Origin of the sequence: Arthrobacter globiformis NBRC 12137, from assembly GCF_000238915.1 — a bacterium.
Taxonomy (GTDB): domain Bacteria; phylum Actinomycetota; class Actinomycetes; order Actinomycetales; family Micrococcaceae; genus Arthrobacter; species Arthrobacter globiformis.
Genome location: NZ_BAEG01000092.1, coordinates 1 through 57040 on the forward strand (window position 1 = coordinate 1; position 57040 = coordinate 57040).

The 57040-nt window shown below is 68.0% G+C and carries 50 protein-coding genes and 1 riboswitch (1 of these 51 cut by a window edge); of the genes, 26 read left to right on the forward strand and 24 right to left on the reverse strand.

All coding sequences use genetic code 11. The features are described from left to right. Nucleotides 1-403: 403 nt before the first annotated feature. The 6 genes from ARGLB_RS18870 (at nt 404) to ARGLB_RS18895 (ending at nt 6914) form a co-directional block, all read left to right on the forward strand. Complete coding sequence (locus ARGLB_RS18870) at nt 404-1702, forward strand: Re/Si-specific NAD(P)(+) transhydrogenase subunit alpha (RefSeq protein WP_003805593.1); 1299 nt, start codon at nt 404-406, stop codon at nt 1700-1702. Continuing rightward, the gene (locus ARGLB_RS18875; RefSeq protein ID WP_003805595.1) at nt 1702-2064 is read left to right on the forward strand and encodes an NAD(P) transhydrogenase subunit alpha part 2; all 363 of its coding nucleotides are present in this window, start codon (nt 1702-1704) and stop codon (nt 2062-2064) included. Before ARGLB_RS18870 ends, ARGLB_RS18875 begins: the two co-directional genes overlap by 1 nt. Then, a complete protein-coding gene (locus ARGLB_RS18880) occupies nt 2061-3434 on the forward strand; it encodes an NAD(P)(+) transhydrogenase (Re/Si-specific) subunit beta (RefSeq protein ID WP_003805596.1) in 1374 nt (457 codons plus the stop codon). The genes ARGLB_RS18875 and ARGLB_RS18880 overlap by 4 nt, the downstream gene beginning before the upstream one ends. A gap of 163 nt (nt 3435-3597) precedes the next feature. Beyond that, a riboswitch (cyclic di-AMP (ydaO/yuaA leader) is annotated at nt 3598-3768 on the forward strand. 3 nt (nt 3769-3771) lie between these two features. After that, nucleotides 3772-4689: a C40 family peptidase gene (locus tag ARGLB_RS18885; protein ID WP_003805598.1), complete on the forward strand. Its 918-nt coding sequence runs from the start codon at nt 3772-3774 to the stop codon at nt 4687-4689. Between the two features lie 267 nt (nt 4690-4956). Further along, nucleotides 4957-5370: a YybH family protein gene (locus ARGLB_RS18890; protein ID WP_003805599.1), complete on the forward strand. Its 414-nt coding sequence runs from the start codon at nt 4957-4959 to the stop codon at nt 5368-5370. Beyond that, on the forward strand, nt 5367-6914 hold the full coding sequence (locus ARGLB_RS18895; protein ID WP_003805601.1) for a purine-cytosine permease family protein: 1548 nt from the start codon (nt 5367-5369) through the stop codon (nt 6912-6914). The genes ARGLB_RS18890 and ARGLB_RS18895 overlap by 4 nt, the downstream gene beginning before the upstream one ends. Before the next feature lie 37 nt (nt 6915-6951). Here the strand turns inward: ARGLB_RS18895 and ARGLB_RS18900 are convergent, their stop codons facing one another. After that, nucleotides 6952-7863: an ArgP/LysG family DNA-binding transcriptional regulator gene (locus ARGLB_RS18900; protein ID WP_003805602.1), complete on the reverse strand. Its 912-nt coding sequence runs from the start codon at nt 7861-7863 to the stop codon at nt 6952-6954. A 69-nt stretch (nt 7864-7932) separates the two neighbouring features. On the opposite strand from ARGLB_RS18900, the gene ARGLB_RS18905 reads away from it, so the two are divergent. Beyond that, nucleotides 7933-8538: a LysE/ArgO family amino acid transporter gene (locus ARGLB_RS18905; RefSeq protein WP_003805603.1), complete on the forward strand. Its 606-nt coding sequence runs from the start codon at nt 7933-7935 to the stop codon at nt 8536-8538. Between the two features lie 44 nt (nt 8539-8582). On the opposite strand, the gene pdxR is transcribed toward ARGLB_RS18905, so the two are convergent. Then, nucleotides 8583-9971, reverse strand: coding sequence for a MocR-like pyridoxine biosynthesis transcription factor PdxR (gene pdxR / locus ARGLB_RS18910; protein ID WP_003805604.1), 1389 nt, complete (start codon nt 9969-9971; stop codon nt 8583-8585). A gap of 124 nt (nt 9972-10095) precedes the next feature. Between pdxR and ARGLB_RS18915 the strand changes: the two genes are divergently transcribed. From ARGLB_RS18915 to ARGLB_RS18925, 3 genes are all read left to right on the forward strand, one after another. Continuing rightward, nucleotides 10096-11001, forward strand: coding sequence for a dihydrodipicolinate synthase family protein (locus ARGLB_RS18915; protein ID WP_003805605.1), 906 nt, complete (start codon nt 10096-10098; stop codon nt 10999-11001). A gap of 89 nt (nt 11002-11090) precedes the next feature. Continuing rightward, nucleotides 11091-12329: an MFS transporter gene (locus tag ARGLB_RS24195; protein ID WP_175305029.1), complete on the forward strand. Its 1239-nt coding sequence runs from the start codon at nt 11091-11093 to the stop codon at nt 12327-12329. A 159-nt stretch (nt 12330-12488) separates the two neighbouring features. Then, nucleotides 12489-13406, forward strand: coding sequence for a diacylglycerol/lipid kinase family protein (locus ARGLB_RS18925; RefSeq protein WP_003805607.1), 918 nt, complete (start codon nt 12489-12491; stop codon nt 13404-13406). An 84-nt stretch (nt 13407-13490) separates the two neighbouring features. On the opposite strand, the gene ARGLB_RS18930 is transcribed toward ARGLB_RS18925, so the two are convergent. From ARGLB_RS18930 to ARGLB_RS18960, 7 genes are all read right to left on the reverse strand, one after another. After that, a complete protein-coding gene (locus ARGLB_RS18930; RefSeq protein ID WP_043419843.1) occupies nt 13491-14186 on the reverse strand; it encodes a maleate cis-trans isomerase family protein in 696 nt (231 codons plus the stop codon). Between the two features lie 60 nt (nt 14187-14246). Next, nucleotides 14247-15668: an amidohydrolase family protein gene (locus ARGLB_RS18935; RefSeq protein ID WP_003805609.1), complete on the reverse strand. Its 1422-nt coding sequence runs from the start codon at nt 15666-15668 to the stop codon at nt 14247-14249. Nucleotides 15669-15715: 47 nt separating this feature from the next. After that, the gene (locus tag ARGLB_RS18940) at nt 15716-16522 is read right to left on the reverse strand and encodes an aspartate/glutamate racemase family protein (protein ID WP_003805610.1); all 807 of its coding nucleotides are present in this window, start codon (nt 16520-16522) and stop codon (nt 15716-15718) included. Continuing rightward, on the reverse strand, nt 16519-17202 hold the full coding sequence (locus ARGLB_RS18945; protein WP_043419846.1) for a GntR family transcriptional regulator: 684 nt from the start codon (nt 17200-17202) through the stop codon (nt 16519-16521). The genes ARGLB_RS18940 and ARGLB_RS18945 overlap by 4 nt, the downstream gene beginning before the upstream one ends. 57 nt (nt 17203-17259) lie before the next feature. After that, nucleotides 17260-18807: an amidase gene (locus tag ARGLB_RS18950; RefSeq protein ID WP_003805614.1), complete on the reverse strand. Its 1548-nt coding sequence runs from the start codon at nt 18805-18807 to the stop codon at nt 17260-17262. A gap of 11 nt (nt 18808-18818) precedes the next feature. Continuing rightward, nucleotides 18819-20186, reverse strand: coding sequence for an MFS transporter (locus tag ARGLB_RS18955; protein WP_003805615.1), 1368 nt, complete (start codon nt 20184-20186; stop codon nt 18819-18821). Between the two features lie 172 nt (nt 20187-20358). Then, the gene (locus tag ARGLB_RS18960; protein WP_003805617.1) at nt 20359-21717 is read right to left on the reverse strand and encodes an MFS transporter; all 1359 of its coding nucleotides are present in this window, start codon (nt 21715-21717) and stop codon (nt 20359-20361) included. Between the two features lie 273 nt (nt 21718-21990). Between ARGLB_RS18960 and ARGLB_RS18965 the strand changes: the two genes are divergently transcribed. Then, entirely contained in the window at nt 21991-22974 is a 984-nt protein-coding gene (locus tag ARGLB_RS18965; RefSeq protein WP_003805618.1) for an aldo/keto reductase, read from the forward strand. On the opposite strand, the gene ARGLB_RS18970 is transcribed toward ARGLB_RS18965, so the two are convergent. Continuing rightward, the gene (locus ARGLB_RS18970) at nt 22956-23834 is read right to left on the reverse strand and encodes an ACT domain-containing protein (protein ID WP_003805619.1); all 879 of its coding nucleotides are present in this window, start codon (nt 23832-23834) and stop codon (nt 22956-22958) included. The genes ARGLB_RS18965 and ARGLB_RS18970 overlap by 19 nt on opposite strands. A 246-nt stretch (nt 23835-24080) precedes the next feature. Here ARGLB_RS18970 and ARGLB_RS18975 point away from each other — a divergent pair, with 246 nt between their 5' ends. Next, nucleotides 24081-25058 carry an NHL repeat-containing protein gene (locus ARGLB_RS18975; protein WP_003805620.1) on the forward strand — a complete coding sequence of 326 codons (978 nt, stop codon included), beginning with the start codon at nt 24081-24083 and terminating at the stop codon, nt 25056-25058. 141 nt (nt 25059-25199) lie between these two features. Further along, nucleotides 25200-26276 carry an FUSC family protein gene (locus ARGLB_RS18980; RefSeq protein ID WP_003805621.1) on the forward strand — a complete coding sequence of 359 codons (1077 nt, stop codon included), beginning with the start codon at nt 25200-25202 and terminating at the stop codon, nt 26274-26276. Between the two features lie 16 nt (nt 26277-26292). Here the strand turns inward: ARGLB_RS18980 and ARGLB_RS18985 are convergent, their stop codons facing one another. The 3 genes from ARGLB_RS18985 to ARGLB_RS18995 all read right to left on the reverse strand — a co-directional run bounded on the left by ARGLB_RS18985 (nt 26293) and on the right by ARGLB_RS18995 (nt 30666). Further along, nucleotides 26293-26754, reverse strand: a complete 462-nt coding sequence (locus ARGLB_RS18985; RefSeq protein WP_003805622.1) for a hypothetical protein — start codon at nt 26752-26754, stop codon at nt 26293-26295. Then, the gene (locus tag ARGLB_RS18990) at nt 26751-29132 is read right to left on the reverse strand and encodes a molybdopterin oxidoreductase family protein (protein WP_003805623.1); all 2382 of its coding nucleotides are present in this window, start codon (nt 29130-29132) and stop codon (nt 26751-26753) included. The genes ARGLB_RS18985 and ARGLB_RS18990 overlap by 4 nt, the downstream gene beginning before the upstream one ends. Before the next feature lie 163 nt (nt 29133-29295). Continuing rightward, the gene (locus tag ARGLB_RS18995) at nt 29296-30666 is read right to left on the reverse strand and encodes an MFS transporter (protein WP_003805624.1); all 1371 of its coding nucleotides are present in this window, start codon (nt 30664-30666) and stop codon (nt 29296-29298) included. Between the two features lie 106 nt (nt 30667-30772). Between ARGLB_RS18995 and ARGLB_RS19000 the strand changes: the two genes are divergently transcribed. From ARGLB_RS19000 to ARGLB_RS19010, 3 genes are all read left to right on the forward strand, one after another. Next, entirely contained in the window at nt 30773-31522 is a 750-nt protein-coding gene (locus tag ARGLB_RS19000) for an IclR family transcriptional regulator (RefSeq protein WP_003805625.1), read from the forward strand. A gap of 130 nt (nt 31523-31652) precedes the next feature. Beyond that, complete coding sequence (locus ARGLB_RS19005) at nt 31653-32897, forward strand: 4-hydroxybenzoate 3-monooxygenase (RefSeq protein ID WP_003805626.1); 1245 nt, start codon at nt 31653-31655, stop codon at nt 32895-32897. A 10-nt stretch (nt 32898-32907) separates the two neighbouring features. Beyond that, the gene (locus tag ARGLB_RS19010) at nt 32908-33939 is read left to right on the forward strand and encodes an FAD-dependent monooxygenase (RefSeq protein ID WP_003805627.1); all 1032 of its coding nucleotides are present in this window, start codon (nt 32908-32910) and stop codon (nt 33937-33939) included. Between the two features lie 21 nt (nt 33940-33960). On the opposite strand, the gene ARGLB_RS19015 is transcribed toward ARGLB_RS19010, so the two are convergent. From ARGLB_RS19015 to purB, 5 genes are all read right to left on the reverse strand, one after another. Beyond that, the gene (locus tag ARGLB_RS19015) at nt 33961-34395 is read right to left on the reverse strand and encodes an acyl-CoA thioesterase (RefSeq protein WP_003805629.1); all 435 of its coding nucleotides are present in this window, start codon (nt 34393-34395) and stop codon (nt 33961-33963) included. Between the two features lie 76 nt (nt 34396-34471). Beyond that, nucleotides 34472-34975 carry a GNAT family N-acetyltransferase gene (locus ARGLB_RS19020; RefSeq protein ID WP_003805631.1) on the reverse strand — a complete coding sequence of 168 codons (504 nt, stop codon included), beginning with the start codon at nt 34973-34975 and terminating at the stop codon, nt 34472-34474. A gap of 136 nt (nt 34976-35111) precedes the next feature. After that, the gene (locus ARGLB_RS19025) at nt 35112-40145 is read right to left on the reverse strand and encodes an NAD-glutamate dehydrogenase (RefSeq protein WP_003805633.1); all 5034 of its coding nucleotides are present in this window, start codon (nt 40143-40145) and stop codon (nt 35112-35114) included. Between the two features lie 183 nt (nt 40146-40328). Further along, complete coding sequence (locus ARGLB_RS19030; protein ID WP_043419833.1) at nt 40329-40994, reverse strand: histidine phosphatase family protein; 666 nt, start codon at nt 40992-40994, stop codon at nt 40329-40331. Nucleotides 40995-41126: 132 nt separating this feature from the next. Continuing rightward, a complete protein-coding gene (purB, locus tag ARGLB_RS19035) occupies nt 41127-42569 on the reverse strand; it encodes an adenylosuccinate lyase (protein ID WP_003805638.1) in 1443 nt (480 codons plus the stop codon). A gap of 206 nt (nt 42570-42775) precedes the next feature. Here purB and ARGLB_RS19040 point away from each other — a divergent pair, with 206 nt between their 5' ends. Together ARGLB_RS19040 and ARGLB_RS19045 are read left to right on the forward strand one after the other, a co-directional pair. Then, entirely contained in the window at nt 42776-43120 is a 345-nt protein-coding gene (locus tag ARGLB_RS19040; RefSeq protein ID WP_003805640.1) for a hypothetical protein, read from the forward strand. Beyond that, nucleotides 43120-44646, forward strand: a complete 1527-nt coding sequence (locus tag ARGLB_RS19045) for an alpha/beta hydrolase family protein (protein WP_003805642.1) — start codon at nt 43120-43122, stop codon at nt 44644-44646. Before ARGLB_RS19040 ends, ARGLB_RS19045 begins: the two co-directional genes overlap by 1 nt. Here ARGLB_RS19045 and ARGLB_RS19050 read toward each other — a convergent pair. Next, nucleotides 44600-45028, reverse strand: coding sequence for a phage holin family protein (locus ARGLB_RS19050; protein WP_003805644.1), 429 nt, complete (start codon nt 45026-45028; stop codon nt 44600-44602). The genes ARGLB_RS19045 and ARGLB_RS19050 overlap by 47 nt on opposite strands. Nucleotides 45029-45087: 59 nt before the next feature. Here ARGLB_RS19050 and ARGLB_RS19055 point away from each other — a divergent pair, with 59 nt between their 5' ends. From ARGLB_RS19055 to ARGLB_RS19075, 5 genes are all read left to right on the forward strand, one after another. Then, entirely contained in the window at nt 45088-46206 is a 1119-nt protein-coding gene (locus ARGLB_RS19055) for a histidinol-phosphate transaminase (protein WP_043419835.1), read from the forward strand. A 148-nt stretch (nt 46207-46354) separates the two neighbouring features. Next, nucleotides 46355-47581, forward strand: a complete 1227-nt coding sequence (gene pdhA / locus ARGLB_RS19060) for a pyruvate dehydrogenase (acetyl-transferring) E1 component subunit alpha (RefSeq protein ID WP_003805651.1) — start codon at nt 46355-46357, stop codon at nt 47579-47581. Then, nucleotides 47581-48561 (forward strand): alpha-ketoacid dehydrogenase subunit beta, encoded by a 981-nt coding sequence (locus tag ARGLB_RS19065; protein ID WP_003805652.1) that lies wholly within the window; start codon nt 47581-47583, stop codon nt 48559-48561. The genes pdhA and ARGLB_RS19065 overlap by 1 nt, the downstream gene beginning before the upstream one ends. A gap of 85 nt (nt 48562-48646) precedes the next feature. Next, complete coding sequence (locus tag ARGLB_RS19070; protein ID WP_003805655.1) at nt 48647-50167, forward strand: dihydrolipoamide acetyltransferase family protein; 1521 nt, start codon at nt 48647-48649, stop codon at nt 50165-50167. Between the two features lie 91 nt (nt 50168-50258). After that, on the forward strand, nt 50259-50888 hold the full coding sequence (locus ARGLB_RS19075) for a phosphatase PAP2 family protein (RefSeq protein WP_003805657.1): 630 nt from the start codon (nt 50259-50261) through the stop codon (nt 50886-50888). 53 nt (nt 50889-50941) lie between these two features. Here the strand turns inward: ARGLB_RS19075 and ARGLB_RS19080 are convergent, their stop codons facing one another. The 3 genes from ARGLB_RS19080 to ARGLB_RS19090 form a co-directional block, all read right to left on the reverse strand. Further along, the gene (locus tag ARGLB_RS19080) at nt 50942-51283 is read right to left on the reverse strand and encodes a hypothetical protein (protein WP_003805658.1); all 342 of its coding nucleotides are present in this window, start codon (nt 51281-51283) and stop codon (nt 50942-50944) included. 149 nt (nt 51284-51432) lie between these two features. Continuing rightward, a complete protein-coding gene (locus ARGLB_RS19085) occupies nt 51433-51864 on the reverse strand; it encodes a universal stress protein (protein WP_003805661.1) in 432 nt (143 codons plus the stop codon). Between the two features lie 57 nt (nt 51865-51921). Beyond that, nucleotides 51922-53217 (reverse strand): aminotransferase-like domain-containing protein, encoded by a 1296-nt coding sequence (locus ARGLB_RS19090; RefSeq protein WP_003805663.1) that lies wholly within the window; start codon nt 53215-53217, stop codon nt 51922-51924. A gap of 124 nt (nt 53218-53341) precedes the next feature. Between ARGLB_RS19090 and ARGLB_RS19095 the strand changes: the two genes are divergently transcribed. Then, a complete protein-coding gene (locus ARGLB_RS19095) occupies nt 53342-54232 on the forward strand; it encodes an isocitrate lyase/PEP mutase family protein (RefSeq protein ID WP_003805665.1) in 891 nt (296 codons plus the stop codon). A 21-nt stretch (nt 54233-54253) separates the two neighbouring features. Here the strand turns inward: ARGLB_RS19095 and ARGLB_RS24200 are convergent, their stop codons facing one another. Both ARGLB_RS24200 and ARGLB_RS19105 read right to left on the reverse strand, forming a co-directional pair. After that, nucleotides 54254-55198, reverse strand: a complete 945-nt coding sequence (locus ARGLB_RS24200; RefSeq protein WP_245531572.1) for a GerMN domain-containing protein — start codon at nt 55196-55198, stop codon at nt 54254-54256. Nucleotides 55199-55412: 214 nt separating this feature from the next. Further along, nucleotides 55413-55979, reverse strand: a complete 567-nt coding sequence (locus ARGLB_RS19105; RefSeq protein ID WP_003805670.1) for an NAD(P)H-dependent oxidoreductase — start codon at nt 55977-55979, stop codon at nt 55413-55415. Between the two features lie 124 nt (nt 55980-56103). On the opposite strand from ARGLB_RS19105, the gene ARGLB_RS19110 reads away from it, so the two are divergent. Both ARGLB_RS19110 and ARGLB_RS19115 read left to right on the forward strand, forming a co-directional pair. Beyond that, nucleotides 56104-56721: a TetR/AcrR family transcriptional regulator gene (locus tag ARGLB_RS19110; protein ID WP_003805672.1), complete on the forward strand. Its 618-nt coding sequence runs from the start codon at nt 56104-56106 to the stop codon at nt 56719-56721. Continuing rightward, nucleotides 56718-57040 carry the start of a Gfo/Idh/MocA family protein gene (locus tag ARGLB_RS19115; protein ID WP_003805674.1) on the forward strand. It continues 745 nt past the right edge of the window, so the window shows 323 of its 1068 coding nt (coding positions 1-323); it begins with the start codon at nt 56718-56720; the stop codon falls past the right edge of the window. The genes ARGLB_RS19110 and ARGLB_RS19115 overlap by 4 nt, the downstream gene beginning before the upstream one ends.

A 57040-nucleotide genomic window follows, 5' to 3' on the forward strand; every position in this document is an offset into this window, starting at 1 on the left:
TTCGGCGGTGATCGCGTTCGAGGCCAGATCAGCAAGGCTCCGGTCCACCACGTCCGCCTCGGAAGAAACGACCTGCAGGGCGTTGGCACCGGCAGAAGCCAACCCACCGGCACCGGGCCCTAAGGCCCGGTCCGCGGCGAATCCCCCCATGGCTTCCATGGAACAAGTCTGGTCCGGGGGTCTGACATTAATAGCCCGTCGCCGAGGGCCCAAAAAGTTTTTCGCGGACGACCCGAAGCGGCAGTCCAAAGCTTAAGCGGCCCGTCACCCTCCCGCCGCGCGTCCTGGGGCCATAGACTCTAGCCAACTACGTGTAGCAGCGCCGCTCCGTCCATCCGGCCACTAAGGTTCGGAAACTCCAGGGGAGCAGAGCGCCGCTGCACCCGTTGGAAGGAAGTGGCGGGTGAAGCTGGGCATAGCGCGGGAGCGCCGGGAAGGCGAGCGGCGGGTCGCTGCGACGCCGGAAACCGTCAAGCAGCTGGCCGGACTGGGCCTGGAAGTGCTGGTTGAATCCCGGGCCGGCATCTCGGCCGGGCATGCCGACGATGAATACCGCCAGGCAGGCGCCCACATCGTTGACGACCTCGATCCCGCCCTGCTGGATATCCTCGCCCATGTCCGCCCGCTGGAACTCCCGACGGCGACAGCCCTGAAACGCGGCGCCGTCACCGTGGGTTTGGCCTCGCCGTCGTCCGAACTCGCCACCGTCAGGGTGCTCGCCGAAGGTGGGGTCACGTCCTTCGCGCTGGAATTGGTGCCGCGCATCTCCCGTGCCCAGTCCATGGACGCTCTCTCCTCGCAGGCCCTCGTGGCCGGCTACCGCTGCGTCCTCGAAGCTGCCATCCGCCTGCCGCGCTTCTTCCCGCTCTACATGACAGCGGCCGGAACCGTGCCGCCCGCGAGGGTCCTGGTGCTCGGCGTCGGCGTGGCGGGGCTGCAGGCGATCGGAACGGCTAAACGGCTGGGCGCCCGCGTGTCCGCCAACGACATCCGGCCGTCCTCCGCGGAAGAGGTCACGTCCATGGGCGGCACCTTCATCAAACTGGACCTGGAGACGGCGGAGGCGGCCGGCGGATACGCCCGCGAGCTCACTGCCGACCGCGGCGCCCTGCAGCGGCAGTTGCTGGCGCCGCACGTCGCCGACGCCGACGTTTTGATCACGACGGCGGCCGTCCCCGGCAGGCGTGCCCCGCTTCTGGTGACCCGCGAGATGGTGCAGGGCATGCGCCCCGGGTCCGTCGTCGTCGACCTCGCCGCGGAATCCGGCGGCAACGTCGAGGGGTCCGTTCCCGGCCGGGACATCCACGTCCCCACCGCCGACGGAAAGGGGACCGTCACCGTCGTCGGCCTTAAGGACGCACCCTCCGCCATGCCCACCGACGCCTCCCGGCTTTACGCGAAGAACGTCGCCAACCTGCTGGCTCTGATGACCCGCGACGGGACGGTGGACCCGGATTTCGACGACGACGTGATAGCGGGTGCCTGCCTGACGCACGACGGCGTGGTGCGTCATCCGCCGACGGCGGAGGCTCTTGCGGCGCTCACGGGGGAAAACGCGCCCGGTGCCGCATCAACGGACGGACCACCCGGGGACACGGACACCGCCAGTGACACGGACACCGCAAGTGACACGGACCACGAACTCGCCGACGAGCTGGCGAGCGGGCGGGAAAAGGCGTCGGAAAACGAAGGGGTGGTCTGATGGACGGTATCAGCCTGCTGACCATCACCGTGCTTGCGGTGTTTGTCGGCTTCGAAGTGGTGTCGAAGGTGTCCAGCACGCTGCATACGCCGCTGATGTCCGGTGCGAATGCCATTCACGGGATCATCCTGGTGGGTGCCATCATCGTCGCCGGGCAGGCCACGCACCCCTGGGTGCTCGCGGTGGCGCTGCTGGCGGTCGTCCTCGCCACGGCGAACCTTGTGGGCGGCTTCGTGGTAACGGACCGCATGCTGGAGATGTTCCGCGGCCGCAAGGAAAAACCGGCGAAGCCCGCCCCCGGGGTTGGGGCTCCGGGCGTCGCCCAGCCTGAAACCAAGGAGAACACGGAGGCCACGCGGTGATCCTCCTCGACCCCAACGTCACCGCCCTGCTCTACCTCGCGGCCGCCGTCTTCTTCATCCTGGCGCTGAAGGGCCTCAACTCGCCGCGCACCGCCCGCCGCGGCAACCTCATCGGCGCCTTCGGTGCGCTGGTCGCCGTCGTTACTGTCTTTTTCTCGACCCGGCTGGACAACGTCCCTTTGATCCTCGGCGCCATTGCCGTCGGTTCCGGTGTGGCCGCCCCCGTGGCCAGGCGCGTCAAGATGACCCAGATGCCCCAGCTCGTCGCCCTCTTCAACGGGGTGGGCGGCGGCGCCGCCGCCCTCGTGGCGCTGCTGGAACTGCCGCATGCGGAGGACGCCTGGGTGCGCGTCGCCGTCGTTTTCACCCTGCTGGTCGGGGCGGTGTCCTTCGCCGGCTCAGCCGTGACGTTCGCAAAGCTGCAGGAGCTCATGACCACCCGCCCCGTGGTGTTCCCCGGCCTGCCGGTGCTCATGGGGGCGGTGCTGCTCGCCGCCGTCGGTGCCGCGGCCGCCGTCGTGATGGGTGGCTCGCTCGCCCTGGCGCTGCTGCTCCTCCTGCTGGGCCTGGTGGCAGGCGTGCTGCTGGTGCTGCCCGTGGGCGGCGCCGATGTGCCGATCGTCATCTCGCTGCTCAACGCGTTCACCGGCCTCGCCGTTGCCGCGTCCGGCCTGGTGCTGGGGAACGTGCTCCTGGTGGTGGCGGGCACGCTGGTGGGGGCATCGGGCACCATCCTCACCCGGGCGATGGCCGCGGCCATGGGCCGCAGCGTGGCCGGCATCCTGTTCGGCGCGTTCCGGGGAGGTTCGACGGCGGGATCCACCGTCATGAGCGACCGTCCGGTCCGCTCATCCAGCCCGGAGGACGTGGCCGTGCTGCTGGGCTACGCGCAGCGCGTGATCATCGTTCCCGGCTACGGGCTGGCCGTGGCGCAGGGACAGCACACCGCCGCAGAGCTGGCTCAGGCCCTGGAATCCCGGGGCATCCGCGTGGACTTCGCCATCCACCCCGTGGCGGGACGCATGCCCGGGCACATGAACGTGCTCCTCGCCGAGGCCAATGTGCCCTACGAATCGCTCAAGGAAATGGGCGAGATCAACTCCGAGTTCCGCACTGCCGACGTCGCGCTGGTGGTGGGCGCGAACGACGTCGTGAACCCCGCCGCGAAGACCACCGCAGGCTCGCCGATCTACGGGATGCCGATCCTTGAGGTGGCGGACGCGCGTCAGGTGGTGTTCCTCAAGCGCTCCATGCGGCCCGGGTTCGCCGGGATTGAGAACGACCTCATGTTCGAGCCGCAGACAACGCTGCTGTTCGGCGACGCGAAGGAGTCCCTGACGAAGGTGCTGGGCGCGGTAAAGGCCCTGTAGGGTGGGGCCTTCGGGGACCCTCTTTCCCGGCTCCTGCAGTACCGCCTCCGCCTCCGGCCGTTACCGAAATGTGACTTTTGCTGCGTGAGTGCGATAGCCTCGGGCGGTGTCCTGGTTCCGCTCAGGGCATTCCCGGGCAGAATGCCGAGCCCTGCCGCTGACCGGGATCCGTTCGCTATGACCAACAGGCAGGGACGGGGGAACCACCTTTTTACCGGCCTTGCGAGTCAAGGCCTAGGGGTTAAGTCCAGAAGCTCCGCCTAGCCGCGGGCAGGACCGGGTGACTCCCATCCGAACCCGACAGCTCACCCCGCAGGCATGGGAGAGGCAAACCACCATGTCACGTAAGTCCATGTCCGCGCGCCATCGCGCCACCCCCACGACGTCCATCGCCCTGCAGGGCCTGTCGCATTCCCTCAAGTCCAACGCCGCCACGGTTGCCAAGCCGGCGGCAGCAGCCGCCGTCGCTTCCGGTCTCCTCTTCGGCGCCGGGGCGCCCGCCCACGCAGGTTCCTACGCCCCTGAGACGCCGGACGCCGCTGCCCAGTCTGTCGCTGGCCAGGCGCTTGCTGCCCCCGCCGCGCCGGCAGTCCCGGCCCCGGCGGGCGGCGGATCTGCTGTTGCCGGTGCGTCTCACACCGTTGAGCCCGGCGACACCCTTGGCGCCATCGCAGCACGCCACGGCGTCAGCCTCGATGCTCTTCTGGCAGAGAACGGCCTGTCCCTGGCCTCGGTCATTTACCCCGGTGACCAGATCTTCATCCCCGGGCCGGGCGCAGCTGCAGCCCCCGCAGTACCTGCGGCTCCGGCAGCACCCGCGGTGCCTGAGGTCCCTGCCGCGCCGGCGGCCCCTGCGGCCCCGGCTGTCCCCGAGCCGACCGGCATGGGGATCTACAACGCCTCCGCGTCGATAACGCCGGCAGCAACCGCTCCGGCAGCCAGCGGCACCGGCGCAGCCATTGTGGCCTCCGCCCGGGCGCAGCTCGGTGCCACCCAGGACTGCACCGTCCTGGTGGAGCAGGCCCTGCGCTCCGTCGGCAAGTCCGTCGGCGACCTCGCGCCCGCACAGTTCCACCAGTACGGAACTCCGGTTTCGGCCCCGCAGCCCGGGGACCTGATCATCAGCGCGGGACACGTCGGCGTCTACATCGGCGGCGGGCAGGCCATCAGCAGCGGCATGAACGGTGTCAACGAAACCATCGTGCACCCGGCCTCCTGGCTCACCGGCTCCACTTACGTGCGGGTGAACGCTTAGCAGTCGGAAGGGTTTACACAGCAGCGGCGGGTGCATCGGCACCCGCCGCTGCTGTGTTTGGTGGCAGTTGAGCTTGTTACGCCCGCCTCGCGGCTTCCCCGGTGGCCACGCAAGCTCCGCGGCCGTCCGCGGCTGACATAAAAAGTCACTTCCACGCAACAATTGTTGACCTATGGATACCGGGACGGTTAACTGGCAACCTGACCGGATGTGAGGTGGGACACGTCACGGCTGAAACTTCGCAAGCAACGCCGAGAGTGAGTTCCCGTGGACCTAATCACCACCGCAGAGGTTGAGGCAGCAGCGACGAGGCTGATGACCGCCTTCGCGGCCACCAACACAGACGACTACTTCGACTGTTTCGCACCTGACGCGACCTTCGTCTTCCATTCCGAACCGGACCGCCTCACCTCGCGCGGGGAATACCGCGCCCTGTGGCAGGGCTGGCTCGAGGATGGGTGGCGGGTCGCAGGGTGCGCAAGTTCCAAAGCACATATCCAGATCGCCGGCCCAACCGCCGTATTCAGCCACGATGTCAAAACTGTCATCGACGTCGCCGGCACCAAAGAGACCCTTCACGAGAGGGAGACCATCATTTTCACCAGGACGGAGTCTGGCAGCGTGCTCGCCGTTCATGAGCATCTTTCTCCGGCGCCTGCCAGTCCGAAGGAAAACTCATGACAAACGACCCCAAAGCCCCTGCCGTGACCGAAGTTGAAAAGCATGGCATCGAACCGATTCCTGCTGCCGACCGCACCGCAAAACCTCTGGATCTGTTCCGTCTCGTGTTCGGCGGCGCGAACACCTTCGCCACGGTAGTCCTGGGGTCGTTTCCCATCCTCTTTGGGCTGTCCTTCAAGGACGCGCTGTTGGCCACGGTCCTGGGCGTGGTGGTTGGTGGCCTGATACTTTGCCCAATGGCCGTTTTCGGCCCGACCAACGGAATGAACAATGCCGTTTCGTCGTCCGGGCACCTGGGCGTGCACGGCCGTGTGGTGGGATCCTTCCTGTCACTCCTGACAGCCTTCGCCTTCTTCTCCATCTCCGTGTGGAGTTCAGGGGACGCGCTGGTAGGGGGCGCGAACCGCCTGGTGGGCCTGCCCCAAAACGCCGTGACGCTAAGCCTCGCCTACGGCGTCTTTGCTGTCCTGATTCTGACCGTGTGCATCCACGGGTTCCGTTTCATGCTTTGGGTCAACAAGATCGCAGTGGTCGCAGCGTCACTGCTTTTCCTGCTCGGAATCGTTGCTTTCGCGGGCACGTTCGACGCGTCATACGCCGGGACGTTCGGGCAGGGAGCGGATGCAGCTACCAACGCACTGTTCTGGCCGTCCTTCATCGGATCGGCACTGATCGTCATGTCCAACCCGATCTCCTTCGGCGCGTTCCTTGGCGACTGGTCCCGGTACATCCCGGCTGAGACGCCCAAACGAAAGGTCATGGCTGCCGCCTTCCTGGCCCAGGTGGCTACCCTCGTGCCGTTTGGCTTCGGCCTGGTCACGGCCACCATCATTGCCACGGAGGCGCCGGCATTTTTTGAAAACTCCGATTATGTGGGCGGGCTCCTGGCCGTCTCCCCTGCCTGGTACTTCCTGCCGGTGTGCCTCATTGCCCTGGTGGGCGGAATGTCCACCGGCACCACCGCGCTTTACGGAACTGGCCTCGACTTCTCCAGCGTCTTTCCCAGGTTCTCCCGCGTCCAGGCCACGTTGTTCATTGGCTCCATCGCCATCGTCTTCATCTTCGTAGGCCGCTTCGCGTTCAACATTGTGCAGAGCATCTCCACGTTCGCGGTGCTCATCATCACCTGCACCGCGCCCTGGATGATCATGATGATGATCGGTTACGTAACGCGGCGGGGCTGGTACGACGCCGACTCCCTCCAGGTTTTCAACCGCCGCCAGGTTGGTGGCCGGTACTGGTTCAACCGCGGGTGGAACTGGCGCGCGATGGGCGTCTGGATCTTCTCGGCGGTCATGGGAATCATGTTCGTGAACGTTCCTAACCAGTTCGTCGGTGCTCTCGGCAACCTCGCCGCGGGAGTGGACCTGAGCATCCCAATTTCGATTGGCCTGGCTGCAGTTCTTTACCCCGCAGTGCTGTGGCTCTTCCCGGAACCTGCGGACGCGTATGGCCCGGAGGGCCCAAGGTTCGTCAGGGCAGCTGCCCCGAAGAATATCCCGATCGTTGACGAGAAGAAAGATCTCGAGTCCGTGCTGTCCTGACGACCCCGCCGCACCGAAACTAATTTCCGCACCGAAACTAATTTCGGTGCGGCGGCAGGGTTTGCGCGGCGCGGACGACGGCGGTCGTCACCTCCGCGAGGCCCGGCGAGTCCAGGGTCCACACCTGCCAGAAGAGCCGCAGGTCCTCGCTCCACCCCGGGTCGAGCTCTACGAGCGTGTTCCCGGGGTCCTGTTGGTCCGGCACCATGCCCCAGCCCAGGCCCGCGTGAATCGACTCGACGAACTGAACTGAATCGGGGATAAAGTGCTGCGGGGGCGTGGCGTCCGGCGCGACGCGCGCGAGAACAGCGAGCTGGTGCGTGTCCTTCCGGTCGTACTGCATGACAGGGGCGACGGCGAGGGCCTCCGGCGTGGGGCCGTCCGGGAACCAGCGGGCAGCGAAATCGCGTGAGGCCTTGGCCCGGTACACCATGGTGCCCAGCGGCCGGAGGGTGCACCCCTGCACCGGCCGGGGATCCGCGGTAATCGCGCCAACGGCGTCGCCGGACCGCAGCAGGTCGGCCGTGGCGTGCTCGTCGTCGCGCAGCAGCTCGAGGGCCACGCGGCCGCCGAGCGCAATCTCCCGGTAGGCCGCCGGCAGCCACGTCGCGATGGAGTCTGCGTTGGCCACGATGGGAACCCGCAGCCGCTCGGCGCTGGGCGGCACGCCGCCCCCGTCGTCCCCCTCGGCGTCCTCCGGCCCCCGCAAGGAAAGGACCGCCTCGTCGGCGAGGAGTAGGAGCTGGCGCGCGGAACGGAGGAGCTGTTCGCCCGCCGGCGTTGGGCGAACCGGCTTGAGGCGGCGCACCAGCACACTGCCCACGGAGCGTTCGAGCGCCTTGATGCGCTGGCTCACGGCGGAGGGAGTGAGGCGGAGTTCCGACGCGGCGGCGTCGAAGGTCTCGTGATCGACGACGGCGGCAAGGGCCCTGAGCTGATCGAGTTCCATAAAGAAATTCTAATGGAACTGCAGAAAAAGTGAATTGCTTTTCAGATTTCCGAATCGTACCTTCGAAGAATGCTTCCCTTCCTCACCGGTCTCGGAGCCGGCCTCAGCCTGATTGTCGCCATCGGAGCGCAGAACGCGTTCGTCCTGCGGCAGGGCCTCAAGCGTGAGGCTGTCCTGCCGGTCGTCCTGGTGTGCCTCCTCAGCGACGCGCTCCTGATTCTCGCCGGCGTCGCGGGGATCGGCGCGCTCATCCAGGGCTCACCGGTCTTGCTCGCGGTGGTGCGCTGGTTCGGTGTCGCGTTCCTTCTCGCCTACGCCGCTTTCGCGGCCAGGCGCGCCTTGCGCCCCGGGACCCTGAAGGCGGCGGAATCCCCCGGCAAGGGAACTGTCTGGTCGGCTGTAATCACCGCCGCCGCCATCACCTGGCTCAACCCCCACGTGTACCTCGACACGCTGGTGCTGCTGGGCTCGCTCGCCAACTCCCATGGTGGTTCCGGGAAGTGGCTCTTCGGGGCAGGGGCCGCCGCCGGCAGCGCCCTCTGGTTTCCCCTGATCGGCTACGGGGCGCGCGGACTCAGCGGCTTTTTCGCGCGGCCGGCGTCGTGGCGCATCCTCGACGGCGGCGTCGCCCTGCTCATGCTTGCCCTGGCCGTCGTCCTGGCAACCGGACACTGACGTTCGCAACGAAAGACCGACGGCGGCGTTGCCGGCCGCCGCGGTTATCCGCTGTCGCCAGCCATTCGGTCGAGTATCCCGGCCATGATGTCCAGTGCACGGGCAAGCTGAAGATCGGTCGGGGCGCCGTATCCGATGACGAGGCCGTTTTCCGGTGGTTGCTCTGCAAAGTAGCTTGCGAGTGTCACAACCCGCACCCCCAGCTGCAGTGCTTCCTCGGCCACACGCCCGGCCGGGACGTTCTGTGGGAGCCGGATGACGGCGTGCAGGCCGCCGTCCAGGGCCGCCAACCGGACGTCTGCCCGTCCTCCGAGCCGGTTCAGCAGGAGTTCGCGGCGGTGAGCGTACTGTCTCCGCGCCCGGGCGATGTGCCGTGCAAGGCCTCCGCCCGCAATGTAATGGGCCAGGGCAGACTGCAAGACCCCGGAAACAGGTGTGCCGAGGTCAAGCCGTGCGTCCTTGAGGCGCTGCCCGGAGGTGCCGCGAACCACAAGGTAGCCGCACCGCAGCCACGGGCTCAGCGACTTTGAAAAGGTGCCCACCAGGACGACCTCGGCAGCGGAGGGCAGCGAGGCCAGGGCGGGCAGGGGCATCCGCCGGTGCCGGAACTCGCTGTCGTAGTCGTCCTCGAGGATGACCACCCGGTTGGCTTCAGCCCAGGCCAGCAGGGCCAGCCTTTCCTTCACCGGCATCCGGCCGCCCAGGGGGTACTGGTGGCTGGGAGTTACCAGGATCGCGTCAGGGCTGGGATCAACGCCCGCAAGCTGTGCCGCTTCCAGCCCGTCGTCGGCAACCGGAAGGGCTTGAACCACGGCGCCCGCCGCGGAAAGCACCCGTCTGGCCGTGGGATAGCCGGGGTCCTCCATCAGCACGCGGGGCCGGTCCGCCGCGCCGCGGAGTGCCGTGACGATCAGCTGCAGGGCGTCACTGGTACCGGCTGTGATGACGACGTCGTCAGCACTCACGGCAAGTCCGCGGGACGCGGCGAGGTGCTCGGCCACGGCAGCACGAAGGGCCGGAGTGCCCAGAATGGCCGGGATCTCGACTTCCACCGGCTCGGCAACGGCCGTCCGCCACGCGGCCCGCCAGCCGCGGTCACGGAACGGCGCGCCGGACGGCCGTCCCGGGGTGAGGTCGATCGTTGCGGTTTGCTCCGTGCCGGACACGGCCCGAGGGCCTGCCGACGCCGTGCCCTGGCCATCGGAGCGTACCGTCACGCGGGTGCCGCCCGAGCCCCGGCTTTCCAGGTACCCTTCGCCGGCGAGCTGCTCATAGGCGCGGACCACCACTCCGCGGGAGACACCAAGCCCGGCGGCAAGCCGCCGCGACGCCGGCAGGGTGTGCTCCGGCCTCACGGTTCCGTCAAGGATTGCTTCCCTCAGCCGGACAACCAGCTGGGAGGTCAGCGGAACGCGGCTCCGGTGGTCCAGCACCAGGGGCAGTTCGGCTTCGATCTTGGTCCTCCTGAATCGTGGATTCTTGGATCTATGTTAGGACCAATCAGGCTGTGAGCATGAGGAGAGAAACCTAATCTGAACTGATGAGAGGACACCCCTCGTGTTTACCGGCCTTTGTGCATTTCCCCTGACTCCGCTCGCCGGGGACGACGTCGACGAAACCGCACTGGTGCGGCTGGTTGCGCGGTGCGTCGATGCCGGCGTGGACTCCATCGGTGTCCTGGGTTCGACCGGCATCTATACCTATCTGCTGCGCGGGGAACGCCGCAAGGTGGTGGAGGCTGCCGTTGATGCTGCCCAGGGAACTCCGGTGGTGGCAGGTGTGGGCGCCATGCGCACCCGTGACGTGCTGGGCTGCGTCGAGGATGCCCAGGCGGCGGGCGCCTCCGGCCTGCTGCTGGCTCCTGTTTCGTATCAGCGGCTCAGCGACGACGAGGTCTACCGGCTGTACTGTGATGTCTCGTCCGCGTCCGATCTGCCGATTGCCGTCTATGACAACCCGGCCACCACAGGGTTTACCTTCTCCGATGAACTCCATGGCCGGATCGCCGAACTTCCCGGCATCGCATCGATCAAGTTCCCGCCTCCGGCTCCGGGCTTGGCCGCCGAACGCATCGCTAGCCTCCGCGCCGCAGTTCCCGAAGGCGTATCCCTGGGCATCAGCGGCGACTGGGCCGCAGCGGAGGCACTTCTGGCCGGCTGCGACATTTGGTACTCAGTTATCGCCGGCCTGTTTCCCAAAGCCGCCAGGGTGATCGTTGATCTTGCCCAGACGGGTCAAGGTGACCAGGCCAGCCATGGCCGCCTAGCGCTTGAGGCATCTGCGGCACTGGAACCGGTGTGGTCCCTCTTCCGCACCTACGGGAGCCTGCGCGTCGCTGCCACCATGGCCGAAGTTCTCGGCTTCGCGGAGGCGCCGTGCCTGCCCCGCCCGCTGCAAAGCCTGCATGGTGAGGGCCGCAGCCGGGTCGAGGAAGCCCTCCGGCTCAGCGGACTGGGCGCCTGAGCAGGTACGGCATGGGCAGCCTGAACCGCGGTACCGCGGAGCAACAAGCACACGCGGAGCAACCAGCACGGATGGGACAACAAGGACGGGTGGGGCAACAAGCACCGACGAAACAGGCCCCGGCCGGAGGCCCGTCCCACGGAGGTCCGGTCCGCGGAGGACTGGTCCGCTACGTGGCGGCTGCGACGCTCGCACGCACCGCCGACGGCGGAGCCGTGGTGGCAATTGTCCTCATGGTCACAACGAGCGGGGCACCGGGCTGGCTGGCCGGCCTGCTCGGCGCCTGCATCACCGCGCCGCACCTGCTGGGGCCGCTCGTGGCGCGGAGCCTGGACTCCTGCCGCGACGGACGCGTCCTGATCGCGTGGGCGTGCGTCGTTCACGGCGCCACGCTCGCGGCCGCCGTGCTGCTGTACCCGGTGACGTGGCCGGCGGTCACCGGCGTTCTGCTGGTGGCTTCGGGGCTGGTCGGGCCGCTGCTGACCGGCGGCATCAGCAGCCGCCTACCGGCGATCGCCGGCCCGGACCAGGTCAGCCAGCGCCGTGCCCAGGGCTGGGATGTGGCCACCTACGGAATCGGCGGGACCATCGGTCCGAGCGTCGTGGCCGCTGTCTCCGCCTGGGCCGGACCCACCATAGCCGCCCTGATCCTGGCGGCTGCCACCTTCGTGGCCGCCGGCGTCGTTCGACTGCTGCCCTATGTTCCTCCCGCCGCACTGGCAGCCGAGGTTCCGAGGCCTGCCCAGACCCTGCGGCTCATGGCCGTCACGGGCCGGCTTCGGAGGATGCTGTACCTGACCATCACGGTGGCGTTCTCCGTGGCGGCGCTGCCCATCGCGGCCGTGGCGTCCACCGCCATGTTCCAGGTCCAGCCGGCAGCCGCCGGCGTTCTCACGGCGGCTTACGGGCTGGGCGGCCTGACCGGTTCCGCCGGAGTGATGTGCCACCCGCTGCGGGGCGACGCGGACCGACTGGTGACGCGTCTCGCGGGATTCGTTGCCGTGGCGCTGGCCGTCGCCGCCTTGTCCGGGTCCTTTGCGCCTGCCGTCGCCGCCTACGCAGCCGCCGGGGTCATGAACTCGTACTTTTTCGCGGCGACCCTCGCCGCCCGCAGCGAGTTTGCGCCGCCGCAAGTCCGGGGGCAGGTGTTCGTTTGGGTTGGTGCCCTCAAAATCGCCGCCGGGTCCGCCGGAACAGCCGCGGCCGGCGTCGTCATCACGGGGGAGCCGCAGCTTCCCCTGTTCCTTGCCGCCGCACTCATCCTGGCCAGTGCCGGGGCATCGGTCCTGGACCGCCGCGGCCCCGTCGGGCTGAAGACGTCGGGCTGAAGACGGTGGGCCGAAGCCGGCGCGCTGAGGGTCGCCGGCCGCCCGATCGCGCTCGCAAGTATCAGCCGGATTGATCGGACTGTGCCCCATATCCGGGGAACGCGGTTACGATTTGAGTTCCGGGGCTTTCGGGCCCGCCCGCAGCAGCCGAAGGACACCATGACAGCCCAGAATGCTTCCTCGCCGCCACGGGCAGCCGTGGTGGTCAACCCCGCCAAGGCTGTTGGCGCCGATCTCCGCGCCTCGCTGGTCCGGCTGTGCGACACGCAGGGCTGGGCCGAGCCGCTGTGGCTGGAAACAACGGTTGAAGACCCGGGCGTGGGCCAGGCCCGCGAGGCGCTGGAGGCGGGGGTCGACGTCGTTATAGCCGCCGGCGGCGACGGTACCGTGCGGTGCGTGGCTGAGGCGCTGGCCGGCACCGGAACGCCCATGGGGATGGTGCCGCTGGGCACTGGCAACCTGCTGGCCCGCAACATGGGCGTGGACATCACGGATCCCGTTTCGGCAGCATACGACGTCCTGAACGGCACAGTCCGCACGGTTGACGTCGCCCGGACCACCTTTGACGGGTCCGACGACGAGAACGTCTTCCTGGTGATGGCCGGAGTGGGCTACGACGCCGCGATCATGGCGGACACCGTGGACGCGCTGAAGGACCGCATGGGCTGGCTGGCCTACGTCGAGGCCGGGATCCGCAAGCTCCCGGGTAAGCCGGTCAGGGCCACCATCAAGGTGGACGACAAGCATCCGGTCAAGCGCCGCATCCGGAGTGTCATGGCCGGCAACTGCGGCCGGATCATGGGCGGCATCGAGATTTTCCCCGAGGCGAAGATCGACGACGGCATCGTGGACGTGCTGATCCTTGCCCCCCGCGGCCGCTTTGGCTGGCTCGGCGTCGCGGCAGGCATTTTCGGCCGCAGGAAGAACAGGAAGGAATCCGCGGAATACTTCCAGGGCAAGAGGATCGAGGTCACCCTGGAGCACGAGGAGGAGTTCCAGCTCGACGGCGACCACGTGGGCGCCGTCAAGCAGCTGTCCATTTGGGTGGATCCCGGGGCGCTCAAGGTCCGGATGTAGACCCGATCCGGGTATAGATCCGCTCCGGACGTAGAGCGCCCCGGGCTTGGGAGTGCCCGGACCTGGCCGATATGGCCAGGCGCGTCAGTCCCCGAGGAGCCGCCCCCACCTTGGTGCGAGCAAGGGTGAGCCGGCAAGTTTCAGGCAGTGCCACAGCGTCACGGCAACCGAATCCAGGACCGGGACGCCCGTGCCCGCCTCGATTTCAGCCGCGATGTTGGCGCCGTACAGGTTGGTGCAGAGATAGATCAGCGCATCCGGGGCGTCGGCCGCGAGTTCCAGGGAACCGGGACGCATCTCATCATCGGTGACCCGGCCGAAGGACTCGTTGTCGCTCAGGCCCAGGCAGCGGTGGCTGACGGTCTTGATGCCGTCCCGCTCATAGGACCTGATGATGGCCTCGTTGACGTCCTGCGTGTATGGCGTGAACAGCCCGATCCGCTCGGTGCCGAAGGACCGGAACGCCTCAAGGTAGGCGAGCGTGGACGTCGTGGCGGGGATGCCGGTGGCGTCTGTGATTTCAAGGACGAGGTCGCGGTCGTGCGCGGACCCCAGCCACGATCCCGAGGTGCCGTTCCAGGCGATCACGTCCACGTCCGCCGTCGCCAGCAGCCTGGCCGCCTCGCGCATGACGGCGGGGTCGAACTGCCGGTCCGACGAATCGTCCAGTGCGATCCGGGTGACCGGAATCCGGGTGAAGTGGATGGTGACGTCGGTGCGGCCACCCAGGATGCGGTAGCTCTGCGGTTCCAGGCAGGTATTGGAGGACGGCACGATCATGCCGATCCGGGTGGGGCGGGCAGGTGCAGTCTGGCGGTTCAGCGAGGTCAACGAATGCTCCTAGAGGGTCGCGGCGGACAGGTCGGCAGTGGCGGCCAGGTGTTCCCGGAACCCGTTCCGGGACACGAAGCGGCCCACGGCGCCCGGATCGTGGAAGCCCTCCCGGTCCAGTACCACCCGGCCTGCGGAAACCACGACGGCGGGCCAGCCGGCCAGCGTCCGGCCGTCAAACGGCGAGAAGTCGGTGCCCATGTGCAGCGCGCCGCCGTCCACTGTCCGCTGGACGGAAGGATCGAAGAGCACCAGGTCGGCGTCGAAGCCCTCGGCGACGGAGCCCTTGCCGGGCAGGGCATTGATGCGCGCCGGGCCGGCGGCGAAGACCTCCACGAAGTCCTCCACGCTGCTGCCGGCTTCGGCCATGGCCGTGAACGTGACGGGCATGCGGGTCTCCACGCCGGGCAGGCCGTGCGGCATGGCGCGGACGTCGTCGGTGCGTTCCCGCTTCTGGGTCAGGTCGTAGCAGGAGTGGTCCGAGGCCACGGTGTGGATGGCACCGCCGGCCAGCCGCTGCTTCAGTGCCGCGACCGTTTCCGGGCTGCGCATCGGCGGGCAACAGGCGTACCACTCCGGGAACGCCGAGCCGTAGACCGTGTCATCCAGGGTGAGGTAGTGCGGGCATGTTTCCGAGTAGGCCTCCTGGCCGCGGGCACGGGCCTCGGTGACCAGGTCGACGGCGCCGGGCGTGGACTGGTGGACGAAGTACACCGGTGCCTTCGTGTACTGGGCCATGGCCAGGGTTTCCTTGACTGAGGTTTCCTCGGCAAGCTCAGGGCGGGTGCGGTGCAGGTGCTCGATGCCGATCCTGCCGTCGTCGGCGTGCTGCGCCGTGCAGTCCGCGATGATGGGGTCGTGCTCGGCGTGGATGTAGGTGAGCCCGTCCAGCCGGACCATTTCGCGCATCACCTTCAGGATGGTGTCCCCGTCCGCCATGGTGGTGCCGCGGTTGGTGGTGTACATCTTCACGGAGCGGACGCCCTCGGCGGCGAGCTGTTCGAGCTGCCAGGGCACGGTCTCATCCCACCTGACCACAGAGCCGTGCAGTGCCACATCGCAGCGTGACTCCTGCGCCAGTGCCTTCTTGCTGAGCACGGCTTCAAGCGGGGTTTCGCGGGCGTCGCGGGGGATGCCGAAGTCGATGATGGTGGTGGTGCCGCCCCACAGGGCAGCGGTGGAGGTGGTCCGGTAATCGTCCAGGGTGCGGAACCTGCCGGTTACCTGGGCCACGTGGCAGTGCCCGTCCACACCGCCGGGGATCACCAGCTGGCCGGTGGCGTCGATGGTGCGTTCGGCGTCGGGCACGGGTTCTGTGGCGTCGACGAGCTGGCTGATTTTGCCGTCCACCACCACGATGTGGGCGTGCCGGCGGCCAAAACTGTTGACCACGGTGCCGTTGGCGATGACGAGTTGGGGGATGCGGGACATCGTTGTCCTCCTGACTGGGAAGCTGATTGGAAGGGAAGCTGCTGGGACTAGCTGGGGGAAGGCGCCGCGGCGTTCGACGCCGTCTGGGCGGCGGTCAGGGCGGCGTCGAGGTTTTCGGACAGGCCCTTGCGCGCCTTGACGGGCGGCGGAGCGAACGCGCCGGCCCGGTGCGGGCCGGACTGCAGCCCCACCACGGCCTCCGCCATGCGGATGCCGGCGGAGATGCCGTCCACCACGGGCACGGGGATCTGCCCCCGGAGTTCCCGGGCCAGCCCCGCCAGGGGCGCCCCGGCGAGGATGACGACGTCGGCCCCGTCCTCCGCGACGGCCCGCTGGCTCAGTGCCAGGAGGGTTTCCTTGAAGTCCTGCTGCACGGAGCCGATGGCGTTCAGGGTCTCGTTGATGGAGCGGATGGAGGCCAGGCGTCCGCCCAGGCCAAAGCGTTCCACGCAGTCCACGTACCACGGGCGGATCCGGTCCGAGATGGCGATGATGGAGAAACGGTGCCCCTGCAGCGCAGCGGCGCAGAGGGCCGCCTCGGTGATGCCGATGACTGGAACGTCGGCCAGTTCCTTCAGGGCCGGCATCCCCGGATCCCCGAAGGCGGCCACGACGACGCCGTCGATGGGATCGGCGTCGCCGCCCGCAGCAGGGCCGGTGGTGTGCTCGGCAATGATCTCGGCGACGGCGCCGGCAGCGATGAGTGATTCAAAGCGGGTTTCGATGTATTCGACGCCGTGGCCGGCGGTGCGGACCAGGAGCTCGCTGCCCGGGGAAGCGGAGCGGCGGGCCTCGGACTCGATCAGGGCGGTGACGTCGTCGCTGATGTTGGGGTTGATGACAAGGAGTTTCATTTTTTCTTCCGGTGAAGGTCGGGTTCTGTTTTCTGGAAGTCGTCGGGGAACTGTTCGCGGTATTTGCCGATGTGCGACGCCGACTGCGCTGCGGCGCGGTCGGGATCGGCGCTGGCGATGGCGCCGTAAAGTTCCCGGTGTTCCTGGATCAGTTCGGGCAGGTCGCTCACGTGCCGGAACAGCCAGTGCATGCGGCCCTGCAGCGGTTCGAGGGCGGATTTGAGGAAGCCGTTGTCCGCGATCCGGGTGATGGCGTCGTGGAATTCGCTGTTGGCGCGGTGGGCCTCCATGACGGCGCCCTTGGCGAGGCAGCGTTCGGCCTCGTCCAGCAGCCCTTCAAGATACTCAAGGTCCTCGGGTGTTGCCCGGACAGCGGCGAGGCGGCAGGCCAGCACCTCCAGCGACTGGCGGACGTCGAACAGGTCCTCCACGTCCTTGGGGCTGAGGGAGCTGACCTCGGCGCCGCGGGCTCCCCGGTCGCTGAGGAGGCCCTCCTGGCGCAGCATCCGCAGCGCCTCGCGGACCGGCAGCCGGGAGACATTGAACTCGGCGGCGAGGTCGCGCTCCACGAGCCGTGTGCCCGGAGCGTAATGTCCTTCGAAGATCCTGGTGCGCAGCGTGTCCCGGACAGTCTCGCGGAGGGGACGTTCCTTGTTCTGGGTTTCTTCTGCGGCAAGCATGGTGCTCCATTCGTGGTTTTTTAGCGACTCTATGTCCTCGGCGGCTTCCATCTCTGCTCAGTCCGCTGAAGCTGGCCTGGACCTGGGTGGCGGTGGGCTGAAGCGGCCAAACTCCCGTTCGAGGGCCGCGGCGACGGCGAGTACTTCGCGGTCGCGGTAGGGCCTGCCCACCACCTGGACGCCCACGGGGAGGCCCTCACTGGAAAGCCCGCAGGGCACAACCGCCACCGGGAAACCCAGGATGCTGATGGCACGGCAGCAGGATCCCAGCTCCGTCCACGGAATGTCCTTGCCACCGACGGTGAAGGTTCCGGTCCGGGGATCCGACGCCGGCAGGCTGGCCACAGGCAGCAGCAGGATGTTGCGCTCCGCCATGAACCCGAGCACCTCTGCGCGGATCGCATCCCGCTCCGCGGCGGCCTTGCGGTAGTCCGCCACCGTGCTGGGTTCTCCGCCCAGCACGGAGTCGCGCAGGTTGGCGCCCAGCTCGTCCTCGCGCCCCGTGGCAAGCTCCACCACCTCGGGCATTCCCTCGGCCGTGCGGAGGGCAACGAAGGCTGCCGCCGCCCGCTCCAGGCCTGGCGGCCTGCCGTGCTGCATTGGAACACCGAGGCCCTCGAGGGCTTCCGCGGCCCTCCGGACGGCGGCCACCAGATCGTCCCGGACGGGGTGGGTGCCCTCGTCCTCGAACCAGGCACAGCTGATCCCGGCCAGGGAGCCGACCGGACCGCCCAGCGGAACCGGCACGGTGGAGGGATCCACCCCATCCGGCCCGGCGAGGATGCCGAGCAGTACGCCCAGATCCTCCACGCTCCGGGCCAGCCAGGCCACGGTGCCAAGCCGGTGCAGGGCAGACATTGAGTTGGGTGCGGGGAGGCTTTCTCCGGCCGCCGGCGGGACATACGGCAGGAGCCCCGTCTCGGGTACCAGTCCGACAGTGGGCCGCAGGCTGGCCAGGCCCGTGCAGTGGGCCGGCCAGCGGATGGACCCGCCAAAGTCGGTGCCGAGCCCGAAGGCACTCATGCCGGAGGCCACGGCGGCGCTGTCGCCGCCGGTGGAACCGCCGGACGTCAGGCGCGTGTCCCACGGATTCCAGGTGTCCCCAAAGAGCGGGTTGCGGGTGTGGGTCTCGACCGCGAATTCCGAACAGTTCGTCTTGCCCAACAACACCGCTCCTGCCTCCTGAAGGCGTTGGACCGCCGTCGCGGACTGCTCCGGTACGTAGTCCCCCAGAAGGGGGCTTCCCGCCGTCGTGCGCAGGCCCTTCGTCGCCAGGGTGTCCTTCACCGTGAACGGCACGCCGTGCAAGGGGCCCAGCGGTTTGCCGTCGGCGGCGGCCCGGTCCGCGGCGGCAGCTTCCTCAGCGGCCAGCGGGTTGAGCGTGACGATGGCGTGCAGGCGGGGGTTTTCCTCGGCGATCCGTTCGAGGTGCAGTTCCAGGCATTCGGCCGCCGTCAGTCGGCCCTCCCGCATGGCGCTCGCCCATTCGGTCATGGAAAGGCCGGTCAGCCGCTCCCTGTCCGTGGAGGTCCTGTCCACAGTGGTCCTGTCCACGGTGGTCCTGTCCACGGTGGCCTGCGCTGAAGGCAGGGCGGTGTTGTTCATGTCCATGATCCTTATCGTGTGGTGCTGGCCGTCTTGCCGGCCTCGTTCATGGTGATCCTGGACGTTTCCTTGGCTACGTAGACGCAGTACACCATGAGCAGCAGCGCGGCGGACAGGTAGCCGGCCACGGCGAATCCGGAGCTGGTCAGGACGATCAGCTGAATGGCGATCAGCGGGGCAAAGCCGCCGCCGAAGACGCCGGCGAGCTGGAAGCCTACGGCGGAGCCGGTGTAGCGGACCTTGGTTGCGAAGAGTTCGGGGATGAAGGAGGCCACCGGGGCGTACATGGCCGCAACGATCACCAGGCCGATGGCGGGGGCGATGAGCACCAGGAACGGGTCCTTGGAGTTGAGCATCGCAATGAACACGAAGCTGTAGATGATGCCCGCGACGGCGCCGCCGATCATGACGGGCCTGCGGCCCACACGGTCCGAGAGTCCGCCGAACAGCGGGATGCTGATCATCTGGGCAACGGCCGAGATTGTCGATGCGGCCAGGGCCAGGCTCTTGGGCAGGCCCAGGTGTTCGGTTCCGTAGACGAGGACGAACAGCGCGAAGATGTAGAACGCGATATCGCTGCCGATGCGGGCACCGACTGCCAGGGCCAGCTGCTTCTTGTAGTGCTTGAAGACGTACAGGAGCGGAGCCTTGACTTCTTCCTGCTTCTTCTCCGCGGCCTTCTGTTCCGTCTCCTCGAAGATCGGCGATTCCGCGAGCTTCAGCCGGATGTAGAGGCCGATGGCGACGAGTGCGAAGCTGATCAGGAAAGGGATCCGCCAGCCCCAGGCGAGGAAGGCTTCCTTGGAAAGGGCCGAGGTCATGAGCGTGAAGATGCCGGTGGCCAGGAGCAGGCCCGTGGGCGCGGCGGTCTGGACGAGGCTGCCGAAGAGTCCGCGCCGGCCGCTCTTGTCCGACTCGGTGACCATGAGGGCGGCGCCGCCCCATTCGCCGCCGATCCCGATGCCCTGCAGGAAGCGAAGGGACACCAGGAGGACCGGAGCCCAGACGCCGATGTTTTCGTAGGTGGGCAGGAGGCCGACGGCGGCACTGGCCAGGCCCATCAGGAGCAGTGTGGTGACCAGGACGTTTTTGCGTCCGATCTTGTCGCCGAAGTGGCCGAAGATGGCGGCGCCCAGGGGACGCACCACGTAGCCCACAGCGTAGGTGGCCAGGGCCAGCAGGAGGCCGGTGGCGGGCTCTGAGCCTGGGAAGAACAGGATGGGGAAGACGATGGAGGCGGCTGTGCTGTAGGCAAAGAAGTCGTAGTACTCGAGCGTGGTGCCGACGAAGCTCGCGGCGACGACCCTCTTCATTGAGTTCCCGCCGCCCTTCGGCTTGGCGTCGGACACGGAACTGCGGGTTTGGGAGTTGATCGACATGTGGCCCTCCTGGGCGATGCGATTGGTGGTGCAGGAACCGGGTTGGGTTGAGGAGGTTGTCCTCGCAGTGCCGGTTTGGGATCCCAAATATGACGGTAGGTTGTGCGGGGGCTGATGTCAATGGTTTGGGATCCCAAAACGGGATGAGTGTTGCGGGGGTGGCTCGGCAGGTTTAGACGGGAAGGCGCTTGTTGTAGTTCAGGGTGAGCACGGAGGCGCCCATGATGATGGCGGAGCCCACGAAGTACAGCAGCGCCCAGGTGTAGGAACCGGTGGCGCCCACGATCAGGCCGACGGCAATCGGGGTAACGAACCCGGAGATGTTGCCGCTGAAGTTCATCGCCCCGCCCAGGACGCCGGCGTTGGTGCGGCCGCCCAGGATGGACGGGATGCTCCAGAACAGGCCCACCCAGCGCAGGAAGAACATCACCACGGAGAGCAGTACGACGGCGGTGGTCGGGTCAGCGACGACGGTCACCCCGATGAGGCCGCCCACCACCACGACGCTGGAGATGCCCAGCAGTGTCCGCATAACGCGGTTGGCCGAAGCGCCGGCTGCCCGCCACTTGTCGGCGATGGTGCCGCCCAGGATCTCGCCGACGAAGCCGGCTCCGAAGATCACGAAGGTGGACCAGCCGATGGTTTTCAGGTCGAAGCCCTTGGCCTGGGCGAGGTAGAGCGGCCCCCAGGTGAGCAGGCCGTAGAACACGCCGTTGAAGCCCAGCCAGCCAAAGCACATGGCCCAGAAGGAGCGGAACTTCAGGTAGGGGAGCAGTGCCCGCTTGCCCTTGCTGCCTTCCTTCTCGGCTTCGGCGTCCTCCGCCGCATGCGAGGCTTCGATGTAGTCGGCCTCGGCAGCGTTGACGCCGCGGTGCTGGCGCGGGTTGTCGCGGACGTACCACCAGACGGCCAGGCCCATCAGGACGGTGGCGGCGCCGGCGATGACGAACGAGCTGCGCCAGCTGCCGGTGGCGGCGATGAGGCCGGCGATAAGGATGCCGCCCAGGCCGGCGCCGAGGGGAGCGCCGGCGTCCAGGATGGTGGCACCCCGGCCGCGCTCCGACTTGTGCATCCAGATGGCGTTCAGCTTGCCGCCGGCAGGCATGACGCCCGCTTCGGTGACGCCGATGCCCAGGCGGGCGATGAACATGCTCAGGAATCCGCCGGCCATGCCTGAGGCGGCGGTCGCCGCGCCCCAGCCCACGCAGGAGGCTGTCATGACCTTGCGCGGCCCGAATTTGTCGATCAGCAGGCCCACCGGGATCTGCATCAGGGCGTAGGTCCAGAAGAAGGCCGAGAGCAGGAGGCCCACGAGCTCCGGGGCGAGGTTGAATTCCTTTTGGATGATGGGCAGCGCCACCGAGATGGAGCCGCGGTCGATGTAGTTGACGGCGACGAGGACGAGCAGCAGCAGGAAGAGTCTCCAGCGGACGCTGGTGCGCCGTTGCACGCCGTCCTTGCCGGGCTCGGCGCCGCGGGATTCGGTGGATTGGGCCGGGGTTGTCACTGCTTCAGTATCTGGAAGAGACACAGCTTCTCCTTTGCGGGAAGGGTGCGGACAGGGGGATGGGGGAATGAAGTGGGGGCGGTGCGGCCGCGGTTTGGCGGGAATTCCCGGGCTGGCGGTGTTGGGTCTGGGCCAGCGGGAGAGTCTTGCTGTTTGGGATCCCGTTTTGGGATCCCAAATTCAAGGTAAGGAGTGGCGTGGGACACTGTCAAGGGTTTTCGGAGAAGTAACCCGTGGCCCGCGAAAAAACGAATTGTGACAGCGGCCGAATGGCAAAGCATCGAAAGGGAGTACCGAATGAAGACGGTCCGACTTGGAAACTCCGGGCTGGAAATCAGCGCCGTTGTCCTGGGCATGATGAGCTACGGCGATCCGGCGAAGGGGTCGCACGAGTGGAGCGTGGGGCTCGATGAAGCCAGGCCGTTGGTGCGGCGCGCCTACGAGGCGGGAATCACCACGTTCGATACAGCAAATGTGTACTCGGCCGGCTCGAGCGAGGAGATCACCGGCACCCTGCTCAAGGAACTGGCCCCGCGTGAGGAGGTCCAGATCGCCACCAAGGTCCACGGGCGGATGCGCGGGGCCCGCAACGGGGCCGGACTCAGCCGGGCCGCGATCATGCACGAGATCGACGCATCCCTCACCCGGCTCCGCACCGACTACGTGGACCTGTACCAGATCCACCGGTATGACCCGGTGACGCCCGTCGAGGAGACGATGGAGGCCCTGCATGACGTCGTGAAGGCCGGCAAGGCCCGCTACATCGGGGCGTCGAGCATGTGGGCCTGGCAGTTCGCCCGGATGCAGCACGTGGCGGAACTGCACGGCTGGACGAGGTTCGTGTCCATGCAGGACCAGTACAACCTCCTCGAGCGGGAGGAAGAGCGCGAAATGCACCCGTTCTGCCAGGCAACCGGCGTGGGTGTCATCCCCTGGAGCCCCCTGGCGCGTGGAAACCTGACCCGGCCGTGGGGCGCAGCCGGATCCGGGACCCGGCAGGACACGGACCAGTTCGGCAAGGGCCTGTACAAGCAGGACGAGGACGCGAACAGGGCCATCGTCGACGCAGTCGCCGCCGTGGCGGACGAGCGTGGCGTGCCGATGGCGCAGATCGCCCTGGCCTGGAGCGCGGGCAAGTCCGCCGTCACCGCCCCCATCGTCGGGGCGACGAAGGAACGACATGTCGACGACGCCGCTGCCGCCGTCGGGCTTGACCTGACCGAGTCGGAGGTCCGGCGCCTCGAGGAAAGCTACACGCCCCGCTACCCCTCCGGGTTCTGACCTACCCGCAGAGACTCCCGGTGCGCCAGGATTTCGGCGAGCTCCGCGAGCCGGTGGGCACGGGCCGATTCGGCCGGCGTGAACGGCTCGCCGGGACGGAAAAAGGTGATGGGTCCGTGCCAGGCGGTCGGGATTTTCAGGATGGTCCCGGCGTCGTTCGTTTCACTAAGGTGGCGGGCCGACTCGCTGGCGGGATCAAGGATCCGGGCGGACAGCAGTTCCGCCACGGCCAGCGGAAGTTCCCCCGGCATGGCGGCGATCCGGGCGGCCAGGCTCAGGGCCTTGGTCTGCCCGTCGGCCATGGCCAGGGCGGTGGTGGGCCAGACCTGCGTGCTGCGTCCGCCGCCGTCCGCCAGGGCCTCCAGCAGCTGGCGCTCGCTGACCTCGCCCGGGGCCGACAGGACGAATTCATCCATCACCCCGCCCCGGACCGGATGGACGTGGATGCCCAAAATGTTGGTGTCCAGCAGTGCCAGCGACCTGGTGATCCGCTTAAGGGAACCGGGCTCGTCTCGGAGCACGGTCCGCGCACGCCACAGCGCCGGAGCCGTGCCAAGGCGCCGGCGGTGACGCAGCGCGGGTGCGTGGAGCCACCGCCGCAGAATCCGGGCCGCGGAGGGCTCGGCCACCCAGATCACCAGGACGGTGGCCGTCAGGGTCAGGACCAGCACCTTGGCCAGATAGGGCAGATGCGTCTGGACCACCAGCGCGTGCACCAGCAGTTCGATCGGGAGCATGACGGCGACATTGGCCACCGTGAGGCGCGTCTTGGTGGGCTCGGGCATCTGCCCGCAGACTTCGCAGCTCAGTTCGGCCGCGGCGGGCTTCGGCGTGTGGGGCTTCGGCGCATGGGGCTCCATGGTGCCAGACTGCCCGGCCGCTGTTACGGGGTGATTGCCCCTGCGTTCCGATCCCGCGAAACATCCCCCGGATGCATGGAGTTTTTGTACAGATAATGGCCTCTGGCGGGGCTTTTGCGCCCAATGTCTGGACAAAAACTCGCGGCTCCTGCGGGGCTATGGCCAGCCTCCGGCCCGGTCCCTACACTGAAGGGACCAGCGTGCGGACTCCCGTACAACGGCCTGCTCGCACGGAAGAGTCGACTCGTGGAGAGCACCGCCATGTCCATCAGCACCAGTTCAGGTCATATGCGCCGCCGTGCCGCGGTAGGGTTCCTCGCCCTCGCCGCGCTCCTGGTCCCCGCACCCGTCGCCTCGGCCGGAGAGACCCGGTCCGACGACATTGCCCCGGTGATCCTGCTGGACGGGGCCAAGGGTGCCGAGGGCATCGCGGCCGCCGGCAGCACGAAATTCTACGCGGGTGACCTGGTCACCGGGGACATCTACCGCGGCGACATCCGCAAGGACAAGGCGACCAAGTTCATCGATGCACCCGACGGCAGGATGGCCGTGGGCATGAAGGCGGACCGGCACAACGATCTGCTGTTCGTCGCCGGCGGCCCCACGGGCCGGGCTTACGTGTACGACACCGACACGGGCAAGACGGTCAAGACCTTCCAGCTGACCAGGAAGGAAGCCTTCATCAACGACGTGGCACTCACGGACCATGGCGCCTGGTTTACCAACTCGCGGCAGGCTGAGCTGTACTTCATCCCGGTTGACGACGACGGCGACCTCGGCAAAGTGCGCACGCTGACGCTGAAGGGTCCCGCGGCGGACACCAGCAAGCAGTTCAACCTCAATGGCATCGCCTATTCACGCGACGCCCGCCGGCTCGTAGTGGCGCACACGGGCAATCAGGAGCTGTACACCGTCAGCCCGCGGACCGGTGCCAGCACCGAGATCACCGGCGTGACGGTCCCCAACGTCGACGGCGTCCTGGTCAAGGGCGACACCGTCTGGGCAGTGCAGAACTTCTCCAACCAGATCAGCCGGCTGCGGGTGAACTTCCACGAATCGACGGCAAAGCTGCGCGAAGTCATCACCAGCCCGGACTTCAACATCCCGACGACGGCCGCTCTGTTCGATGACACCCTCGCCGCCGTCAATGCCAAGTTTGGCGTGCCGAACGCCAAGACCTTCGAAGTGGTCACGGTGGACGCACGCACCAACGCCACGAAGTAAAGAGACGGCTGAGGAGACGAACGCAACAGGGCAGCAGGCGGCCTCCGCGGGGAAGGCGGAGGCCGCCCCCGTTAAACTGGGAAGCGGACGCCAGCGCCGCCGTCGTCAGTTCCAAACTGCAACGAAAGGCGCGATTCCCCCGTGAAGCTGCTGGCCGAGATGTTCACCCTTGCCCCGGCAAACAAGGACCATCACGTCGCCATGCGGTGCGCCGTGGGCGTGTTCGTGCCGCTGATCACCCTGGTGCTGCTGGGCCGGCTGGACCTGGCGATCTTTGCGTCCTTCGGCGCGTTCACCGGCATCTACGGCCGCGGCGAGCTGCACCGCAAGCGGTTCTTCATCCAGGTCCGGGCGGGTGCGCTCATGCTCCTGGTGATCCTTCTGGCCACGCTGACCGCCCGCATCGTGCACAACGGCGGACTGTCCCAGGAGGCGGGCATCTGGCTCCAGGTCCTGGCCACCACGCTGGTGGCCGGCGCCTGCTCACTGGTGATCGCCTGGTGGCGGCACCGGCCGGCCGGCTCACTGTTCCACATCTTCGCCTTCGCGGCGATCGCGTCCATCCCCAGCCAGCCGCCGCTGTGGGAGTGCCTGCTGGTGTCCGTCGCGACCACGCTTTTCTGCCTGGCCGTTGGGCTGTCCTCCCGGGTGCTGCGGAGCCGCCGGACGCCGTGGGAGATGCCTCCGCCCGTCCGGCTCACCGCCGAGGAGAAGCGTGCGGCCGGGCTTGAGGCGGTGGGCTACCTGGCGGCCGCGGGGCTTGCAGGAACCCTCGCCACCCTCATTGGCCAGCTGCTCGGCTTCGGGCACAACTACTGGGCCATGGTGGCGGCAGTCGTTCCGCTGGTGGGACGCACCACGCGGCACCGCATTGCCCGCGGCATCCAGAGGATTATCGGCACCGTGCTGGGCCTCATCCTGCTGGCGGGCATCCTGCTGCTGCAGCCCGTGCCGTGGCAGACGGTCCTGGTGATCGCCATCTGCCAGTTCGGCGCCGAGCTCTTCATTGCCCGGAACTATGTGCTGGCCCAGGTCTTCGTGACACCGCTGGCACTGACGTCCACGCTGCTGGTCTCGCCTGCCGCACCCGGCATCCTGCTCCGGGACCGGATCGTGGAGACGGTGATCGGCGCCGCCGTCGGAATCGCCGTGGTGCTGGCCCCCGCCCTGTGGTCCCGGCTTTCCCGGCGGACCTCGGCCGGGGCGGCCACGCGCTGAAGCGCGCGGCCCCTGGTCATTCAGCTACCAGGAGCGCCTGGGGCGCGGCCTGCTTCATCCTGGTCTGCAGCCACCGGATCTGCAGCTCCGAGTCGTCCTCACATTGCTCCACGACGCCTTGGAGTTCCTTGTCCCGGCCACCCTTGGCTGCCTGCCCCACCATCATCCAGGTGACGTCGATGTGGTTGACCAGCACATACAGGTCCTGCAGGTCCAGCATCAAAGCCAGCGGACCGGAGCGGACTTCCTTCACGCCGTTGGCCGTCAGCCGGCGCTCTTCCTCGCCCTCGACGTCTTCGCCGTAGCGGCCGATGACCGGCTTCAGTGCCTCCCGGTGTGCATCGCACTTCTTGGCGAACGTCTGCAGGATGAAGTGCACGTCGGGTTCGTCGCCGTGGCCGTCGGCCACAACCCGGAACGAGGACGCCAGCGTGGCTTCCGCCTCGTCCAGCAGTCCAATGTAGACAGGGAGTTTCATCGCTGGGCTCCTGTTGCGCGGCGGGATGCGGTGGTGTCCGGAGCCTTCGACGGGCCGTCGCCGCTGCGCAGTTTTTCCACCCGGACGGCGGCGTTCTTGAACAGCGGCTGCTTGGACACCGGGTCCCATTCGGTGACGGTGAGTTCGTTCGCGGCACGGTGCCTGCCGCCGTCGGGCGTGTCCCAGTAGCCATAGTGGAACGGCGCGAAGACGGTGCCAGGCCGGATGTCCCCGACCCGCACCGGAACTTCCAGGCTGCCGCGGCGGGACGTCACCCGGGCGATGTCCCCCTCCTGGCAGCCGGCGCGTGCGGCGTCCTCCACAGACATCTCCATCCACGGTTCGGGTGCGGCGCCGTTGAGGCGGCGGCTGCGGCCGGTCTTGGTGCGGGTGTGGAAGTGGTACGCCGTCCGGCCGGTGGTGTAGCGCAGCGGGTACTCGGCGTCGGGTTCCTCGTGCGGCGGGGTGTAGTCGAGGGCCTTGAGCCAGGCCTTCCCGGGTTCGACGGTTGCCTTGTACTGGGTTTCGCCCGTCGTGGCGCCGGTGAGGATGTCGTGCCCGAAGGACTCGCAGTACTCCGGCGCGGTGGGGAACCGGGCATCGGTGTACAGCCGCTCGGTGCCGGCGGGCTGCTCCGCCGTGCAGGGCCACTGGATGCCGCTGCTGCCCCGGAGCTTGTCGTAGCTGAGCCCCGTGTAGTCGCAGGGGCGGCCGCGCGAGCATTCCTTCCACGCCTCGAAGCCGTCCTCGGGGCCGGACCAGTCCAGCAGCGGCTGCCCGTCCTTGTCCTTGAACCCCATCCGGCGGGCATAGTCGAGGAAGACGTCGAGGTCGCTCCGTGCCTCGCCCGGCGGATCGACGGCCTTCTCGGACAGGTGGACGGTCCGGTCAGCGTTCGTGAAGGTACCGGTCTTCTCGCCCCACGCAGCGCAGGGGAGCACGACGTCCGCATACTGCGCCGTTTCGGTGAGGTAGATGTCCTGCACCACGAGGAACAGGCTGTCCCTGCCCAGGATGTGCCGGATCCGCTCCAGCTGCGGCATGGACACGGCCGGGTTCGTGGCGGAAATCCACAGCAGCCCGATGGAGCCCTGTTCGACGTAGCGGAAGATCTGCAGGGCGTGCGTCGGCGGGGCCCAGTCCGGAATGATCCCGGGGTCAACGTTCCACAGCCGGGCCAGGTCCCTCACGTGCTGCGGGTTCTCCCAGTTGCGGAAGCCCGGAAGGTCGCCGTCGGCCCCGCATTCCCTGTTGTTCTGGGCAGTGGGCTGCCCGTTCATCTGCAGCAGGCCGCAGCCAGGCTTGCCCAGCATGCCGCGGAGCAGGTGGAGGTTGTTGACCTGGCACGCGGACGCGGTGGCGTGGGCCGACTGGTAGAAGCCCTGCAGGACGGTGGAAAGCACCCTGCTTTCGGTGCCGAAGATCTCCGCCGCACGCCGCACGTCGGCAGCCTCCACGCCGCAGGTTTCGGCCACTTTCTCCGGGGTCCAGGGCTCCACCACGCTGCGCAGCCGGTCCACGTTGGCGGTGTGCTCCGCGATGTAGGCTTCGTCGATCCAGCCGTTGGCGAAGAGTTCGCGGACCAGCCCGTTCATCAACGCCAGGTTGGTGCCCGGATGAACCGCCAGGTGCACGTCGGCACGGCGGGCCACCTCGGTGTCGCGCGGGTCGACACACACGAGCTTTGGCGGGTTGGGCCCGTCCAGCCGGTCCAGCACGCGGGACCACAGCACCGTCTGCGTCTCGGCCATGTTGTGGCCGTACAGGAACACGGCGCTGCACTCATCGACGTCCGCATAGCTGCCGGGCTGGCCGTCGGCGCCGAAGGATTCCTTCAGTGCCGCGGCGGCCGTGGCCGTGCACAGCCTCGTGTTGCCGTCCATGTGCGGCGTGCCGATCCCGGCCTTGCCGAGCATGCCCAGCGCGTAATACTCCTCCAGGAACAGCTGCCCGCTGGTGTAGAAACCGTGGCTGAGCGGGCCCTTGCTGGCCAAAAGTTCCCTGCTCCGCGCCACGATGCGGCCCATGGCGGTGTCCCAGTCCGTCTCCACCAGCTCGCCGTCCACCCTGACCAGCGGGCGGGTCAGGCGGTCCCGGTGATCCTCGCCCTGCCAGCTGCCGTAGAGGCCCTTGGGTCCCAGCCGGCCGCGGTTCACCCGGTCCTCCCTGCGGCCGCGGATGCCCACCATTTTGCCGTCCTTGACGGCGATGTCGCAGCCGCAGCCGTTGCTGCACAGGACGCACGCCGACTGCACCCAGCGGTCGACGTCGCCGTCGGTGAGCCCCTCGGCCAGGACCTGGTCCACGCGTTCGGGCCACGCCTGGCCGCTTCCGTGGGGCGTCCGCTCACCCCAGATGTCTGCGATCCGGTCCGTCATGGGGGTCAGCCTCCAGGATGGTAAGTGAACTTACTGTCCCTAGGTTACCCGCCGCCGTCGCTGGCGGAAGCGGCTGGCCCATGGGTGTCCGACGGCGGCCCCGGCCCGGTGCCGCGGCGACCGGCCCGCCCCGGGCCGCTCGTGGGCTGAGGGCCGGTTCCGTCTAGGAACGCCCGACGTCGGACGGCTGGCCGGGTGCCGGCGCGATGGCATGGGGGACGGTCACCAAGGCCAGCAGACCCAGCACCGCGGCGCCGGCGAAGACGTAGAAGCCCCACGGGTAGGCGATGCCGGCGGCCACGAGCGTTCCGGTAACGGCCGGTCCCATGATGGCGCCGAGCCGCCCGACGCCCGCGGCAAAGCCCAGGGCCGTGCCGCGGAGCCGGGCCGGGAAGAGCTGGCTGACCCAGGCGTAGACGAGGACCTGGGAGCTGAACACGAAGACGCCGGTCACGAACACGGCAGCGTTGAGCAGCAGTTCGCTTTGGACCTTGATGCTGAGGGCGGCCAGGAAGAGGGCGGATAGGCCGAACCAGAGGAGCACGATCTTCTTGGTGCCGTGCTTGTCGGCCAGGATGCCGGCCACGATCAGGCCCACCACGGCGCCCACGTTAAGCACCAGGAGCAGCACCAGGCCCGTGCTGACTGTGTAGCCGGCGGAGGACATGAGTTGCGGCAGCCAGGTATTCAGGCCGTAGACCAGCAGGAGCCCCATGAATGATGCGACCGCAATTCCCAGCGCAACCAGCGGATACGGCTTGCGCGTGAGGTCCCGGAAGCTGGCCCGCTCGCCGGCCTGGTCGGCCAGCAACGACGCCGGCGCAGCCTCGGGCTCGGCCGCCGGCACGGCGATGGGCCGGTGCGTCCGGGCGGGGCCGGCGCGGCGGGCTTCTGGGGCGGGACTTTCGGCGCGGTTGGCCTCGGCATCGTTGATTGCCGCTGGCTCCGCGTGGACGGGCGGCAGGGTTTCCGGCAGCCGGAACCACAGGAACGGCACCAGCACGAACCCGGCAAGGCCTCCGACGACGAACATGATGCGCCAGTCAGGCACCACCAGGATGGCCAGGAACGCTGTGGCCACGGCGCCAACGTGATAACCGGTCATGGTCCGGGTCGTGGACTTGCCGGCGGTGCCGGCGGGGGCGTAATCGTTCATGTAGGCCAGGGCAGCGGGCAGGCAGGCTCCGAGTCCCACGCCCGCGAGGAGCCGGAAGATGCCGAACATGGCAACGTTGGGGGCAAAGACGACGGCTATGGTGAAGAGCGAGAACCAGGCCACGCAGGCAACCAGGAGCCGTCGGCGGCCGAAGCGGTCCGAGAGAGGCGCGATGAAGAGCGCCCCGATGCCAACGCCCACCAGCGAGATGGTGGCCGCGTAGGTGGCCCCGATGGCGTCGAAGCCCAGGTCCTGGGTCTTGATCAGGGTGGGAATCACGGTGCCCAGCACCACCAGGTCGAAGCCGTCCAGCACCATGGCCAGCCAGCAGAGCCAGACGGGCCACTGGGAGCGGCGGGCAACAGGGAGCGTTGACATGGGAACCTCATCGTTCGGGTAGAAGCGTCACATTCGACATGAGAGTTGTATCACCGCCGGGTGTAATCTGGGACAACTCAAACCATTCAATGGAAGCGAAAACGCGGTGGCCAATTCAGTCTCGGGGGACTCGGTGGTGGACCGCGTTGTGCGCGTCATTGCGGCGTTCCCGGCCGGCGTTACCGTCCTGCAGCTGTCCGAGCTGGCCGAGCGGGCGGACCTTCCGCTCACCACCGCCCACCGCCTGGTGCGGCAGCTGGCCACGCACGGCCTGCTCGAAACCAGCCCCGGCGGCTCCGTGCGGCTGGGCCTGAGGCTGTGGGAGCTGGTGAACCGTAATTCGCCGACGCTGGCCCTGCGCCAGGCAGCCATGCCCTTCATGGAGGACATCCAGCACGTCCTGAACCAGAACGTGAATCTCGCGGTGCTCGACGGATGGGAAGCGCTTTTTGTTGAGCGGCTGTCCCGCCGCGGATCCGTGGCCAACCGCGCCCAGATCGCGGGCCGGATGGCAGTCCATGTGTCGTCGGCCGGGCTGGCGCTGATGTCGCACCAGCCAAAGCACGCCCAGGCCGAATACCTGGACCAGTTCGCGGACCCTGCCGGAAAGGTCAGCCGCGACGAAGTGCGCGCCGTGCTGGCCGAGGCTGCCAACCAGGGGTATGCCGAACTGGCCGGTGTGATCGATCCCGACACCTGGGGAATAGCTGTCCCCGTACTGGACGGCCAGAAGCGCGCGGTGGCAGCGATCGGCGTCGTGGTTCCGCTGCGGGAGATGCGCATGCAGGCGCTGGTGCCGGCGCTTCAGACGGCGGCGCGTGGCATCGCGCGGCGGCTCGCTGAGGGCGCCGGCTGATTCTTGCACGGGCGCACGCTTCCATTCAGCGGAATCGTTGTAACGCCGACCACACTCCCCGGCGCACACTGTTAGCCAGCAAACACCTTCCGCCCGGACTCCCGGGCCACGCAACGGAGCGAGGAACACCATGGCACGACAGATCATCACCACCCAGGTGGCCATTCTGGGCGCGGGCCCTGCGGGACTCATGCTGTCCCACCTGCTGGCCAAGGCCGGAATTGAATCCACCGTGATCGAAATCCGCAGCCGCCAGGAAATTTCCGAGACGGTCCGCGCCGGCATCCTGGAGCACGGCACGGTCAATATGCTCGTGGAGGGCGGCGTGTCCGACCGCGTGCTGCGGGAAGGAGACCGGCACGACGGCATTGAGCTGCGGTTCAACGGCGAAAGCCACCGCATCGACTTCAAGGAACTCGTGGGCGAGTCCGTCTGGCTCTACCCGCAGACCGACGTCTTCATGGACCTCGCCGCCCGCCGGGAAGCCGACGGCGGTGACGTGCGCTACAGCGTTACCGACACGACCATCCACGACATCGAGGACAAGCCCAAGGTCTGGTTCACCGATGCCGACGGTATTGAGTTCGAGCTGCAGGCCGACTTCATCGCCGGTGCCGACGGCTCGCGCAGCCACTGCCGTTTCCAGATCCCTGAGGCGCACCGCAAATGGTACTTCCACGAGTACCCCTTCGCGTGGTTCGGCATCCTTGCCGAGGCGCCGCGCAGTTCCGACGAGCTGATCTACGCCAACTCCGAGAACGGCTTTGCCCTTATCAGCCAGCGCACCGAGACCGTGCAGTGGATGTACTTCCAGTGCGACCCCAAGGAGAACGTGGCCGACTGGAACGATGAGCGGATCTGGGCGGAGTTCCGCAGCCGGGTCAACGGCAACGGCTTCGAGCTGAAGGAAGGCCCGGTCATCGACAAGATGGTCCTGCCGTTCCGCAGCTTCGTGCACACTCCCATGCGGCACGGGAAGCTGTTTCTCGCCGGCGACGCCGCGCACACCGTGCCGCCGACGGGCGCCAAGGGCCTGAATCTGGCGATCCACGACGTGAAGGTGCTGTTCGAGGGGCTGGACAGCTACTACAACAGCGGCTCCACGGCCCTGCTGGACTCGTACAGCGACCGCGCCCTGGACCGAGTGTGGAAGGCCCAGCAGTTCTCCTACTGGATGACCACCATGCTGCACACCCCTGCGGATGCCGGCGACTTCGCCCGGGCCCGCCAGTTGGGCGAGTTGAAATCCGTGGTGTCCTCGCGGCACGGCCAGGCGTACCTTGCCGAGGCCTACACCGGCTGGCCGTCGGCCTACATCCCCGTGCCGCCCGCGCCGGGCGGACCGCCACACCCGGCGTCCCGCCGTCGGGCTTAAGATCGGGTCCATGGAAGCCATAACCATCATCGGCGGCGGCATCGCCGGCCTCGCGCTCGGGGCCGGCCTGGACCCGGAGCGCTTCGACGTGACCATCCACGAGCAGCGGCCCGGTGTGCCGGCGGTGGAGACGTCGCTGGCCATGTGGCCGGAGGCGCAGGCGGCCCTGGCGGTCCTGGGAGTCCTGCCGCAGATCAGGGAGGCGGGCGCGACCCTCGGCGGGATGGCCTTGCGTGACGCCACGGGCACAGCCCTGATGGCACCCGAGGTGCGCGGGGTCCTGGGCGTCTCCCGGGCGGACCTTATCCGGATTCTCGACGGCGCCGTGCCCGCATCCGTGCGCCGCGTTGAGGGCAGGGTTGACCGCATCCCCGCTACCGGACCGCTGGCGTCAGGCCTGCTGGTGGGGGCCGACGGCGTCCACAGCGTGGTCCGCCGCTGCTTCTGGGGTGCCAGATCGCAGGCAAGGCTGACGCCGTACCTCGCCCTGCGCGGCGTCCTTCCCGAGCCCGTCCAGGCCGACGCCGGCGGGGAATACTGGGGACGCGGGCAGCTGTTCGGCATCACGCCTGCGTCCGGCGGCAGGACCTACTGGTACGCCTCGTTCCGCTCAAACCTGGGACCGGCAGGCCTCGATGCGGCCGAAGCGCTGAAGCAGGCAAAGGAGCGTTTCGCCGGAAGCGCGCCGGCCGTCCGGAAAGTGCTGGAGCTGGCCACGCCAGACGCCACGCTGGCGCAGCGGGTCTGGACCACGCCCAACCTCGGCAGCTTTGTGCGGCCGGGCGCCGTGCTGGCGGGTGACGCTGCGCATGGCATGACGCCCAACCTTGGCCGCGGCGCCTGTGAGGCACTCGTGGACGCCGTCACGCTGGCCGAACTCCTCAATGCCCGTCCGCCGGAGGACGCGCTGAAGGCCTACAACCGGCAGCGCACCCTCAAGACCCAGCTGCTGCGGCTGGCCTCCTCCGCCATGGCGGGCGTGGCCCTGACAGAACGGGCACAGCCACTGCGCGACGGGCTCCTGAGGCTGGTTTCCCGTTAGAAGCCGGACGACGGCGGCTCGCTAGTCCTGCTGCAGCGTTTCGGTGAGGTGGTGCGTGGGAATGCGGTCGCGGTCGTAGGTGATTTCCGTGTAGCCGTGCGGCTCCGGCTTGCCGGTGGTGCTGAGGTTGACGAACACTATCTCCTCAATGGTGAGGATGCTCTGCCGCGTGATCATGTTGCGCACCTCGGCGCGCATGGTCAGCGACGTGCGGCCGAAGCGCGTGGCGGTCAGGCCCATCTCGATCAGGTCGCCCTGGACCGCGGAGCTGACGAAGTTGATTTCGGAGATGTACTTGGTGACCGCGCGGCCGTTGCCCAGCTGGAGGATGGCGTAGATCGCGGCTTCCTCGTCGATCCACTTCAGCAGGCTGCCACCGAACAGCGTGCCGTTGGCGTTGAGGTCCTCTGGCCGCACCCACTTGCGGGTGCGGAACGTAATGTCTTTGGTTTCCATAGCGCGAGATTAGCCGACGGCGGCCCGACCCACCTGAGTGTGACGGCCGCCGTCGGACTGTAGGAACGGAGCCGGCTCAGGCCATGGCGGTGTGCGCTGCGCTGTGGGAATTGATGCTCTTGGCGTAGCAGTACGAATGCTCGACGCCGATGTAGGGGCCGAAGTTGGGAACCTGGTCGAAGCCGGAGTTCGCGTAGAAGTTGCGGCCATCGGTCTGCGCGGAGCCCGCTTCCGCCGTGATCCGGGTGATCCCCTGCGCGTAGGCTTCCGCCTCGAGGGCGGCCAGGATGGAGCTGGCCACACCTGATCCCCGGGTGTAGGGGAGAACGTAGAGCCGCTTGATTTCCGCCGTATTGGAGTCGAGCAGCCGCAGGCCGCCGCAGCCCACCGGCTGGCCGGATCCCTTGTCGTAGGCCACGAGGAACACGGCCGTGTCCACTTCGGACGGCTTGGGCCCAGGCTCATGGTCGGCACATCCGAAGCGGGCGTCCAGTTCAGCCTGTTGCGCGGCGCGGAGGTCGGCGCCCACAGGGTTCGACCAGGTGACTTTCCGGATGTTGAGCCTGGGATTGGTCTGCATCTGTGCCTCGATTCGCCGAAGGGTTGTGCGAATTAAGGCTAGAAGCGCACCGTTACCGCGGTGTTTCCTGCCGGTAAGCGCCGTGGGAACACTTGGCGTTGCACTGTTACGGTTGGCACTCTTAAGGCTGGCACCCTTACGGCCGCACCAGCGTCCGCAGGAGCTTCAGGGCTACCGAGATCGAGGCGATGTCCACCTGCCCCGGCTTGGTCACTTCGGCGAACGTGTCCTTGATCCGGGCCAACTGCTCCTGGTGCCCCCGCTCCCACGCCACAATGCGGCCAATCGGGTCGGGGGCAGCCGGGTCGGTGTCCCGGGTGTGCTGCATGACCGAGACCGTCATATCCGCCACGGCGGAATAGACGTCGTCCCGCAGGGCGGCCCGGGCGAGGGCTTCCCACCGGTTCTGCCGGGGCAGGTCGGTGATGCGCAGCAGCAGGCTGGCGGCCCCGATGCGCTGGAACACCGTGTAGTACAAATCTGTGATCGTGGCCAGGGGCTCCCGGACCTGTTCCGATACCAGCGAGATATCCAGCAGTCCGAAGCTCTCCAGCATGTCCGCAGCCCGCTTCCCCAGGTCGTGCGGCAGCCCCACCTGGTCCCAGTGCGCGAGGCGGTCCTGCACGCGGTCCAGGTCCGAGCCGCGAAGGTAGTCCACGGTGCGGGTCCGGAACATCTCCAGCGTTGGCGTGATCCTTGCCAGCGCCTCCGTGACGGGCCGGTCCCGGTGGTCATGGGTCACGTACCAGCGGGTGGCCCGGTCGAGCACCCGGCGCATGTGCAGCGAGACTTCGGCAGCATGCTCGGTGGGGAACCCGGGGGGAAGGGCGGCGATCCGGTCCACGATCCATGGCAGGTCATAAACCTCGCGTGCCACCACGAAGGCCTTCGCGACGGCTGCAGGAGTGGCGGTTGTTTCCTCGATGGCGCGGAAGGCGAAGGTGATGCCGCCCAGATTGATCATGTCGTTGGCCACCACGGTGCAGATGATCTCCCGGCGCAGCGGGTGCGTGTCCAGTTCGGCGCCGAAACGTTCGGACAGCTGGCGCGGGAAGTAGCTGCGGAGTGTGCCGCTGAACCAGGGGTCATCGGCGAGGTCGCTGGCCACGAGGTCCGCGGCCAGCTCGATTTTGGCATAGGCGGCCAGCACGGACAGCTCCGGGGCGGTCAGTCCGTGGCCGGAACGGAGCCGGTCATGGAGCTCCTCGGTGCCTGGCAGTGCCTCGATGTTCCTGTCGAGGTCCGCGGCGGTTTCCAGCCAGTCCATGGCCCGCTCGAAGCCGGGGCTCCAGTTGGACACGAGGTGCCGGTCGTTGAGCAGGAGCACATTCTGATCGGTGTTGTTCTTGAGGACCAGCCGGGCGACTTCATCCGTGAGGGAATGCAGGAAGCCGGTCCGTTCCGCGGCATCCATGCGGCCGGCGGCGATCATCCGGTCCACGAAGATCTTGATGTTGACTTCGTGGTCGGAGCAGTCCACTCCGGCCGAGTTGTCGATAGCGTCGGTGTTGAGCAGGACCCCGCCCAGCGCGGCCTCGATGCGTCCGCGCTGGGTCAGTCCCAGGTTGCCGCCTTCGGCGACCACCCTCGCCCGCAGCTGGGACCCGTCGACCCTGATGGCATCGTTGGCTTTGTCGCCGACGTCGGCGTTTGTTTCCGTCGCGGCCTTCACGTAGGTGCCGATCCCGCCGTTGTACAGGAGGTCCACCGGCGCCCGGAGAATGGCCCGCAGGAGTTCCTGCGGCGCCACCTCGGTGGTGCCGCGCTCCAGCCCCAGGACGCGCCGGACCGGTTCCGTCACCATGATCGACTTTGCCTGCCGGGAGTACACGCCGCCGCCCTCGCTGATGAGTGACGCGTCGTAGTCGGCCCAGGATGAACGGGGCAGCCCGAACAGGCGCCCCCGCTCGGTGAAGGAGGCCGCCGGATCCGGATCCGGATCCAGGAAGATGTGCCGGTGGTCGAAGGCAGCCACCAGGCGGATGTGGCGGGAGAGCAGCATGCCGTTCCCGAAGACGTCGCCGCTCATGTCGCCGATGCCCGCCACGGTGAAGTCCTCGTTCGCGATGTCCAGCCCGAGCTCCCTGAAGTGTTCCTTCACGGACTCCCAGGCACCCCGGGCGGTGATGCCCATCTGCTTGTGGTCGTAACCCACGGAGCCGCCTGAGGCGAAGGCGTCACCCAGCCAGAATCCGTATTCACCGGCGAGGAGGTTCGCAGTATCCGAGAAGGAAGCGGTCCCCTTGTCCGCGGCCACCACCAGATAGCAGTCGTCGCCGTCGTGGCGGACCACATGGTCCGGCGGGACCACGGTTTCCCGGCCACCGGTTTCAGCGCCACCGGTTTTTCCGACGGCGGCCAGGACCAGGTTGTCGGTCAGGTCCAGCAGGCCGCGGATGAAGATCCGGTAGCATTCCTGGCCCTCCGCCAGCCACGCCGCCCGGTCAACGGCCGGGTCCGGCAGCCGCTTGGGGTAGAAACCGCCCTTGGCCCCGGTCGGGACGATGACCGAGTTCTTGACCACTTGTGCCTTCACCAGGCCGAGGATCTCGGTGCGGAAGTCCTCACGCCGGTCGGACCAGCGCAGCCCGCCCCGGGACAGGGCACCGAAACGGAGGTGAACGCCTTCCACCCGCGGCGAATACACCCAAATCTCGTATCTTGGCCGGGGCAGGGGCGAACTGTGGATGGCCGCGGGGTTGAGCTTGATGCTCAGGTACGACATGGCCTGGTAGTAGTTGGTGCGCACGGTCGCCTCCACGAGGTTCATGAAGGTCCGCAGCAGCCGGTCGGCGTCCAGTACGGGGACGTCGTCGATGGCGGCCAGAAGTTCCTGCCGTGCCGCGGCGGTGCTGCGGAGCCGCTCAACGGCGGCCAGCTCCGGATCGAACTTGGCCGCAAACAGCTCCAGCAGGGCACGCGTCGCCCGGACGTTGGCCAGCAGTGTTTCGGCGATGAAGCCGTAGGAATTGGTGGTGCCCAGCTGCTGCAGGTACCTGGCATAGCTGCGCAGGATGACAACCTGCCGCCACGGTACCGCCTCACGGATCACCAGGGCATCAAAACTGTCGGACTCGATGTCTCCCCGCATGGCTGCGGAAAAGGAATCCGCCAGCAGCGCGCCCACCTGGGCGGGGTCGACGCCGTCGGGATACTTCACGCCCAAGTCGTACAGGTGCAGCTCGCGGCCGCCGCGGCGCAGGCCGAAGGGCCGCTGGTCCAGCACCTCGACGCCGAGATTGTGGAAGAACGGCAGGAACGTCGTGAGGCTGCGGGGCCGGGTGAGGTAGAGCCTGATGCGGGAGCTGCCGGCCGTGGCGGGGGAGGCATCAGCGGTGGTGGGACCGGCGGGGGCGGCACCGGCAGGCACGGGCAGGGTGTAGACCGTCAGAGCCGGATCGTCGGGGTCCCGGCCGCCCCGCCCGTCCAGGTCAAACTCCTCGAACCTGCCGATGTCCCGAATGGCATCGTCCGCGCTGTACTCTGCGCGGTAGCTGGGCGGAAAGGCGCCTGACCAGAGTGCCGTGAGCCTGGCCGCCTCGGGGCCGGGAAAGTGGTCCCTGAGTGCTTCGTCGAGGCCCTCGGTCCAGGAGCGCGTGGCCTGCAGCACCCGCTGTTCCAGGGCCGCGGCATCTACGTCCGGTGTGGCGCCGCCGGCCAGCAGGATCCGGAAGAAGACGCGGGCCATGGGGGAATCTCCCAGCCGCACCTCGAACTCCATGTCCCGTGGCCGGAATGTCTGGCGGAGTTCGTGCTCGATCCTGAGCCGGACGGCCGTGTTGTAGCGCCGCCGCGGCAGGAACACCAGGGCATGAACAAAGCCGCCGGGACTGTCCGGGCGCAGGAACAGCCGGGTCCTGCGGCGTTGCTGCAGGTCAAGGATGTCGGCGGCCAGCCGGGTCAGGTCATCAACGCCGATCGAGAAGAGCTCGTCGCGGGGAAAGGACTCAAGGACCGCCAGGACATCCTTGCTCCGTTGCGACCGGGGCGCGGATTCGAGACGCCCCAGGACCGCCACCAGCTTGTCGCGGATCACCGGAATCCGGCGCACCGACTGGCTGGATGCGCCCGGCGTGAAGAGGCCAACGAAGCGCCTCTCACCGGTCACCGCGCCCGCGGCATCGAAAATCGGGAGCCGCAGTTCGTCCAGGTAGGAGGCCCGCAGCACGCTCGAGTGGAGGTCGCACGTGGTCAGGTGGAAGACCTGTCCGTCCCGGGGCCCGTCCCACTGTTCGGTTCCGGCCTGTGCGGTTCCGCCGTCGTTCGCGTTGGCACCGCCCGCCGCCTGACCGCCGTCGTCCGCCTCTCCGGCGCCGTCCGCCTCTCCGGCGCCGTCCGCCTCTCCGGCGCCGTCCGCCAGGGGACGGCGCAGCAGTCCCAGCGCGCTGACGGGCCGTCCCGCTGCCTCCGGCGACGCCGGCAGGCGGCGTTCCGCGTATCCCAGGAATGTGAAGTTGCCTTCGTCCAGCCACCGCAGCAGGTCGCGGACCTGGTCCGGCGGCGGAGCGGATGACGCCGGGAACCTGTCCACCGAGCCGATGGCCGCGATGACCGCTTCCTGTATGGCCGGGGAATCGTCCGCGGCTGCCCGGACGTCGTCCAGCACCCGGTGCAGGTTGGCGGTCAGTCCGTCCACGTTTGATTGCTCCGGAAGCCTGTCGATTTCCACCGCCACCCAGGTCTCGGTGGCTGTCCAGGCGTCGGGCCCGCCGCCCGGTTCGTCGCCCGCGGCCGGGGCCGGCGGCCGCTGTTCATGAGCCGCCCGGGGAACAGCCAGCCCCGACCGCGAAGGTCCGTGCCGCAAGTCCAGCAGCCGATGGGTCCGGGAGTCCCGCCGCACCTCGAACGTTGGGTGCACCAGGAGCCGGATCGCGGCGTCCTCGCGCGTCAGTTCCGCCGTGACCGAGTGGACCAGAAACGGCATGTCGTCCGCGACCACGGCCACGATCGTGGCGTCAAGGTCGTTCAGAACCCCGACGGCGGCGTGCCCCGGGGCGCGTTCCGCCGCGACGGAAAGGTGGTGCATGGCCCGCTGGCGGAGGACGTCGAGGCTGTAGTCCCCGATGTCTTCCCCGGACACGTGCTCGTAGTAATCAGTCAGGAACGATTCGCCGGGCAGGAAGGGGCCATCCTCGCGGTCCCCGCCCCGCGGCACCGTTTCTTGTGCCATGGCAGTGCGCCTCCACCGTGCGGGACACCGCCGCAAGTCGCGGTTGCCGGTCCTGTCCCGACGCCTGCTTTCATGATGGCCGCGTGGGCTGGCGCCCGTCCAGTACGGCGGGGCCAGTACGGCAGGTTGGGTACATGCGGGCCCGCTTGTGGACCAGTCGCTAAGGCCACGGCGGCGGCTGACCTAGCCCGTGGTCTTTCCCATCGGGTCTTCGGCGGCGGGGTCGGCCAGGGCAAGGCCGCCCACCGGGCTGGCGTCCCAGTGGATCAGCTGCCAGCCGGCTTCGGGGTCGCCTTCCAGCGCCACGATGCCGGTGTTGGCGAGGACGTGCCGGGCGGCGAATTCCATGTCGATGTTGTCCGCGCGGCGCGCTGCCCAGACGCGGATCGCGGCGCCGTGGCTCACCAGCGCGACTGCGCCGGCGCCGGCGGCTTCCGCGGCCACCTTGGCGATGGCCGCGTCATAACGCCCGAAGAATTCGTGCCCGTCCGGTCCGGCGGGCATCCGGCGGTCGAAATCGCCGTCGCTCCAGGCGAACACGGTGCTCATGTACCGGCGGTGGGACTCGTGGTCCGTCAGTTTTTCCAGGGCGCCGGCTTCGATCTCGTGGATGCCGTCCAGGATCTCCACATCGAGGCCGAGCTCCCGGCTCAGCGGTTTGGCCGTGATCTGGGTGCGGAGCAATGTGGACGCGTACAGGGCGCTGACCGGCTCGTTCACCAGAGCTCGCGGCAGTGCCTCCGCCTGCCGCTCTCCCAGCTCGGTGAGGCCGGGACCCGGGTGGGCGGTGTCCAGCTGCCCCAGCACGTTCCCGGGAGTTTCGCCGTGGCGGATGAGCAGCAGCCTCATGGTTTCGCGTTCCTTGTCATGGTCGGGAAGGTGGGCCGCACGAGCCGCCTTGGGCGGGGCCGGACGATTCTTTGCGGGGCCGCCGGAAACGGAAGCGGTGCCGGGCAGCAAAGCCCGGCACCGCCGTCGTACTTATTTCAGGTGGTCCACCAGCTGGTCGGCGATGCCGGTGTACTTGCCCGGGGTCAGGGCCAGCAGCCGCGCCTCGGCGTCCGCGGAAAGGCCCAGGCCCTGCACGAATTCCTGCATCCGGGCCGCGTCCACGCGCTGCCCGCGGGTCAGGTCCTTGAGCCGTTCGTAGGGGTTTTCCATGCCTTCGACGCCGGCAATCGCCTCCGCGCGCATCACCATCTGGATGGCTTCGCCCAGGACTTCCCAGTTGGTGTCGAGGTCGCCGGCAAGAACGTCCTCGGCCACATCCAGGCGCTCCAGGCCCTTGGCCACGTTGGAGATGGCCAGCAGGGAGTGGCCGAAGGCCACGCCGATGTTGCGCTGGCTGGAGGAGTCGGTGAGATCGCGCTGCCAGCGGGAGGTGACCAGGGTGGAGCCCAGCACGTCCAGGAGGCCGGAGGAGATCTCCAAGTTGGCCTCTGCGTTCTCGAAGCGGATCGGGTTGACCTTGTGCGGCATGGTGGAGGAACCGGTGGCGCCTGCCACGGGGATCTGCGCGAAGTAGCCGATCGAGATGTAGCTCCAGATGTCCGTGCAGACGTTGTGCAGGATCCGGTTGAAGCGGGCGACGTCGGCGTACAGCTCGGCCTGCCAGTCGTGGCTTTCGATCTGGGTGGTCAGCGGGTTCCAGGTCAGTCCCAGCTTCTCCACGAACGACTTCGCGACCTGCTGCCAGTCCGCGCCCGGGACCGAAGCCACGTGGGCGGCGTAGGTGCCGGTGGCGCCGTTGATCTTGCCGAGGTATTCGGTCCTGGCGATCCGCTCCAGCTGCCGGTTCAGGCGGTGTGCGATGACGGCGAGTTCCTTGCCCAGGGTGGTCGGTGTGGCGGGCTGGCCGTGCGTGCGGGACAGCATCGGAACGGCGCGGTTATCTTCGGCCATCTTGCCGATCTGGGCCACGAGGGCCCGGGCGGCGGGCAGCCACACGTCCTCCACAGCACCCTTCACGCCCAGCGCGTAGGACAGGTTGTTGATGTCCTCGGACGTGCAGCCGAAGTGCACCATGGCGGTCAGGTTCTCGATCCCGATGGCGGGCAGGCGGCGGCCGATGTAGTACTCCACGGCCTTGACGTCGTGGACGGTGACGGCTTCGATTTCGGCCAGCTCGGTGACGGAGGAGGCATCGAATTCGGTGACGATGGCCCGCAGCTGCTGCTGCTGGTCCTCAGTCAGGGGGCCGGCGCCCGGGAGGACGTTGTCCCCTGTCAGGTGGATAAGCCACTCCACCTCGACGGCGACGCGGTCGCGGTTGAGGGCTGCCTCGGACAGGTAGTCAACGAGGGGTGCGACGGCGGACTTGTAGCGGCCGTCCAGCGGGCCGAGCGCGATTTGTTCCCCTGACGCGGCGAGGGCGAGGCGTCCGGAGGGCGTACGGGTGTCAGCTGTGGCGGCAGTTTCAGGCATGACCTGATTCTTTCATGAAGTTCTGTGCCCGCTGAAGCACGGGATTCCGTGTGACTTCCCCTCCACAGCCCCGCCCTTCCGCACTTCTCCACATGGACGACGCCGGCCGTTCCGTCGGCGGCGGCCGGCACCTTAGCGTCGTGGGCAGGAACGGGGGAAAGGGCGGACGCGGAGGGCGCCGGCCCACAGGGGATGGAGGTACCCGCATGAGCGCCAGCACCACAGCGATGAGCGCCGGCGTCACAACGATGAGCGTCAGCATCACGGAGGCCTACGCCGCGGCATGTTCGTCGCGCAGCTTCGAAGTCCAGCTGCTGGCCGGGCGGGTGGAGGCCTGCGCGGAACAGATTGAAGCCGTCCAGGCCAAGCTCGTGCAGCTCCAGCTCATGGCCTGGCGGTCGCCTGCCGGTCTGGCATACCGGTCCAAGCTCCAGGTGCAGGCCGGTGCCGTGGGCGGGGCGCGGGACAAGGTGCTTGATGCGGCACTTGCCCTGCGGCGGCACGCCGTGCACGTCGCCGAGTCCGCCCTCCCCGCTGCCGGAGGCTACTGATGGCCGAAACGACGCCGGACAGCGGCGGACAGCTCCGTCCCGCCGAACCGGCCTCCAACAGTGTCCTCTCCGTGCGCGGCGGATTAGGCGGGATCTCCTTCCAGCTCGAGGAACTGGACGCCGGAGCGCGGGAGCTGGATGCGCTCGCCCGGGATTTGGCGTCCGTGGAACTGGGCGTTTACAGGGTCTGGGAGGCATCGGGAAGCTACCAGCGAGATAATCCGTTTAGCGGCGCCGAGGCCCTGACCGCGGTCTGGGAAGGGCAGCGCTCCGTGGCGGCGGTACGGAAGGAGCTGGAGCGCCTGGCTGGCGGCGTGCGCGCCTGCCAGCTTGAGTACAGCGCCGCCGAGTCGGCAAACCAGCTGGTGATGCAGCTCGGACTGAATGCGTCATGGCTATGGGGGCGGCAGGTGGTGGACTTTGGTCTGTCGGGGGACTGGCGTCCGAATGGGGCGAGCACCGAGGCGATCACCGGGAGCGTCCCCCTCCTGGGCGGCACGATCCTGGCGGCGCTCCTGGGAACGCGGCCAGGCGAGATCGATGCCGCAGCGCGGATGGCCGTGACCTCTGGCGGGCGTGCCAGCGTGCCAGTTATCCTCCGCATGCTGCTGGACCGGGTCAAACCCGAACTGAAGCCGCGGCCGGTCAGGGCTCTGACGCAGGGCTCCGCGGACATTGACCTGGACGCTTCCCCGGCAGGCCTCCTCGCCCGGGCAGGGGAGGTGGCAGACGCCGGCCCGGGCCACATCGAAATCATCCAGACAACCACCGGCGGACGCGATGCGTACATCGTGATCATTCCAGGAACCCAGCCCGGCAACACCGGCGGACCCAACCCCTTCGACGAGGCCGGTGTCGGCGAAGCGCTGGGATATGGGTCCGAGTACACCACCGCGGCAATCCGCGCAGCCCTTCGCCAGGCCGGCGCGGAGGCCGGGGACCAGGTGGTGGCCGTGGGCTACAGCCAGGGCGGCATCCATGCAATGAATTTGAGCCAGCACAAGGCTTTCCTCGCCGAGTACAACCTCAGGTACGTGCTGACTGCAGGATCGCCGGTCGGCGCAATAACTCCAGAACCCGGCGTCAGCAGCCTGCACCTGGAGCACCGGCAGGACTGGGTTCCGGGCAGCGAAGGCCTTCCCAACCCGGACACCAGGGACCGGGTGACAGTAACGCTGAACGGATTGGTCAGGACGCCTGCCGGTGAGGACGCCGGGCTCGGCCCCGGGCACCGGCTCGCCCACTACGAGGCCGGGGCCCGGGCAGTCTCCGCGAGTCCGGATACTTCGCTGGTGGCGTCCACCGCCGCGCTTGCCGGAGTAGTGGGTGCGGGAGGAACGGCCAGGGCCACCCGCTTCCAGCTGGTCCGTGCGCCAAAGCCGCATGCGCCCGCCGTGCAGCCGTCACTGCCCGGCCTGGGCAGGGGAATCCTTCCCCTCGGCGGGGGTGTCAGCCTCGGGGGTTTCAGCGGCGGGGGTGTTAGCGGTGGCGGGCGCCGGGGAGCCGGTCTGCCACCAGCGAAATGACGGTGATGATGATGGCAGCCAGCACGGCGGTCCAGAAGAACGAATCGATGGTGAAGTGCACGGGCGTGTAGCCGCTGATCCAGGAGGTGAGATAGAGCATCGCGGCATTGATCACCACCGTGAACAGCCCCAGCGTCAGGATGGTGATGGGCAGGGAGAGGAAGCTGACCACCGGCCGCACAAACGCATTGACCAGGCCGAAAATCAGCCCGACGAACAGGTACGCGAGGACAATGCCGGCGGCGTCGGTTCCCTGGTTTACCCCGGTCTTGGCTACGGCTTCCGTGGTGGCTGTGGTGGAGATATCCAGGCCGGGCAGAAGCCAGCTGGCAACCCACAGCGCCAGCCCATTAATGATCACGCGCATGATGAAAGACCGCATGCGCCCATGCTTTCACACCGCACGGCCAGGCAGGCAGTCAGGGGCATAGGCTGGGTGGCATGACTTCATCAGAGACTATGGCGGGGGGCCTGAGGCCCCGACCGGTGGTTGATCGGCTGCCCCGCTACGCCGCCGGCAAGCCGCCCGTCGCCGTCGACGGCCTTGCAAGCTACAAGCTGTCGTCCAACGAGAACCCGCTGCCGCCCATCCCTGCCGTGGTGGAGGCCATTGCCGCCCAGACCGACTTCAACCGCTACCCCGACCCGCTCAGCACCAAGCTGCGCACCGCGCTCGCCGGGTTCCTCGACGTCCCGGCCGAGGACATCGTCACCGGTGCCGGCAGCCTCGGCGCCCTCACCCAGCTGCTGGCTACGTTCGCCGGGCAGAATGACGATGGCAAACCGGACGAAGTGATCTACGCATGGCGGTCCTTCGAGGCCTACCCCATCTGCGTCGGGCTGGCCGGGGCGGAAAGCGTCCGGATTCCCGTGACGGCTGACGGGCGCCATGACCTCGACGCCATGGCCGCAGCCGTGACAGCGCGAACAAGGGTGATCCTGCTCTGCACCCCCAACAACCCCACCGGCCCCATCCTGACCGCCGCGGAAACTGAGCGGTTCATCAGGTCCGTGCCTTCGGACGTTGTGGTGGTCATCGACGAGGCCTACCAGGAGTTCGTCCGGGCAGAAGACGCCGTGGACGGCATCCGGATGTACCGCAAGTACCCCAATGTGGTGGTGCTCAGGACGTTCTCCAAGGCACACGGCCTGGCTGGCCTCCGCGTCGGCTACAGCGTTTCCCAGCCCCAGCTCACCCAGCACCTGCGCGTCGCCGCCACCCCGTTCGCGGTCTCGCAGATCGCCGAACAGGCCGCGGTGGTGTCCCTGCAGAATTTTGACCAGGTTGTAGAAAGGGTACAAAGCCTGGTGGAGGAGCGGGACCGCGTGTCAGCGGGCCTCCGGGACCTCGGCTGGTTCGTCCCGGACGCGCAGGGGAACTTTGTCTGGCTTGATCTGGGCGCGAACAGCGCGGAGTTTGCCCAGCTCGCCGGCGAACGTGCACTGTCTGTGCGCGCCTTCGGAAATGAAGGCGTCAGGGTCAGCATCGGCGAAGCGGAAGCGAACACCCGTTTCCTGGAACTCTGTGCGGTTTACACAAAACCGCCACGCCGTTCCTAGCGCTTAACAAACAGCCGGCGCTACCTACGCCGGATAAAGTAAGGAACAGTAAGCCAAATATATATGCCTCGCCGGGAATGCATTCCCCGCGAGGCATATATCCCAGCGACATTGCAACGCATCCGGATGCGGCAGGCAAGGAGACGGTATGGGCGCAACACATCTGCCCTCCACCGAGTTCGATGGAACGGAACTGGACGACCAGCTCGAGGCGCAGGCCGAGGCTGCCTTGGGCGTGCCTCCGACTGAAATGGTCCAGCTTCTGCGCCCCGATGGCACGCTGGGCGCGGACTCCGTATTTTCCGAGTACGCCCAGCGTCTCGACGCCGAAAAGTTCCGGGGTTTCTACGCGGACATGGCGGCCATCCGTCGCTTTGACCAGGAGGCCACGGCCCTGCAGCGGCAGGGCCAGCTGGCATTGTGGGTTCCGCTCACGGGCCAGGAAGCCGCCCAGATCGGATCCGGGCGGGCCAGCCAGCCGCAGGACTACATATTCCCCACCTACCGTGAGCACGGCGTCGCGCTGACCCGCAACGTGGACCTGGCCGAACTGCTGAAGCAGTTCCGCGGCGTCTCCAACGGCGGCTGGAACCCCAAGGACACCAATTTCCACCTGTACACACTGGTCCTGGCTGCGCAGACGCCGCACGCCGTCGGATATGCCATGGGCATCCAGCGCGACCAGCGGCTGGCAGCGGCCCAGGGTGTGGAAGGCTCGGCCGAACCGAAGGCCGCCGTCATGGTCTACTTCGGCGACGGTGCGAGCTCCGAGGGTGACGTCCACGAGTCCATGGTCTTCGCCTCCTCGTACAATGCCCCGGTGGTCTTCTTCTGCCAGAACAACCACTGGGCTATCTCCGTGCCCACAGCTGTGCAGACCCGCATCCCGCTCTCCAACCGCGCCAAGGGCTACGGGTTCCCGGGCATCCGCGTGGACGGCAACGACGTCATCGCTGTCCACGCAGTCACCGAATGGGCGCTCGAACACGCGCGGCAGGGCAACGGACCGGTCCTGATTGAGGCCTTCACCTACCGGGTGGGAGCCCACACCACAGCCGACGACCCCACGAAGTACCGCGAGTCCTCAGAAGAGGCCCTGTGGCGCGAAAAGGACCCGCTGGACCGCCTGGAGAAGTACCTCCGCTCCGAGGGCATGGCCGACGAGGCCTTCTTCGCCAAGGTTGCTGCCGAGGGCGACGAACTCGCCGCCTACATCCGCAAGTCCACGTACGCGTCGGACGCCCCGGACATCAGGACGGCCTTTGCCAACACCTACGTCGAGGCGCATCCGCTCGTGGCCGAGGAACTGGCGTGGTTCGAGCAGTACAGCGCCGGCTTTGCCGGCGAGGACGAGGGAGAAGGGGCAGGCCGCTGATGACCACCATGACCATTGCCAAGGCCATCAACGAAGGCCTGCGCGCCACGCTCAGCAACAACCCCAAGTCCCTGCTCATGGGCGAGGACATCGGCCCTCTCGGCGGCGTCTACCGCGTCACCGACGGCCTGATCGGCGAATTCGGGCCAGACCGCGTGGTGGACACCCCGCTCGCCGAATCCGGCATCATCGGCACGGCGATCGGCCTGGCGCTGCGCGGCTACCTGCCCGTTGCCGAGATCCAGTTCGACGGCTTCGTCTTCCCCGGCTTCAACCAGATCACCACCCAGCTGGCAAAAATGCACTCGCGCAGCAACGGCAACCTCACCGTGCCCGTGGTCATCCGCATCCCCTACGGCGGCGGCATCGGCTCCATCGAGCACCACTCGGAATCGCCGGAGGCGCTGTTCGCGCACACCCCGGGTCTGCGCATCATCACCCCGTCCAACCCCCACGACGCCTACTGGATGATCCAGCAGGCCGTGAACTGCCAGGACCCGGTGATCGTCTTCGAGCCGAAGCGCCGCTACTGGCTCAAGGGCGAGGTCGACACCGAATCCGCCGGCCCGGCTGAGGACCCGTTCAAGGCCCACGTGGTCCGGGAGGGGACCGACGCCACCGTGGTGGTTTACGGCCCGCTCGTTCCCGTGGCCCTCGCCGCCGCCAACGCCGCGGCCGAGGACGGCCGCAGCATCGAAGTGATCGACCTGCGCTCCATCTCGCCGATCGATTTCGACGCCATCGAGGCCTCCGTCAAGAAAACGGGCCGGCTCGTCGTGGCGCATGAGGCTCCCACCTTCGGCGGCATCGGCGGCGAAATCGCTGCCCGAATCAGCGAACGGGCCTTCCTCTCGCTGGAGGCGCCGGTCATCCGGGTAGGGGGCTTCCATATGCCGTACCCCGTGGCCAAGATCGAAGAGGACTACCTCCCGGACATCGACCGCATCCTTGAGGCGCTGGACCGCACCTTCGCGTACTGACGCCGTTGCACCAGCGCCTGCTGACTCTTTCGCCTACCGCCTCCGCACCTCCCGGAGCGCCCGAGCTTTCGAACCCGAGGATCCCATGACGCTTAACAAGTTCAACCTCCCCGACGTCGGTGAGGGCCTGACCGAGGCAGAGATCGTTTCGTGGAAGGTCAAGCCCGGCGACGAGGTGGCCATCAACGACGTCCTGTGTGAAATCGAGACGGCCAAGTCCCTCGTTGAGCTCCCGTCGCCGTTCGCCGGTACCGTCACCGAGCTGCTGGTTCAGGAAGGGGCAACGGTCGACGTCGGGACTGCCATCATCAGCGTGTCTGACTCCATGTCCGGCGATCCTACGCCGGCCGACGCGCCGCTGCCCGCGGTCCCGGATGCCGAGCCGGCGCCGATGTACGGAAAGCTGAAGGACGACGGTGAAGCTGGCGTTAGCGGTCTTGCTGCCGGTCCGCTGGTGGGTTCCGGTCCGAAGGCCGACGCCGTGAAGCGGCGGCCGCGCAAGACGGGGCACGTTATTCCGGCGGATGCAATGCACGGTGCTCCGGAGGTTGAGCCGGTCCAGCCCCGGTCTGCCGAGGAAGTGCTCTCGGACGGTCCGGCCAGCGCCGGACCGGTGGCCGCGTCTGCCGTGTCGAGGCGGCCCGAGTGGACTCCAACAATCGAGAGCGACAAGCCGACCTTCGGCGGGGCCATTTCCGGGCTCGTAAACAGGGTCCTGGCCAAGCCGCCCGTGCGCAAGATCGCCCGCGACCTGGGGATTGACCTGGCCGACGTCGTGGCCACGGGCGCGCGCGGCGAGGTGACGCGCGAGGACCTGGTCAGCTACCAGGCGCAGCGCGATGCGGAACTGGACAAGGCGGACACCTTCTGGGGAACGTCAGGCCGTCCCCAGGAGCAGCGGATCGAACGGATCCCCGTTAAGGGTGTCCGCAAGGCCACCGCGAAGGCCATGGTGGAGTCGGCGTTCTCCGCCCCGCACGTGAGTATCTTCGTGGACGTGGACGCCAGCCGGACCATGGAGTTCGTCAAGCGGCTCAAGGCTTCGCGGGACTTTGAAGGCATCAAGGTCTCACCTCTGCTGATCCTCGCGAAGGCCGTCATCTGGGCGGCGGCACGGAACCCGAGCGTCAACGCCACCTGGGTGGACAACCCGGACGGCAGCGACACCGCCGAGATCCACATCAAGCACTTCATGAACCTGGGTATCGCCGCGGCCACGCCCCGCGGGCTGATGGTCCCGAACATCAAGAACGCCCAGGACCTGTCCCTCAAGGAACTGGCGCTGGCCCTCAACGACCTCGCCACCACCGCGCGCGCCGGCAAGACCCAGCCGGCGCAGATGCAGGGCGGCACGCTGACGGTGACCAACATCGGCGCCCTCGGCATCGACACCGGAACCCCCATCATCAACCCCGGCGAGGTGGCCATCGTGGCGTTCGGCACGATCAAGCAAAAGCCGTGGGTCCTGGACGGCGAGGTCATTCCCCGCTGGATCACCACGCTTGGCGGATCCTTCGATCACCGGGTCGTGGACGGCGACCTTTCAGCCCGCTTCATGGCCGACGTCGCCGCCATCCTGGAAGAGCCGGCACTGCTGCTCGACTGACCTGCCCGACTGGCCTGCTCGACTGACGGTCCCCGGAGGGGTACCCTCCGGGGAAAGGGGGAAGGGCCGGACAGTCAGGGACGGGGTTCCCATGGGTGAGGATCGCGGGATCGTCAGCATCCGCGTGAAGAACCGCGTGGCCCGGGCCATCACGGAGGCCCTTCAGCCGCCCATCACCGTGGCTTTGCTGCTGCTCCTCAGCCCGGCAATGGAACCCGGCTTTCCGGGCACCGTCTGGTTCGGCGCCGTGGCGGTGCTGTTTGTGTGCGTGCTGCCGCTGGCCGCCGTCGTCGTTCTGGTCCGGATGGGCAAGGTGACGGACCGCCACGTCAGCGACCGCAAGCAACGCTTCCCGGTGCTCGCCATGTCGGTGGTGTCTTTGCTCGCGGGGCTGGGAGTCCTGCTGGCCATCAACGCCCCGTACAGCGTCATCGTGGTGGTGCTGGCCATCGTGGGCGGTGTGGTGGTGCTCGCCGTTATCAGCCTGTTCTGGAAAATCAGCGGCCACGCCGGCGCCATCGCCCTGACGACTGTCATTACCGTGCTGATCCTGGGCACGCCGTGGATTCCGCTGCTGCTGCTGATACCCGCTGTCGGGTGGTCCCGGGTGGTGCTGCGCGCGCATACCGTGGCGCAGGTTGTTGCCGGCGCCCTGGTGGGAGGCGGCGTTACCGCAGCGCTCTGGTGGCTGCTCCGCGAGCTGCTGGTACGGATCGGCTGACGGCGGGCGTGGGCAGATGCCGGGGCCCCGTGGACCGGCGGCGGAGGCTGGCCTTAGTAGGCGGCGTAGGAGTTGGCCAGCAACTGGGCCATGGCCGGGTCGGCGGACATGCCTGCCATGCTCACCGCAGCGGCCAGCATGACGCCAGCTACGGCGGCGATGCCGCAGCTCACGAGCGTGAGGAACTTCCAGTCCTCGCGCACGACGCTCTTCAGCGTGTCCGGCAGCTGCAGGTCGGGGGAGATGAGATTCGGGGCGCTGTCCACCGAGCCGTCGTCGAGGAGGGCGATTACGCGGCCGGCCGAGCGGTCCACGCGCATCGCGCTGATGTGGTTGCCGTGGCGGGCAAGGAGGATGTCGTGGCCGACGAGGTGGCGACGCTGGAGTGTAAGCACTGTGTTCCCCTGAAAGGTAGATTTGGGTTTGTCCGCACCATCGGGGGCACCTCCAATTTTATCTTTCAGGGCATGCCGGACTGCCCGAAACGGGGGTGAGACTGCCCACCAGCCCGGGTGATCCGCGTCAAGTCAGGCCCGCGCTGCGGCTAATCGGCTCCGTAGGTATTCGCGATGTAGACGTCGCAGGACGCGCTGTGGGCAACGCTGTTGGCCACACTGCCCAGCACGCGCCCAAGGCCCTGCATGCGGCGGTTTCCCACCACGATCATGCTTGCGTCGAGCCGGTCCGCCTCCCTGACCAGGGCTTCTGCTGGCTTGCCCCGCGCGGAGGAATAGGTTACCTGGAGCTCGCCGGCCGCCAGCGCGGCCGCCACATCCCGGGCCACCTTTTCCGCTTCGCCGGCGTCCGAGACGATCCACCGGTCACTGCCGCTGCCGAAGACTTCGGTCCTGTCGGTATCGAATGCGGACACGACGTGGAGCCTGGCGCCCAGCGCCGCTGCCAGGTCCCGTGCCACTTCCGCTGCCTTGCGTGCGGTACCGCTTCCGTCCACGCCCACCACAATTGTTCCCGCCATGGCCTTATCTCCTTCGATTAATCGTGACTCATCTGGTGCCCCGTTCGCGGCCGCAGCTCACGCCAGGGCGTCTATGGCTTCCCGCAGCACCGGAGCCAGGCGTCGCACGCCCTCGGCGATGGCCTCCGGCGGAACGGCGCTGAACGCCAGGCGGAGTTTGTTCGACGGGGAATCCGAATGCATGAAGGCCGCGCCGGGAATGAAGACGACACCGGCATCAATCGCCTTGTGCAGCAGGGGGTAGGTGTCCACGCCCTCAGGCAGCGTCACCCAGACGAAGAATCCGCCCTGCGGCCGGGTCCAGCTGAGCCCGTCGGGCATGTGCATCTCCAGGGCCGCCAGCATGGCGTGGCAGCGCTCGGCGTACAGCCCGCGGTACGTCTCGATCTGGCCCTTCCAGTCGTAGTCCCGGAGGTAGGCCGAGACCAGCATCTGGTTCAGCGTGGGCGGGCAGAGCGTCACTGCCTCGGAGGCCAGGTAGTAGCGGCGCTGCAGGTGGGCGGGAACCAGGGCCCAGCCGATGCGCAGTCCCGGGGCAAAGATCTTCGAGAACGAGCCCATGTAGATGACGTCGTCGGGATTTCCTGCCCGCAGCGGGGCCAGCGGCTCGCCGTCGAACCGCAGCAGGCCGTAAGGGTTGTCCTCGAGAACCAGGATGTTGGCGCGGCGGCAGATGTCCACGATCTGCTGCCGGCGGTCCTGCGCCAGAGTGATGCCCGACGGGTTGTTGAAGTTGGGGATGGTGTAGAGGAACTTGATGTTCTTCCCGGCGGTCTGGAGCGCCGCGATCCGGGCCTCGAGAAGCTCAGGCACCAGGCCGTCGTCGTCCATGGGGACGGCCTCCACCTGGACCTGGTACGCCTCGAACGTGTTTAGCGCCCCCACGTAGGTGGGTTCCTCCACGAGGACCACGTCGCCGGGGTTGCAGAACACCTTGGTGGCCACATCCTGGGCGGACTGCGAACCCGCGGTGATCACCACGTTCTCCGGCCGGGCGTCAAGGATGCCTTCCGCGGCCATGACCTCGCAGATCTGCGTGCGCAGTTCCTCGGTGCCCTGGCCCCCGCCGTACTGAAGTGCCGTGAGGCCGTCCTCGGCGATGATCCGCGCGGCCGTCTCCGAGAGCCTTTCAAGGGGCAGGGACTGCAGGTAGGGGCTGCCGCCGGCGAGCGAGACCAGGCCCGGCCGCATGGAGATATCGAAAACATCCCGGACCGCCGACTGTTTGATGTTCGCGGCGCGCTCCGAGAAGAGGTCGTCGTGGCGGTGGGCTGAGGTCGCGGCCCGCTCGATGGCGTCAATGGCTTCGGCGGGGAGGACGGCTGCGGCGGCGTCGAGTGTCTCGTGTGTCACACCCCCAGACTACAGCCATTGGTTGCTGATTAGGCAACAGGTGTTGACCAAAATCTCGAAGGGAATCTGAACTGGTGCCTGCGGACGCCTTTACGTCCGGCAGGGCAGGGCATGGAATGGAGCCATGACGTCACTCGAGCCTACGCCCGCACTGTCCCAGCCCGCCAAGGCCGACGCCTTCCACCAGATGCACGAGGGCGGCCCTGTCCCGCTGGTGCTCGTGAATGTCTGGGATGCCGCGTCGTCCCGTCTTGTGGAGAAGGCCGGGGCGCGCGCCATTGCCACCTCGAGTTCAGCCATTTCGTGGAGCCTCGGGTTTCCGGATGGCAGCCACGTGCCGCCGGGCCTGGCCTTCGACGCGCTCCGCAGGATAACCGCGGCCACGACCGTCCCTGTCACGGCCGATATCGAAGCCGGGTACGCGGGTGCGGACGGTGCTTTCGACGACGGCCTGCTCCGGCAGACTGTCGCGGCGGTGCTGGAGGCCGGCGCGGTGGGCGTGAACATCGAAGACTCAGGCGGTACGTCCCTCACAGCCGTGGACGAACAGGCCCGCAGGATCAGTCTGGTCCGCAGCATCGCGGCGGAGTCCGGTGTGCGCCTCTTCATCAATGCCCGCACGGACACGTACCTTTCCGGGCAGTTCGGGGACGGCGCCTTCGAGGAAACGCTGGAGCGTGCCGGGGGCTACCTCGCCGCGGGCGCCGACGGAATTTTCGTTCCCGGCGTGACGGACCTGCATATCCTGCATGAACTCAGCCGGCGGATAGCGGCGCCGCTCAATGCCCTCGCCGGCGTCGGGTCGGCGTCCGTGGGCGAACTGCACGACGCCGGCGTGCGGCGGGTCAGCATCGGCGGCAATGCGGCGAAGGCGGCGTATGCAACGGTTTCCCGCGTGGCAGCCGAAATCCTGGGGGACGGCAACTGGTCCGAACTTGCCGGTTCGCCGAGCCACGCCGACATGGACGCCCTGTTCTCCGGGTCAGCGGGCTCTCCCGGGACGCCGGATGCCTAGCGTCCGGGTCTCCACGCGGGTCTAGCTGAGGCCGAGAACGTCGGCCAGCGGCACCCCGCTGACATAGATTTCCGCCCGGACGGCACCTACGGCCGTGACGGCTGTGTGGGTGAGCTGCGCTTCAATCCGCGGAAGGTCGCAGACGCCGCCGGGCTGCACCGCGCCCGTCAGGTTCACCACCACGGTGGTGCCGTCGAGATAGCCGGAGGCGTACTGGAGCGAGGAAGCCGACAGCGCGTTGTACAGCCCGCTGGCCGGCGGCGCGCCCGGGCCGGACAACAGCCTGCTCATGGCCGCCTGCAGCGGCTCGCTGATGGCGGAGTCGGCATTGCGCACGGCCACCAGGCTGTCGTTGCAGCCAAAGCGTACGCCGGACCGGCCGCCGTCGTCGATGGCAACGTAGTAGACCGCAGTGCCGGCGCTGGCAGCGCCGGAGGCCGCGCCCGGACCCGCACCCGGTGACATGGAACCCGGTGCGTTGGAGCCCGTCGTGGGCCCTGGGGAAGCGGGGCCGGCTGCGGCGCCGGAGGCAGGCGCGGGCTGGTCGCCGGTTCCGCCCGGCAACTGCGCCTGGGTGTCCGGACCGACGCCGGCCGGCTCGCCAGCAGTCGGGCCGCCCGGGTTTGAGCCCGCGGACGGGGGAGCCAATCCGGCCGACTGGATGGGTTCGGAAACCCCGGCGGCTGTGCCCTGACCTGCTGTTCCCTGACCTGCCGTGCCCTGACCAGCACCCTGGCCGGAGGCTCCCAGCGCGGGGCCCGGTCCGGATCCGGAGGCGGCGGGTGAGCCGGCTTCCCCGGGCGGGTTCACTGGGGGTGCCGGGCGTGGCTCGGGGGCTGCCGCAGGGGCGGCCCCGGCGTCGTACGCGTTTTGGAGGGGGGCGCAGGAGGTGAGCCACAAGGGAAGTGCCAGGCAGAAAGCGGCAACCGCCGTCGTCAGCGGTCTGACTCCCCAGCTCGACTTCATGACTGCACCGCACTCCCTGCCCCGGCACGTCCCGTACATCAACGTTACGGCGGGGCGGCGGGCCGGGGAACGGTGCCCGGGTGTCAGTTTGGCCGCAGCTCAGTCACGGATTGGTTGCAGCCTGCCCTCGCTGGCGGCCGGCATGCAGAGACCGGAAGAAAGCGCATGCCCCTGGCCGCTCGACGGCCGGGGGCATGCGGACGAGCGGAGCAGCCTAGGCAGCAGCGCCGGCCGGCTCGACGGCGGCAAGGGCGCCGAAGAGTTCCTTGATCTGCTCAACGACCTCGGCGTCGTCCTTCGGGTGGGTCTCCGCGAAGCGGACCATGGAGCCGGGGACGGCGAGCTTAGCGTCCTCCAGGACGCGGGCGCCGGCGATACCGACAGCCTTGCGGGCCTCGTCCTGGGCCCAGACCCCGCCGAACTGGCCAAAGGCGGTGCCGACGACGGCGGTGGGCTTTCCGGCGAGGGCACCGGCGCCGAACGGGCGGGACAGCCAGTCGATGGCGTTCTTCAGCGAGGCTGGCATGGTCCCGTTGTGCTCGGGGGTGACCAACAGCAGGGCATCTGCCTGGCCGGCTGCCTCACGCAGTGCGGTGGCGGCTGCCGGGACCTGGCCTTCGACGTCGATGTCCTCGTTGTAGAACGGGATGTTGCCCAGGCTCTCGTGGATCACGATCTCGACGCCTTCCGGGGCGTTCAGCTGGATGGCTTCGGCAAGCTTGCGGTTGTGGGAGTCGGCGCGCAGGCTTCCCACCAGGGCGAGGACGGTGCTCTCGGACATGTGAACTCCTTAGGTCTTGCCGCGGAACGCTCCGTGGCGGGTGGTTCTGGAGGCGTTTGGTGCCTTCATCAAGACTAAACGGACTACGGTCCGGATATTATTCCCCGGGTCTAGAATGCTTGGTGTGAGCCTCATCCCCATCCGCCCCGGGTCTTCGCCCGGATCCGGAGCGGAACGCAGCGACGCTGCCCGCAACCGGGAGCTGCTGCTGTGCGCTGCCCGGCAGCTCGTGGAGGAGTGCGGCGCCGACGGCGTGACCATGGACAAGCTGGCGGAGCGCGCAGGCGTGGGCAAGGGGACGGTGTTCCGCCGTTTCGGCAGCCGCGCCGGCCTCATGATGACCCTGCTGAGCGACGCCGAGGCCGAATTCCAGGGCCGCTTCATGTTCGGGCCGCCGCCGCTTGGTCCCGGGGCGCCGCCGCTGGAACGGCTGATCGCCTTCGGTGCCGAACGCATCCGCTACGTCCTGGAATACGGTGAGCTCGCGAGGGCCGCCGAAGCGTCCCTGCACAACAGGTTCGAGGCACCCCCGGCGGTGCTGTGGCACCGGCACATCGAGCACCTGTTGCGCTCGGCGGGCTTCGATGCGGACCCGTGGCTGATGGCCATGTCGCTCAGCGCAACCCTCGATCCCGACCGGCTGCTGCACGCCGTCCGCGTGCAGCACGTTTCACAGGAGCGGCTCGAGGAGTCATGGCGCCAGCTCGTCACCCGCGTCGCAGGGGGTACCGTGGCACCATGAGCACCGATTCCTCGACGTCCGCCGCCCCCATTCGCACCGCCGTGGTGGGCTTCGGCCTGTCCGGCCGGGTATTCCATGCGCCGCTGGTCGCCGCGGACCCCGGCTATTCGCTGGACGTGATCGCCACCTCTGACCCCGGCCGGCAGGCGGCCGCAGCGGGACAGTACCCGGGCGTGAAAACAGTGCCCGACGGCGATGCCGTCCTTGCGCTCGCTGCTGACCTTGACCTTGTGGTCCTGGGGACCCCGCCGGCCACCCATTACCCGCTGGCGAAGGCCGCGCTCGAGGCCGGGCTCGACGTCGTCGTTGACAAGCCGTT

Bases quoted from the DNA above. Each gene is read 5' to 3' on its own strand.
- ARGLB_RS18875 (WP_003805595.1), top strand. From the start codon at position 1,702: ATGGACGGTATCAGCCTGCTGACCATCACCGTGCTTGCGGTGTTTGTC.
- ARGLB_RS18885 (WP_003805598.1), top strand. From the start codon at position 3,772: ATGTCACGTAAGTCCATGTCCGCGCGCCATCGCGCCACCCCCACGACG.
- ARGLB_RS18895 (WP_003805601.1), top strand. From the start codon at position 5,367: ATGACAAACGACCCCAAAGCCCCTGCCGTGACCGAAGTTGAAAAGCAT.
- ARGLB_RS18900 (WP_003805602.1), bottom strand. From the start codon at position 7,863: ATGGAACTCGATCAGCTCAGGGCCCTTGCCGCCGTCGTCGATCACGAG.
- ARGLB_RS18905 (WP_003805603.1), top strand. From the start codon at position 7,933: ATGCTTCCCTTCCTCACCGGTCTCGGAGCCGGCCTCAGCCTGATTGTC.
- ARGLB_RS18925 (WP_003805607.1), top strand. From the start codon at position 12,489: ATGACAGCCCAGAATGCTTCCTCGCCGCCACGGGCAGCCGTGGTGGTC.
- ARGLB_RS18930 (WP_043419843.1), bottom strand. From the start codon at position 14,186: ATGATCGTGCCGTCCTCCAATACCTGCCTGGAACCGCAGAGCTACCGC.
- ARGLB_RS18935 (WP_003805609.1), bottom strand. From the start codon at position 15,668: ATGTCCCGCATCCCCCAACTCGTCATCGCCAACGGCACCGTGGTCAAC.
- ARGLB_RS18940 (WP_003805610.1), bottom strand. From the start codon at position 16,522: ATGAAACTCCTTGTCATCAACCCCAACATCAGCGACGACGTCACCGCC.
- ARGLB_RS18945 (WP_043419846.1), bottom strand. From the start codon at position 17,202: ATGCTTGCCGCAGAAGAAACCCAGAACAAGGAACGTCCCCTCCGCGAG.
- ARGLB_RS18950 (WP_003805614.1), bottom strand. From the start codon at position 18,807: ATGAACAACACCGCCCTGCCTTCAGCGCAGGCCACCGTGGACAGGACC.
- ARGLB_RS18955 (WP_003805615.1), bottom strand. From the start codon at position 20,186: ATGTCGATCAACTCCCAAACCCGCAGTTCCGTGTCCGACGCCAAGCCG.
- ARGLB_RS18965 (WP_003805618.1), top strand. From the start codon at position 21,991: ATGAAGACGGTCCGACTTGGAAACTCCGGGCTGGAAATCAGCGCCGTT.
- ARGLB_RS18970 (WP_003805619.1), bottom strand. From the start codon at position 23,834: ATGGAGCCCCATGCGCCGAAGCCCCACACGCCGAAGCCCGCCGCGGCC.
- ARGLB_RS18985 (WP_003805622.1), bottom strand. From the start codon at position 26,754: ATGAAACTCCCTGTCTACATTGGACTGCTGGACGAGGCGGAAGCCACG.
- ARGLB_RS18990 (WP_003805623.1), bottom strand. From the start codon at position 29,132: ATGACGGACCGGATCGCAGACATCTGGGGTGAGCGGACGCCCCACGGA.
- ARGLB_RS18995 (WP_003805624.1), bottom strand. From the start codon at position 30,666: ATGTCAACGCTCCCTGTTGCCCGCCGCTCCCAGTGGCCCGTCTGGCTC.
- ARGLB_RS19005 (WP_003805626.1), top strand. From the start codon at position 31,653: ATGGCACGACAGATCATCACCACCCAGGTGGCCATTCTGGGCGCGGGC.
- ARGLB_RS19010 (WP_003805627.1), top strand. From the start codon at position 32,908: ATGGAAGCCATAACCATCATCGGCGGCGGCATCGCCGGCCTCGCGCTC.
- ARGLB_RS19015 (WP_003805629.1), bottom strand. From the start codon at position 34,395: ATGGAAACCAAAGACATTACGTTCCGCACCCGCAAGTGGGTGCGGCCA.
- ARGLB_RS19020 (WP_003805631.1), bottom strand. From the start codon at position 34,975: ATGCAGACCAATCCCAGGCTCAACATCCGGAAAGTCACCTGGTCGAAC.
- ARGLB_RS19025 (WP_003805633.1), bottom strand. From the start codon at position 40,145: ATGGCACAAGAAACGGTGCCGCGGGGCGGGGACCGCGAGGATGGCCCC.
- ARGLB_RS19030 (WP_043419833.1), bottom strand. From the start codon at position 40,994: ATGAGGCTGCTGCTCATCCGCCACGGCGAAACTCCCGGGAACGTGCTG.
- purB (WP_003805638.1), bottom strand. From the start codon at position 42,569: ATGCCTGAAACTGCCGCCACAGCTGACACCCGTACGCCCTCCGGACGC.
- ARGLB_RS19040 (WP_003805640.1), top strand. From the start codon at position 42,776: ATGAGCGCCAGCACCACAGCGATGAGCGCCGGCGTCACAACGATGAGC.
- ARGLB_RS19045 (WP_003805642.1), top strand. From the start codon at position 43,120: ATGGCCGAAACGACGCCGGACAGCGGCGGACAGCTCCGTCCCGCCGAA.
- ARGLB_RS19050 (WP_003805644.1), bottom strand. From the start codon at position 45,028: ATGCGGTCTTTCATCATGCGCGTGATCATTAATGGGCTGGCGCTGTGG.
- ARGLB_RS19055 (WP_043419835.1), top strand. From the start codon at position 45,088: ATGACTTCATCAGAGACTATGGCGGGGGGCCTGAGGCCCCGACCGGTG.
- pdhA (WP_003805651.1), top strand. From the start codon at position 46,355: ATGGGCGCAACACATCTGCCCTCCACCGAGTTCGATGGAACGGAACTG.
- ARGLB_RS19065 (WP_003805652.1), top strand. From the start codon at position 47,581: ATGACCACCATGACCATTGCCAAGGCCATCAACGAAGGCCTGCGCGCC.
- ARGLB_RS19070 (WP_003805655.1), top strand. From the start codon at position 48,647: ATGACGCTTAACAAGTTCAACCTCCCCGACGTCGGTGAGGGCCTGACC.
- ARGLB_RS19075 (WP_003805657.1), top strand. From the start codon at position 50,259: ATGGGTGAGGATCGCGGGATCGTCAGCATCCGCGTGAAGAACCGCGTG.
- ARGLB_RS19085 (WP_003805661.1), bottom strand. From the start codon at position 51,864: ATGGCGGGAACAATTGTGGTGGGCGTGGACGGAAGCGGTACCGCACGC.
- ARGLB_RS19095 (WP_003805665.1), top strand. From the start codon at position 53,342: ATGACGTCACTCGAGCCTACGCCCGCACTGTCCCAGCCCGCCAAGGCC.
- ARGLB_RS24200 (WP_245531572.1), bottom strand. From the start codon at position 55,198: ATGAAGTCGAGCTGGGGAGTCAGACCGCTGACGACGGCGGTTGCCGCT.
- ARGLB_RS19105 (WP_003805670.1), bottom strand. From the start codon at position 55,979: ATGTCCGAGAGCACCGTCCTCGCCCTGGTGGGAAGCCTGCGCGCCGAC.